Raw genomic sequence first — 57671 nt, 5'->3', positions numbered from 1 at the left:
CTCCGTCGGCGCCAGCTGGTCGACTGCCAACCCCAACCAGAACCTGATCGGCGTCAACAACGGCGGCAAGGGCCTGTCACAGACATCCGACGATGGCCACCTGAACTTCAAGAAGGGCGAAACCTTCTCGAAGATCTTCAAGGGCATCCATGACCTGGAGCTCAAGTACGGTGACACCGGCGTGTTCGTCCGCGGCAAGTACTGGTACGACTTTGAGCTCAAGGATGAAAGCCGCCAGTTCAAGGACATCAGCGACTCCAACCGCAAGGAAGGCGCCAAGTCGTCCGGCGCCGAAATGCTCGACGCCTTTGTCTACCACAACTATGCCATCGGCGATCAGCCTGGCTCGGTACGCCTGGGCAAGCAGGTGGTGAGCTGGGGTGAAAGTACCTTCATTGGTGGCGGCATCAACGCGATCAACCCTATCGACGTGTCGGCATTCCGCCGCCCGGGGGCCGAAATCAAGGAAGGCCTGATTCCGGTCAACATGTTCTACGTTTCGCAGAGCCTGACCGACAACCTGTCGACCGAGGCCTTCTACCAGATCGAATGGGACCAGACGGTTGTTGATAACTGCGGCACCTTCTTCTCCCAGCCGGATGTGATTGCCGATGGCTGCAACAACAACCTGGCCGTGCTGGCTACCCAGAACTCCCTGGCCAGCCGGCTTGGGCCGCTTAATGCCCCTGTCGCGGCTGCGCTGGCGGCGCAAGGTGTGACTCATGGTTCGCCCGACGAGGGGGTGATCGTAAAGCGCGGGCCGGATCGTGATGCACGCGACAGCGGTCAGTTCGGCGTTGCAATGCGCTACATGTTCGAACCGCTGAACACCGAGTTTGGTGGCTATTTCATGAACTACCACAGCCGCGCGCCAATTTTCAGTGGCCGTGGGGCCGATCTTCAGTACTACAGCGCCAGCGGCCTGGCAGGTGCGCTGGTCCGCGCAGGTGTACCCGCGTCGCAGTTGGCCGGCCTGGTGCCAACCCTCTTGCCGTTGCAAGTGGCAGGCAACTCCAGCTATTACGTCGAGTATCCGGAAGACATCCGTCTGTACGGGCTGAGCTTCTCTACGACACTGCCCACAGGCACTGCCTGGAGCGGTGAAATCAGCTACCGTCCGAACGCGCCCGTGCAGTTGAATACCACCGATATTCTCTTTTCCGGCCTGACCCCCCTCAACCCGGATGTATCGGTGTTGCAAGGCCGCCCTGGCACCGACCAGCCAGGTTACCGTCGCAAGGAAATCACCCAGCTGCAGACAACCTTCACTCACTTCTTCGATCAGGTGATGGGTGCCGAGCGGTTGACCATGGTAGGGGAAGTCGGCTGGACTCACGTTGGCGGGCTGGAAAGCACGTCCAAGTTGCGTTACGGGCGTGACCCGGTGTTTGGCCCGGGGCCGTTGCCTAACGGCCAATGCGAAACACTCAACACCGGTACCTTGGGCACCTCCAATGCCAACAACGTATCGCGCTACTGCGAAAATGATGGTTACACCACGTCCGACTCCTGGGGCTACCGCGTCCGTGCGATCTGGGACTACAACAACGTCTTTGCCGGGGTGAACCTGCGCCCGAGCGTGGCTTGGTCGCACGACGTCGATGGTTATTCGCCTGGCCCGGGCGCCAACTTCGAGGAAGGCCGCAAGGCTGTCAGCCTGGGCCTGGACGCCGAGTACCAGCAAACCTACACGGCGAGCCTGTCCTACACCAACTTCTTCGATGGCAAGTACACCACCGTGGATGACCGTGACTTTGTCGCGCTCAGCTTCGGTGTGAACTTCTAAGCATACAGATCCAGGACGACACGACATGAACAAGACCAGAAGTCTGCTGCAAGCCGGTGTGCTGGGCCTGTCCCTGCTGGCGACCAGTGTCATGGCTGCGGTATCCGCTGACCAGGCGGCCAAGTTGGGCAGCACCCTGACCCCGATGGGTGCCGAAAAGGCTGGCAATGCCGATGGCTCGATCGGCCCGTGGGAGCCGCTGTCGAAGACCGCGGGCAGTGTCGACGGCAAGGGCTTCCTGTCCGACCCGTACGGCAGTGACAAGCCGCTGTTCACCATCACCGCGCAAAACGCCGACCAGTACAAGGACAAGCTCTCGCCGGGCCAGCTGGCCATGCTCAAGCGCTACCCGGATACCTTCAGGATCCCGGTGTTCAAGACTCATCGCGGCTCTACGGCCCCCGCCGACGTGTTCGCCGCCATCAAGGAAAACGCCACCAAGGCCACCCTGGTCGAAGGCGGCAACGGCCTGAACAACTTCCGTACGGCGGTACCGTTCCCGATCCCGCAAAGCGGCCTGGAGGTGATCTGGAACCACATCACCCGTTATCGGGGTGGCAGCGTCAGCCGCCTGGTGACCCAGGCCACGCCGCAGCAGAATGGCTCTTTCAACCCCGTGTACTTCTCCGACCAGTTTGTCTTCCGCGACAAGATGAAGGACTACGACCCGAACAACCCGGGCAACATCCTGTTCTACTTCAAGCAGGAAGTGACCGCGCCGGCGCGCCTGGCCGGTACCGTGTTGCTGGTGCACGAGACCCTCGACCAGGTGAAGGAACCGCGCAAGGCCTGGATCTACAACGCCGGCCAACGCCGCGTGCGCCAGGCGCCGCAAGTGTCGTATGACGGCCCGGGCACCGCCGCCGACGGCCTGCGTACCTCGGACAACCTGGACATGTTCAACGGTGCGCCAGACCGCTATGACTGGAAGCTGGAAGGCAAGAAGGAGCTGTACATCGCGTCCAACGCCTTCAAGCTGGACGACCCCAAGCTCAAGTACACCGACATCATCAAGGCCGGGCACATCAACCAGGACCTGGCCCGTTACGAGCTGCGTCGGGTCTGGCACGTGGTCGCGACCCTCAAGCCGGGCCAACGGCACATCTACGCCAAGCGTGACTTCTACATTGACGAAGACACCTGGCAGGCCGCAGTGATCGACCAGTACGACGGCCGTGGCCAGCTGTGGCGTGTTTCCGAGGCCCACGCCCAGCCGTATTACAACGTGGAGGTACCCTGGTACACCCTGGAAACCATCTACGACCTGCAATCGGGCCGCTACCTGGCCTTGGGCATGAAGAACGAAGAAAAGCGTGCCTACGACTTCGGCTTCAGCGCCAGCAAGGCTGACTTCCAGCCTGCGGCATTGCGCCAGTCCGGTATTCGCTAAGTACTGCGTAGCCCCAGAGCGCCCCGGCTTGCCGGGGCGTTTCTATTTACCTGTCCCGGCCTCTTCGCGGGTGAACCCGCTCCCACAGGTCCCGCACAAGCCTCAGGACCTGTGTGGTCCTTGTGGGAGCGGGTTCACCCGCGAAGAGGCCAGAACAGGCAATAAACCCGCTGAATACCCCACCAAACCCCCGCCCCAACGCCTGTCCATCAGCGTTGTTGCTTTTTGTCGTAGTCTTTTACAACCCAATTGTTCCCATCATCTTCAAATGCGCAGCGTTACCCGCTAGTCTCGCAAGCATCCATATCGCCGTAGTCTTCCAACCAGAACGAGCCGGCCATGACAGATCTGTCCCGTACGCATGGATTCGCCAGCCAGGCCCTGGGCCTGCTGGACGGGCGTTTCTTCCGGCCGCCGCTGCCGGACGGCCATGTGCCGCGCCTGCGTTTGTGCCAGCGTCTGCAAGCCGGCCTCGGCGGGCGGCTGCTGCTGGTCAATGCACCGGCCGGTTTCGGCAAAAGCTCCCTGGCCATCGAATTTTGCGAAGCATTGCCCGAGCATTGGCGCAGCCTGTGGCTGGGCCTGAGCCAACGTGATGCCGACCCAGGGCGCTTCCTCGAACGCCTGCTCGAAGGCCTGCAGCAGTACTGCCCGGCACTGGGTGGCCAAGCCATGGGCCTGCTGAAAATGCGCCAGCGCCATCAGCCATTCGCCTTCGAAGAATGGCTCGACGGCCTGCTCGACGAGTTGGCGCTGTACCTGCAAGCCGATACCCCGCTGTTGCTGGTGCTGGACGACTACCACCTGGCCCAGGGGCCGGTGCTCGACCGTTGCCTGCAGTTCTTCCTCAATCACCTCCCCCCCGGCCTGGTTCTACTGGTCACCAGCCGCCAGCGCCCCGACTGGCACCTGGCGCGCCTGCGTCTGTCACGGCAACTGGTCGAACTCAACGAGCAGGAGTTGCGCCTCACCGCCGAAGAGTCGCTGGCCGTTATCGGTCGCCAGCCCACCGGCCTGCGTGGCCAGGCCCTGGACAACCTGATCCTGCGCAGCGATGGCTGGGTGGCCGGGCTGCGCTTCTGGCAACTGGCGGTCAGCGAGTCTGCCGATGAGCATGCCTTGCCCCAGGCGCTGCACGGCGGCGAGGGGCTGATTCGCGACTATCTGCTTGAAGAAGTCATCGACATGCTGCCCGCCGATGTCCAGGCCTTCTTGTACGAAACCGCCTGCCAGGAGCGTTTCTGCGCCCCGCTGTGCGATGCCTTGCGTGGTCGCCACGACAGTGCCGTGATCCTGCGTTTCCTGCAGGCGCACCAAGTGTTCCTGGTGCCGCTGGACGAACATGGCCACTGGTTCCGCTACCACCACCTGTTCTCCGACCTGCTGCGCAGCCGACAGGCCAGCGAACCGCTGGCAGGCCTGCACCTGCGGGCCTGCCGCTGGTTCGAAGCCCAAGGGCTGCTGGACGAAGCGGTGGAGCAGGCGTTGCGTGCCGGCCACCTCGATGTTGCCGCCGACCTGGTGCAAAGCCTGTCCGAAGAGCAATTGCTGGCCGAACAGAACGTCGGCATGTTGCTGCGCTGGAAGATGGACCTGCCCGACAGCTTGCTGATCAGCACGCCGCGCCTGATCGTGCTGTACAGCTGGGCGTTGGGCCTGGCTTGCCAGCTGGACGCGGCCGAAGAGCTGGCGGGTTACCTCAGCCGCTTCCTGCCAGCCCCTTCGGCGACTGCGCAAAATTCCATGCTGGCCCAGTGGCTGGCGCTGAGTGGTGTCATCGCCCGTGGCCGTGGTGACCGCGAGCGCACCCTGGCCTATTGCGGTGAAGCGCTGCAGAGCCTGCCGAGCAAGCGTTATGGCCAACGCCTGGTATGCCTGTCGACGCTGTCCAACCTGGCCATCGCCGATGGCGACTTCTGGCGGGCCCGTGGCTGGAATCGCGAGGCGCTGGAGCTGGCCCAGCGTGTCGGCAACCCGCTGTTCGAGGCCCTGGCCCATTACGACCGGGCGCGGGTACTGCACGCCCGTGGTGAAGTGTTGCGGGCGCTGGACGAAGTGCGTCAGGGCCTGCAGCGCCTGCAAGGGCTTTCGGCGCAGCGCCTGTATGCCGTGCGCGCCCGCCTGACACTTTACGAAGGCTACCTGCTGGTCTCGCGCCTGCAGCCAGCCCAGGGCCGTGCGCGCTTGCGCGCGGGGCTGGGCGAGGCGCGGGCTTGCCGGGATATCAGCGTGCTTATCGGCCACTGCGTGATCGCTACGCTCGATGGCCGGGAAGGGCACTTTGCCGAGGCCTTTGCCGAACTGGCCGAGGCCGAGCGGCTGATGCATATCTGGGACGTGCCGCCGGTCTACTACCTGGCCATGATCACCTTGGTCAAATGCGAGTTGTGGCTGGCCCAGGGGCGCACCGACCTGGCGGAGTCGTGGTTGCTGCGTCTTGGCCAGACCTACGGCGGCGAGCAAGCGGCGGCGGCACCGGAGTTCCACCCGTTGCTGCCCTTGCACATCGAGTTGCAGCAGGCATTGCTTGAACGTATCCAGTCGCGTTGTGACGAAGCAGTACAGCGCTTGTCCAGCCTGACGCAGCGCGGCCAGTCCAGTGGCGGCATGATGCTCACTGTCAGCGCCTTGTGCCAATGGGTCGCCTTGTTGTTGGGTGAAGGCCAGGAGGGGCAGGCGGCGAAGTTGATGCCAAGCTTGCTGGAGGCTGCCCAGGGCGGTGTGTTGCAGCCGTTCCAGCCGTTGCTGGAGCAGCACCCGCAGTGGCTTCACGAGCAGTTACAGGCTGGGGGCGCTTGCCCGGTGCAGGTAGAACTGCTCAAACGCTTGCCACAGATGCCGACAGCCAGCACGGGCAGCGGCGAAGCCTTGAGTGGCCGTGAGCTGGCCGTACTTGAGCTTATTGCCCAAGGCTGCTCCAACCAGCAGATCAGCGAGCGGCTGTTCATTTCGCTGCACACTGTGAAAACCCACGCCAGCCACATCAACAGCAAGCTGGGGGTGGAGCGGCGTACCCAGGCAGTGGCCAAGGCCAAATCCTTGGGCTTGCTAGCGTGATGTTGGCCCTGTGGCTCATCGCCCGCTAAAGTGATGGCCTGTGGCCGCCATTTGTGGCGACCAATGTTCTACCCTCATCTTTCCCGACCAGCTGCCGATACAGCGATCGGTGGCATCGCCTCGCGCGATTTTTCAATCATTCCAAGGCAGGTCGTGTTGATGCTGCAGTACGGGCAAAAGAGCTTTCTGATCGTCGACGACTTTACCGACTTTCGCACGTCGACGCGTTCCATGCTGCGTGAGTTGGGCGTGCGTGACGTGGACACCGCCGACAGCGGCGAGCAGGCGCTGCGCATGTGCGCGCAGAAGCGCTATGACTTCATCCTGCAGGACTTCCACCTGGGCGACGGCAAGAAGAACGGCCAGCAGGTGCTTGAAGACCTGATTATCGACAAGCACATCAGCCATGAATGCGTGTTCATCATGGTCACTGCCGAGAGCAGCCAGGCTATTGTCCTGAGTGCCATCGAGCATGAGCCCGATGCCTACCTGACCAAACCGTTCAACCGGGTTGGCCTGGCCCAGCGCGTCGAGAAACTGTTCCAGCGCAAGACGCTGCTCAAGCCGATCCTGCAGGCACTGGACCGCAGCCGTCCTGCCGAAGTGCTGGCGGCCTGTGCCGAGTTGTGCAAGAAGGACCCACGCCTGGCACCGCTGTGCCTGCGCTATCGGGCCGATGCCTTGCGTAACCTCAACCGCTTCGAGGAACTGGAAAAGTTCCTCAAGGCTATCCTGGCCAGCCGCCCGCAGCCGTGGGTTTACGCGGCGCTGGGTGCACTGATGCACAAGCGCGGCCAGAATGCCCAGGCGCAGGGCGTGTACGAGCAGGCACTCAAGGCGTTCCCGATCATGCCGGGCCTTTACGATGGCATGGCTGAGGTGCTGGTAGCCCAGGGCGAAACCAAGCGCGCGCAGAGCCTGCTTGAAGAAGCCGTGCGTCTGTCACCGTTGTCGGTGCGCCGGCAGTCGACGCTGGGCAAGCTGGCGCTGGAAAACGAAGACTTCGAGAGCGCCTCGAAAGCGTTCCGTCATGCAGTGAACCAGGGGCAGAGCTCGCGCTACAAGGATGCCGAAAACAACCTTGGCCTGGTGCAGGCGCTGATGAGCAAGAACGCAGGCTTTGGCCTGGACGCCCGCACTCGGGTCGAGATCAATACCACACTCAGCGAAGTGGCCAAGGAAAACCCCGAGGACCAAGGCTTGCAGGTGCGTGCGCGGATGATGAAAGCCGCCAGCCTGCAGCAGGCCGGTGACCCGGAAACGGCAGCCAAGCTGACCGAGCAGGCGATCCAGCGCCTGGACAAGATGAACCAGTTCTTCTCGGTCGATTCGGCCCTGACCGTTGCCGCGCAGTTGCAGGCGATGGGGCAGGACGCTGCCGCCATCGGCGTGCTGAAGAGCTGTGTGGAAAGTTATGGCGATGACCCCAAGGTCATGGAGAAAGTGGGCAAGCTGACGGACGACCCCAGCGTGCTCAACGCCATTACCGAAGCGGTCACCCTCAATCGCCAGGGTGTGCGCAGTTACCAGGGAGGGCAACTTGGCGAGGCGTTGCAGCTGTTCCGCAAGGCACTGGGTTTACAGCCGAAGAACATCAGCATCGCCCTCAATACCGCCCAGGCGCTGCTGCGCATCGGCGGTGACAACCCTCAGCCTGCGATCATGCAGGAATGCCGCGACGCCCTGACCAGCGTGGCTGGCATTCCCACTAGCGACAACCGCTACGACCGCTATCGCAAATTGCACATCCGAGTGTTCGGCGCATGAATCAAGACAATCAGGGGCTGGATTTTTCCACGGTGATCGCCTCCACCGTGCACGACCTCAAAAGTTCGTTGGCGGCGCTGATCCAGTCCCACAGCCAGTGGGTGGAGCGCTTGCCCGAGGAGCTGCGCGGCGGTGCCGAGCAAGGCATGATGGAGCACGAGTTTCGCCACCTAAACGGCATGCTGGTGCAGTTGCTGGGGTTGTACAAACTCGGTGTGAACCAGCTGCCGGTGTGCCCGGACTATCACGAACTGGATGACTTCATCGAAGCCCAGCTGGCAGCGCATGAAGAAGTGCTGAAGCACAACGATATCCTCGCCACCTGGCGCATCGACACCGACAACCCGCTGGGCTTCTTCGACCGCGAACTGGTGGCCTCGGTGATCGCCAACGTCATCACCAACGCTACCCGCTTTGCCGGGCACGCCTTGTTGATCAGCATTGAAGAGGCCGACAACCAGCTGGCCATCTGCGTCAACGATGACGGCCCAGGTTATCCACAGCGTATGCTCGAGCGCCAGCAGGAGTACATCCAGGGTATCGACTCGACCAGCGGCAGCACCGGCCTGGGGCTGTATTTTGCGGCGCGGATCGCGGCGCTGCATGAAAGCGGCGGGGTGCGTGGGCGGATTGAAATCTCCAATGGCGGAGCGCTTGGGGGCGGGTTGTTCAGGTTGTTCCTGCCTTGAGAGCTGGCTGAGTCAGCGTTTCGAATTTTTGCAGTTAGGAAGTAGCTTCCCAAGGTGGCGTAGGGCATTTCCTTCATGTGGTTGCAGGGCTTTTGTCCAGGCCGGGCAAATGACAGTGTAGATACGACGTCTCTACATTTCGCTTGCAATCACTTGGAGGGTTTCTACTATGTATCTACCTTGGGGGATACTCATGCAGATCAAAATTCAGCAGTGGGGCAACAGCGCCGCAATCCGCTTGCCGGCTGCAGTGCTCAAACAGATGCGTCTCGGTGTCGGCTCCACATTGAGCCTGGACACAGCGGGTGAGACGATGGTGCTCAAGCCCGTCAGGTCGAAACCCAAATACACCCTTGAAGAATTGATGGCCCAGTGCGACCTGAACGCACCGGAGCCAGAGGACATGGCCGACTGGAACGCGATGCGCCCGATAGGGCGTGAAGTGTGAAGCGGGTGAAATTCGCCAGGGGCGATATCGTTCGCGTCAACCTCGACCCAACAGTCGGGAGGGAACAGCAGGGCGCCGGGCGACCTGCACTGGTGCTCACGCCGGCTGCCTTCAATGCCTCAGGCTTGGCTGTGATAGTCCCGATCACCCAAGGCGGCGATTTTGCAAGGCATGCAGGTTTTGCTGTCACACTCAGCGGCGCAGGTACGCAAACGCAGGGTGTGATGCTCTGCAACCAGGTGCGCACAGTCGACCTTGAAGCCCGCTTCGCCAAGCGCATAGAGTCGGTACCCGAGGCTGTCATCCTCGATGCACTGGCTCGCGTGCAAACCCTCTTCGATTAAACGGTTCCCGTATACACCATGCAGAATCCCACGTCGGCACTCATCCGCGAAACCTTCCCCGTAGGCCCCCTGCAGTGCAATTGCACCCTGATCGGCGACCCGCTGACCAAAAAGGCCATCGTCGTCGACCCTGGCGGTGACCCGGACAAAATCCTTGCCCGCCTGCAAGCCCATGGCCTGACGCTGGTGAGCATCATCCACACCCATGCGCACTTCGACCACTTCCTGGCCTCGGGCAAACTCAAGGAGCTGACCGGCGCCACGCTGCACCTGCACAAGGACGACCAGGCGCTGTGGGACAATCTGGAGATGCAGTGCCAGATGTTCGGTGTGCCCTACACCCCGGTGCCTGCACCAGACCGCTGGTTGGGCGATGACGAAGAGCTGGCCTGCGGTTGCGGCGTGGCCCTGCACACCCCAGGCCACACCCCCGGCTCGATGAGCTTCTGGTTTGCCGATGCCAAGCTGCTGATTGCGGGTGATACCCTGTTCCGCCGTGGCATTGGCCGCACCGATTTGTGGGGTGGCGACCAACGGGCTATCGTGCGCTCCATCAAGGAGCGGCTGTACCGGCTGGACGAAGAAGCCATCGTGGTGACCGGCCACGGGCCCGACACCCGCCTGGGCGACGAGATGCGTGAGAACCCGTTCGTGCGTGCCTGATGGCACATGAAAACAACTTCACGGAATTTTTCGTTGTTCCAGCAATCCAAGGCTGGCATAGATCCCTTTGTGATCTGCCGCATTTATGAATTTCAGTAGGAGCTTGTCCATGTTCACCATGCGTCGTCTGATTATCGTCGCAACCGCCGCTGCCCTGATGACCGGCTGTGCCGGCCAGAACCCTTACGACAACCAGGGTCAGGCACAGGGTTCCACGGGGATGAGCAAGACCGCCAAATACGGCGGCCTGGGTGCGCTGGCTGGTGCTGTCGCCGGTGCCGCCATCGACCACAACAACCGTGGCAAAGGTGCACTGATCGGCGCCGCCGCCGTGGGTGCAGCTGCAGCTGGTTACGGCTACTACGCCGACAAGCAGGAAGCCGCGCTGCGTGCGCAAATGGCCAACACCGGCGTGGAAGTGCAGCGTCAGGGTGACCAGATCAAGCTGATCATGCCAGGCAACATCACCTTCGCCACCGACTCGGCCAACATCGCGCCAAGCTTCTACGCGCCGCTGAACAACCTGGCCGGCTCGTTCAAGCAGTTCAACCAGAACACCATCGAAGTGGTCGGTTACACCGACAGCACCGGCAGCCGCCAGCACAACATGGACCTGTCCCAGCGCCGCGCGCAGGCAGTCAGCAGCTACCTGACTTCGCAGGGTGTGGATGCCTCGCGTGTTTCGGTACGTGGCATGGGCCCGGACCAGCCGATTGCCAGCAACGCCGACGCCAATGGCCGCTCGCAGAACCGCCGTGTGGAAGTGAACCTGAAGCCGATTCCGGGTCAGCAGTATGACCAGGGGCAGGTTCAGCAGTAAGGCTTCAATCCTGGGGCCGCGTTGCGGCCCTATCGCGACATAAGGCCGCTGCTACAGGGACCGAGTGTGTCCGAGACCTGTGGGAGCGGGTTCACCCGCGAAGAAACCAGCGCGGTGCATGGCACCGGCTTCGCCGGTGTTCGCGGCTAAAGCCGCTCCCACAGCGGCTGCAAAGCAGCCCCGGCTTTTAGCGCACCACGCTGGCCTGAATCGCCGTCAGGGCAATGGTATGGACGATATCGTCAACCTGAGCCCCGCGCGGCAAGTCGTTCACCGGCTTGCGCAAGCCTTGCAACATCGGCCCCAGGCTGACCCCGTCGGCGCTACGCTGCACAGCCTTGTGCGTGGTATTGCCGGTATTCAGGTCGGGGAATACGAATACCGTGGCACGCCCGGCCACCGGGCTACCCGGCGCCAGTTCCCGTGCTATGGCCGGGTTGGCCGCCGCGTCATACTGTAGCGGCCCGTCAATCAGCAGCTCCTGCGCCGCGCCCTGCGCCAGGCGAGTCGCTTCGCGTACTTTCTCGACTTCTTCATCGCTGGCCGAATCGCTTGAGTAACTGATCATCGCCACCCGTGGCGCGATACCGAAAGCCTGCGCCGACTCGGCACTCTGCTGGGCAATCTCGGCCAATTCGGCAGCGCTTGGGTGCGGGTTCATTACGCAGTCGCCGTACACCAGCACCTGCTCGGGGAACAGCATGAAGAACACCGACGACACCAGGCTGGAGCCCGGTGCGGTCTTGATCAGCTGCAGGGCAGGGCGGATGGTGTTGGCGGTGGAATGCACCAGGCCCGAGACCAGGCCGTCCACTTCGTCCAGCGCCAGCATCATGGTCCCGATCACCACCGGGTCTTCCAGCTGCTGCTCGGCCATCGGCGCGTTGAGGTTCTTGCTCTTGCGCAGCTCGACCATAGGTTCCACGTAACGCCCGCGAATCAGTTCGGGGTCGAGGATCTCCAGGCCCGGCGGCAAGGTGATGCCCTGGGCACGCGCCACAGCGTCGACATCCTCGGGCTTGGCCAGCAGCACGCAGCGGGCAATGCCGCGGGCCTGGCAGATGGCCGCGGCCTGCACCAGCAGCGGCTCGGCGCCCTCTGGCAGGACAATACGCTTGTTGGCCTGCTGCGCCCGCTGGATCAGCTGGTAGCGGAACACCGCCGGCGACAGGCGCAGCTCACGCGGGGTACCACAACGCTGGTGCAACCAGGCCGCGTCAAGCTGGCTGGCGACGAAGTCGGTAATGAATTCGGCACGCTCGCGGTCATCCACCGGTATTTCGCGGTTCAGCGAGTTGAGCTGGTTGGCGGTGTCATACGAGCCGGTACTGACCGACAGGATCGGCAGGCCGGCCTGCAGGGCACCGCGGCACAGGCCGAGGATGCGTGCGTCGGGCTTGCTGTCGCTGGTCAGCAGCAGGCCAGCCAGCGGCACGCCATTGATCGCCGCCAGGCTGACGGCAAGGATGATGTCGTCGCGGTCGCCCGGGGTCACCACCAAGGTACCCGAGGTCAGCAGCGGTACGGTGTTGGCCACGGTGCGCGCGCAGATGATGATCTTGCTCATGCGCCGCTGCTCGTAATCGCCGGCATTGAGCACCTGGGCACCGAGCAGTTCGGCCACGTCGCGGGTGCGCGGGGCGTTCAGTTCGGGCTGGTAGGGGATGCAGCCGAGCAGGCGGAAGTCGTTGCCGCGCAGCAGCGGCGAGTGCTCGCGCAGGCGAGTGGCAAAGTCCACCATGCTTTCGTCGGTGCGCACCTTGTTGAGGATTACCCCGAGCACTTTCGGGTCACGCGGGCCGCCGAACAGCTGGGCCTGCAGTTCGACCCGGCCCGACAGCTCGCTGAGCACTTCGTTTTCTGGTGCCGACACCAGGATCACCTCGGCATCCAGGCTCTTGGCCAGGTGCAGGTTGACCCGCGCTGCATAGCTGGCGTGGCGTGTAGGCACCATGCCCTCGACCACCACCACGTCATTGCCGACGCAGGCTTGCTGGTAGAGGCGGATGATTTCTTCGAGCAACTCGTCTAGCTGACCGTCGCCGAGCATGCGCTCGACATGGGCCAGGCTCAGCGGCACGGGGGGGCGGATGCCGTGGGTGCGGGCGACCAGTTCGGTGGAGCGCTCGGGGCCGGTGTCTCCGGGGTGTGGCTGGGCGATCGGCTTGAAAAAGCCGACCTTCAGGCCAGCGCGCTCCAGGGTGCGCACCAGGCCCAGGCTGATGGAGGTCAGGCCGACACCAAAGTCGGTCGGCGCAATGAAAAATGTCTGCATGCGTGCTTCTCGAAATAAGCGGTGCAAGAAATTAACGGCCAAGGGTAGCGCTATCGGCCCCTTGTGCGCACCAGCCGCAAGCGAAAGGCTGGCCAATGCGTTGTTCGCGCTGCACCGGGTCGAGCACCCAGGGGCGTGCCTGCCACGGTGGCTGGTGGCGCAGGTGCTGGGTGTGGCCACAGGACAGTTCGGCCACCCAGTGGCCTTCCTGGTCCTGGTGGAAGCCGGTGATCCGACTGATGGGCCGTTGCTCGTCTGCGGTGCGTTCGCAATCGGGCGATGGCTTGGTTACACTTGTACGCTCTACATACTTTTGCAAAAGGTCTTGCCCCATGCTGATCGCCGCCAACAAGGCTGTCTCCATCGACTATACCCTGACCAACGACGCCGGGGAGACCATCGACAGCTCCGCCGGTGGTGCGCCGCTGGTTTACCTGCACGGTGCCGGCAACATCATCCCAGGCCTGGAAAAAGCCCTGGAAGGCAAGCAGGCCGGTGACGAGCTGAATGTTTCCATCGAGCCAGAAGACGCCTACGGCGAATACCTGGCCGAGCTGGTCAGCACCCTGAACCGCAGCCTGTTCGAAGGCGTCGACGAGCTGGAAGTGGGCATGCAGTTCCACGCTTCGGCACCGGACGGCCAGATGCAGATCGTCACCATCCGCGACATCGACGGCGACGACGTCACCGTTGACGGCAACCACCCACTGGCCGGTCAGCGCCTGACCTTCCAGGTCAAGGTTGTCGACGTGCGTGACGCCAGCGACGAAGAAATCGCTCACCGTCACATCCACGGTGAAGGTGGCCATCACCACTGATTTTTCTGCGCTAAGCTCAGAAAGTCGCCAGGCGCTCGGGCAAGCCGATTTGCCTTCCTACGGGAGGTGGACGGTTTGGACGAGCGCCTTTTTAGTGGGCGAAATTCGCCTGCGCGGCAACCGGGAACCTGAGAGGGGATTTCAACATGAGTGCATTTCACGACTTGAAGTTGGACGCGCTGAACGGCGGGGAGCTGCCCCTCGCACCGTTCAAGGGCCAAGTGGTGCTGGTGGTCAACGTGGCCTCCAAATGTGGCCTCACGCCGCAATACAAGGCCCTGGAGAACCTCTACCAGGTATACAAGGGCAAGGGCTTCAACGTGCTTGGCCTGCCGTGCAACCAGTTTGCCGGCCAAGAGCCGGGCAGCGAAAAGGAAATCCGGGACTTCTGCAGCCTCAACTACGGGGTGAGCTTCCCGCTGGGCGGCAAGCTGGAAGTCAACGGGCCGCAGCGCCACTCGCTGTACCGGCTGCTGGCGGGCGAGGGCGCGGAGTTCCCAGGTGACATCAGCTGGAACTTCGAGAAGTTTCTGGTTGGCAAGGACGGGCGAGTACTGGCGCGCTTCTCGCCGCGGACGGCGCCGGATGATCCGGCAGTGGTGCAGGCTATCGAGAAAGCGTTGGCCTGAACAGCCGATTGGTTGCAAGCGTACAGTGCACCCTGTGGGAGCGGGTTTACCCGCGAAGAATCCTCCGCGGTTGATGGCACCGGCTGCGCCGGTGTTCGCGGGTGAACCCGCTCCCACAGGGATCGCGCTGGTTTTTGGATTTTGAGTAAGCCTGTCTATTCCGCTGGGTCTCGATCAGCCTCAAGGTGCTGTTGAACCTGGCTTGATCGCTAATGCGGCGGCTTTTGCTTTTTCAGGTACAGGGCCGATTTGCCGGCAGGCACTGTACAGATACCCCTCAAACTGCTCGACAATCGCCGCCCAGCCCTGACGGCTGGCATGCTGGCGAGCATTCAAGCGCACCCGGCGTAACGTCTCTTCCTCTTCCAGCAACCAGCAGGCAGCATCAATAAACGCCGCCTGATCCCCCGGCATGGCCAACGCGCCGCTATGGCCATGGCGAATATGCTGCGCCGCGGCCGCTTCGTCGTAGGCGACTACCGCCAACCCGGAGGCCATGGCTTCAAGCACCACATTGCCAAAGGTTTCAGTCAGGCTCGGGAACAGGAACAAGTCGCCGCTGGCATAGTGCTCTGCCAGCACCTCGCCCCGCTGGGCGCCGCAGAACACGGCATCCGGCATCTGCTGTTTGAGGGCAGCGCGCTGCGGGCCGTCCCCCACCAGAATCAGGCGCAGGCGTTTCTGTGGGTAATGCTTCTGCAATGCCTCAAGGCTTGGGCGCAGCAAACCAAGGTTCTTTTCCACCGCCAGCCGCCCAACATGCAGCACGGCGATATCGTCCGGGCCCAGCCCCCAGCTTTCACGCAACGCCTGGCTGCGTCGGGCTGGGTTGAACAGGCAGGCATCGACGCCCCGGGCCAGCAGTTCCAGGCGTTCGAAACCACGGCGTTCAAGCTCCAGGCGCTGGCTGAGGCTGGGCACCAGGGTGAAGGCTGTACGCCGATGGAACCAGCGCAAGTAGTGGGTGAGCAGGCGCGCCAGCAGGCCCAGGCCGTACTGGCCGGAATACTGCGGGAAGTTGGTGTGGAAGCCACTGACCACCGCCACCCCCAAGCGCCGGGCAGCGCGCAGCGCGCTGAGCCCCAGCGGCCCTTCGGTGGCGATGTACAGCACATCCGGGCGCTGCCGGCGCCAGCGCCGCAACAGCTTGTGCATCGACACCTCGCCCCACTGTAAGCCAGGGTAACCGGGCAGGGCCCAGCCACGGCACAGCATCAGGTTTGGGTCGTTGTGCGCCGGCCCTTCACCGGCCTGGCGTGGGCGTACCACTTCGACCTCATGGCCGCGTTGGCGCAGCCCTTCGCTGAGGCGGCCAAGGGTGTTGGCCACGCCGTTGATTTCGGGTGGGTAGGTTTCACTGACCAGGGTAATGCGCAGGGCGGGTGTATTCATGACAAAAAGTTTCCGCCTGCCGGGTTGCGCCCATGTGACTGCCATGTGACGTACAGATGACGCCTGACCGCCGTTGATTTCAGCGTTGAGGATATTTCCTGCAACGGCACTCAAGAAGGTGTCACTGGCAGCCGATGAAGATGCATTCGACTACCTGATGCGCTCCGGGAGAGCGGTGATGTTCAACAACAAGCTCAAGCAAGAAATCCGGCAGCTGCGCGAAGACCTGATGTCCATCGAGCAGGTCAAGGTAGCCTCGACAGCGAGATGCTGGTGCTGCAACTCGACCCCCAGGGACGGATCGAGATGGTAAACGGCAACTTCGAGAGCGAAATGCTCTACCGTGCCGACCAATTGCTTGGACGCAACATCGAGGACATCGTCCCCGCCCATGTAAAGTCGCTGGACTTCTACCAGCGCATGAAAAGCGCGATCAGACGTGGTGAACACCTGAACGGCGCATTCCGCCTGTTGCGTGGCAATGGCCAGGAGGCCTGGCTGCGTTCGATCCTGCAGCCGGTGAAGAACAGCGAAGGGCGCATCAAGTACTTCACGCTGCACTCTAGCGACCTCACGCGCACCATCGAGGCCTCCCGTGAGCACGAAAGCCTGATAAAGGCGCTGATGCGCTCTACTGCAGTGATCGAATTCGCCCTCGACGGCACCATCCTCACTGCCAATGAACGCTTCCTGGCCACCGTCGGCTACCGCCTGGAGCAGATTCGCGGCAAGCATCACCGTATGTTCTGCGAGCCGGAGGAGGCCCACTCGGCCGGCTACCAGGCGTTTTGGGACAAGCTGCGCCGTGGCGAATACGTTGCCGATCGCTTCAAGCGCATCGATGCCCATGGCCGGGTAATCTGGCTGGAAGCCTCGTACAACCCGATCTTCGATGCCCACGACGTGCTGTACAAGGTGGTCAAGTTCGCCACCGTGATCACCGACCAGGTCAACCAGGAGCAGGCAGTGGCCGAGGCGGCGGACGTTGCCTACAACACCTCGCTGGGTACCGATGCCAGTGCCCGCAAGGCCACCGATGTGGTTACCCAGACCGTCAGTGTGATGCGCGGCCTGGAGGCCTCGATGCAGGAGGCGGCCGAGGGGATCCAGGCGCTGGACACCCAGTCACGGGTGATCGGTTCGATCATCAAGACCATCAGCGACATTGCCGGGCAAACCAACCTTCTGGCCCTTAACGCAGCTATTGAAGCAGCCCGCGCGGGTGAGCAGGGGCGGGGCTTTGCCGTGGTGGCCGACGAAGTGCGCCAGCTGGCCTCGCGTACCAGCACCGCCACCGAAGAAATCGCCCGGGTGGTGCAGCAGAACGAGCAACTGGCCCAGGCGGCGGTGGCGATCATCGACACCAGCAAGCGCCAGGCTGAACAGGGGCTGGCGCTGGCGGATGAGACCGGCAGTGTGATTGTCGAGATCCAGGACGGGGCGAAGCGGGTGGTGGATGTGGTGGGGCAGTTTTCCAGCCGGTTGGGGCAGTAAAGCGCCGAAGCGACCTGCTGTAGTGACAGGGCCGCAACGCGGCCCCTGTGGGAGCGGGTTTACCCGCGAAGAATGCGACGCGGTGTATGGCACCGGCTTTGCCGGTGTTCGCGGCGGTTCGACGCCTCGATGAACCCGCTCCCACATGGGCTATGTCGCATTCGAAATATCAGTTGCGCTCGCGCACCCAGAACAAGGTAGCCCCCGCCACCGCCGCCGGCATCATCAGCACGTTCACTACCGGAATCATCAACGCCAGGTAGGTAATCCCGCCAAACCCCAGCGACTGCCAGCGTTTCTGCCGCAGCCAGGCCAGCATGTCCTGCCAGCTCATCTTGTTGTTGTCCGCCGGGTAGTCGATGTACTGGATTGCCATCATCCACACCCCGAAAATCAGCCACAGCGGCGCCGCTACCACGTTGACCACCGGGATCAGCGACAGGATGAACAGGCCGATGGCCCGCGGCAGGAAGTAGCCCAGCTTGCGCATTTCGCGGCTGAAGGTGCGCGGTACCATGGCCACCAGCTCCCCCCAGCTGAACGCCGGGAAGTTGTCTTCGCCACGCACCACAACCTCCACCTTCTCGGCCAGGAAACCGTTGAACGGCGCGGCAATGACGTTGGCCACCAGGGTGAAAGTGAAGAACACCATCAGCAGCACCAGGGCGACGAACAGCGGCCAGAGGATGTAGGTGAGGAAGCTCAGCCAGCTCGGCAAGGTCGGCATCAGGGCATCCACCCATAGGCTGAACTGATGGCCGGCAAAATAGATCAGGCCGCCGAACAGCAGCAGGTTGACCGCCAGCGGCAGCAGCACGAACAACCGCAGGTTGGGGCTCAGCACCAGTTTCAGGCCTTCGCGCAGGTACTGGGGGCCAGAGAGGACAGGGGCTTGCATCGAGACACTCCGCAGAGAAGGAAAACGCGCTGACCTTACCGAGTTTGCCGCGCCGACGAAAGGCGGGCAGTCAGCGGGAAACGGCCTGTAACAAAAGCGCCAAGGCTGTGGCTAGCGATGAAATCACTGCATAGAGGATGCCTATGAGGTGGATTGTCGAAGGATATTTCCTTAATCTTTGCGACCTCGCTACAGTGCGCTCAACTTTCCGCTTTCTGGGCCTGCGCGTTGTAGCCTTCCCCAAGTGCTGCGTGGGTCCTTTTTAATTTTCCAGCTGGCGCAGCCGGTACACCGATACCGGCCCGCTCGACAGGAGTTCGACATGTCTGAAGTACGTCATTCGCGCGTCATCATTCTCGGTTCCGGCCCTGCCGGCTATAGCGCCGCAGTGTATGCCGCCCGTGCAAACCTCAAGCCGCTGCTGATCACTGGCATGCAGGCCGGTGGCCAGCTGACCACCACCACCGAAGTCGACAACTGGCCGGGCGACCCCCACGGCCTGACCGGCCCAGCCCTGATGCAGCGCATGCAGGAGCACGCCGAGCGTTTCGAAACCGAAATCGTCTTCGACCACATCAACGCCGTCGACCTGGCCAACAAGCCGTTCACCCTGCAGGGTGACAGTGGCAAGTACACCTGCGATGCGCTGATCATCGCCACCGGCGCCAGCGCCCGCTACCTGGGCCTGCCGTCGGAAGAAACCTTCATGGGCAAGGGTGTGTCGGCCTGCGCCACCTGCGACGGTTTCTTCTACCGCAACAAGCCAGTCGCCGTGGTCGGCGGCGGCAACACTGCCGTGGAAGAGGCGCTGTACCTGGCCAACATCGCCAGCAAGGTGACCCTGGTGCACCGTCGTGAAACCTTCCGTGCCGAGAAGATCCTGGTCGACAAGCTGAACGCCCGTGTGGCCGAAGGCAAGATCGAGCTCAAGCTCAACGCCACCCTGGACGAAGTGCTGGGTGACAACATGGGCGTGACCGGTGCGCGCCTGAAGAACAACGACGGCAGCAGCGACGAAATCAAGGTCGACGGCGTGTTCATCGCCATTGGCCACACCCCGAACACCTCGCTGTTCGAAGGCCAGCTGACCCTGAAGGACGGCTACCTGGTGGTCAACGGCGGCCGTGAAGGCAATGCCACCGCTACCAACGTCGAGGGCGTGTTCGCCGCCGGTGACGTGGCTGACCACGTTTACCGTCAGGCCATTACCTCGGCCGGTGCCGGCTGCATGGCCGCACTGGACGTTGAGCGTTACCTGGACGGGCTGGCCAACGCTTCGTTCTGATCCGAGGTCGTAGGGGGCCGCTTTGCGGCCCTTCGCGGGTGAACCCGCTCCTACAGGAATACGTGAACCATTGTAGGAGCGGGTTCACCCGCGAAGGGGCGCAAAGCGCCCCCAACAAAAAACCGGCTCAATGGCCGGTTTTTTGTTGTCCGCAATCAGCTCACAGGCTCAGCCGCATCGACAGGTCCACCGCCTTCACATCCTTGGTCATCGCACCAATCGAGATGTAATCCACCCCGGTCTCGGCAATCACCCGCAAGGTTGTTTCGTTAACCCCGCCACTGGCTTCCAGCTTGGCCTTGCCGGCAGTAATGCGCACGGCTTCGCGCATTTCATCCAGGTTGAGCTCGTCAAGCATGATGATGTCGGCACCCGCCGCCAGCGCCTGACGCAGTTCGTCCAGGCTTTCTACCTCGATCTCCACCGGTTTGCCCGGTGCAATACGGTGTGCCGCCGCCACCGCCTCGGCCACGCCGCCGCTGGCAGCGATGTGGTTTTCCTTGATCAGGAAAGCGTCGTACAGGCCGATGCGGTGGTTGTCGCAACCGCCACAGGTAACCGCGTACTTCTGCGCCAGGCGCAGGCCCGGCAGGGTTTTGCGGGTGTCCAGCAGGCGCACCTGGGTACCTGCGACCAAATCGGCCAAAAAGCGCGCACGGGTGGCGACACCCGACAGCATCTGCAGGAAGTTCAGCGCACTGCGCTCACCGCTCAACAGCGAACGCGCCGGGCCTTCCAGGTGGAACAGCGGCTGGTTGGCCGTGGCACGTTCACCGTCAGCCACCTGCCAGTGCACCGCCACGCGCGGGTCAAGTTGGCGGAACACGGCATCGACCCAGGCGGTGCCGGCGATCACACAGTCTTCGCGGGTAATGATGGTCGCCTTGGCCAGGCGCTCGGCCGGGATCAACTGCGCGGTGATATCGCCACTGCCGATGTCCTCCAACAGTGCACGGCGCACATTGGCTTCGATTTCAGCGGTCAGATCGGCAAGGCGTAGGTTCGGCATGGTCGGCTCCACAAGCTAGATGCCCGCGATTATAGGGCAGGGGGCCGGCGTGTACAGCCGCCTTGGCGATGACCTTTGGTCGGCCGGGGCGAGCAACTGGAGCGAATGAGTGTCACTAACCAGCCCGTGAAACGGCACTGGCAGCTGTGGGGATTTTTACCGATAATAGCGTCCAGTATTTGGCGTCATAGCTTTGACGATGCTGTGCCCTTCGGGCAAGACACCCTGCAAGGAGTCCAGGATGCAAAATGAAGGCAAGGTGGTGCCCTTGGCGGCAGCCATCGATCTAGGGGCGCGCACGCCTCTGCCTTGCCTTCCGGTGGTGCTCCTGCAAGTGCGCGACAAGGCGGCGCTGCAGTTGCGCCAGGGCCTGCAGGCGCTCTTCGACAACGCCGACGACACCCTGTTCGAAATGGCCGACAAGGCCAATGAGCGCTGCAACCAGAACCTGTACTTCGAGGCCATGCGCGACTTGCGCCTCAAACGCAAAAGCATTGAACGCGGCTTTCTCGACAGCTTTTACAAAACCTTCGCCCGGATTGGCCAAGTCGACCCGCTGGCGTGCCTGGGCGATTCAGGCCTGCGCAACAAAGCGCAACTGGAGCGAGCCGCAGCCATTGAAGGGATGGTTGCACGGGTGCTGTCGCGCAACGGCTTTGCCCTGCAGCAGCTGGGCTTGCGTTTTCAGGCGCTGCTTGACCGCCCCGTGCATGAACAGCACAACCCGCTGGGGCCTGCCGCGTTATCGGGTTACTTCCTCGATGCGGGCCGTAACCTGGGGGTTGGCCTGCGGGTCAAGTTGATCCTGCTCAAACTGTTCGAGCGCTATGTGCTGCGCGATGCTGACGTGATCTATGGCGAAGCCAACCAGCTGTTGGCTGCAGCCGGCGTGCTGCCCGAGCTGCAACCTGCACCGCGCCGGCGCGCCGAAGACCGGCGCATGAGCGTAGGAAGGGGGCCGGCCAGCCTGGGGCAAGCGGTAGGCGCGGACGCGGCAGGGCAGGCCTTGTTTACTTCGTTGCAAGCGCTGCTGGCCCCGGCGCGCGGGCAGTTCGCACCCCGTTTGCAGGCTGCGGCCAGCGCCCAGCCGATCAGTACCGCCGACTTGCTGCGCCTGCTTTCGCATTTGCAGCACTACGTACCCGCTACCCATGAGGCCGATGATTTCGAGCTCGGCCAACAGCTTGAACAACTGCTATTGCGCGTCAGTGTGCGCAGCGGCACACGTCGATGCATTGCCGTGGCCGACGAAGACATGGTCAACCTGGTGGGGCTGCTGTTCGCGTATATCCAGCGCGATGACAACCTGCCGGCCAGCCTGCGCGCGCTGATCGCGCGTTTGCACATACCGCTGCTCAAGGTGGCACTGCTCGACAAGGGGTTGTTCAGCCGAGCCAGCCACCCGGCCCGGCGCTTGCTCAACGAGATCGCCGGCGCGGCCATCGGCTGGGAGTATGGCGGCGAAGGCCTGCGCGACAGCCTGCACCTACGGGTGGAGCGCATCGTCCAGCGCTTGCTCAGCGATTTTGCAGAAGATGCCAGCCTGTTTGCCGAACTGCTTGATGACTTCCTTGCCTTCAACCAGGACGAGCGACGGCGTAACGAGTTGCTGGAGCAACGGACCCGCGATGCCGAAGAAGGCCGAGCGCGGGCCCTGCAGGCCAGGCAGCAGGTGCAACAAGTACTCAACCAGCGTTTGCGCGGTCGGGTGTTGCCGCAGGCGGTGGTACAGATGCTGGTACAGGCCTGGAGCCAGGTGTTGCTGCTGGCCTGGCTCAAGCAGGGCGAGGCGTCCCAGGCTTGGCGGGATGCGTTGGCTACCCTGGACACGCTGCTGGCCAGCATCACCCCGCCGCATGACCCTCAAGCACTGCTGCAGCAGGTACCAGGCCTGCTCAAGTCGCTGCGCGATGGCCTGGCTAGCGTAGCCCTGGACTCGCAGGCGACCCGCGAATTCTTCCAGCAGCTGGAACAGTTGCACCTGCGCGCATGCACAGGCACGGCGTTGCTGCCTGGTGACGATGATCAGTCATTGGCCGAAGTGCTGGTGGCCGAGGATATCGTGCTGGCAATAGCCGAAGAGCCGGCTTGTGCGCCACTGCATCTTGCCGACGGCCAGGCTTCGGCGTTACGGCAGGTGCAGCGCATGCGTATCGGCAGCTGGGTCGAAGTGTTCGACGAAGACGAGCCGCTGCGCTGCAAGCTGGTGGCACGCATCGACGGCAGCGACAGGCTGGTATTCGCCAACCGCAATGGCATGAAAGTACGTGAGTGGAATGGCGCCAGCCTGGCTCAGGCACTGCACCGGGGCGAAGTGCGGGCGCTGGATGACGGGCTGTTGTTCGAGCGGGCGCTGGAGGCGGTGCTTGAGCGCTTGCGCACGTAGCCGCAACTGCCTTGCGCAGAATCTGCAAACTGGCGCGATTCCTGTGGGAGCGGGCTCGACCTGATGCCAGTCAGTTAAGCAGTAAGGGCTGGCAGGTGCTTGCCTTGAGATGTTGGGTGCCTGTGAGATCGAGCGCCGCCCGCGCGGCGCTTCGCGGGGCAAGTCGGATCGCCGCACCGCCGCTCCCACTGTCTGTTTCGGGCCAGTCCATTCTGTTAAGTCACCTCTGTCCGCCTTGTTTGTTCCCTTCGATAATGAAGGGGGCGCCGTTGCTCTTCATCAATCTCCAGCCATGCACCCAGGGTGCGCGCGCCATAGGCACAGGAGTAACTGGCCCGAAACAGATGTAGGAGCGGCCTTGTGCCGCGAAGCGCCGCGCGGGCGGCGCTCGATCTCACAGGCGCTGCTAAAGGTACGGAGAACACCTTGCCTTTTCTTTAGTGACCGGCATTAGGGCAAGCCCGCGAACACCGGCACAGCCGGTGCCATCCACCGCAGCGCCTGTTTCGCGGGCACGCCCGCTCCCACAGTGGTCGCCCGCACTACTATCATTCACATGCAAATGCTGTTGCCCGCAGGGCATACTGTCGCTCTGTTCATGGCGTTTCAGGATCTGCCCCATGCAATTGGACCGTGCCACTGGCTGGTTCTACGGAATCGGAATCACCCACTGCCCCTCGCCGAACTTCAATGCCCGCCCCGAAGGCGAATCAATTTCCCTGCTGGTGATCCATAACATCAGCCTGCCGCCGGCCTGCTTCGGTACCGGCAAAGTGCAGCAGTTCTTCCAGAACCGCCTGGATCCCGACGAACACCCGTACTTTGCCAGCATCAACCACCTGACCGTGTCGGCGCACCTGTTCGTCGAGCGTGATGGCGCGGTGACCCAGTTCGTGTCGTTGCATGACCGCGCCTGGCATGCCGGGGTGTCGAGCTTCGACGGGCGCGAAGGCTGCAACGATTTCTCTGTTGGCATCGAGCTGGAAGGCACCGACGACCTACCCTATACCGATGCCCAGTACGCCGTGCTGGAGCAACTCACCCGGCACATTTGCGGTGCCTGGCCAGCCATCGACCTGGGTCGAATCCAGGGCCACAGTGACATAGCCCCGCAACGCAAGACCGACCCCGGCCCGGCCTTCGACTGGCCGCGCTACCGCCAAGCGTTGCAGCACGACGAGGACAAGGCATGAGTTTTCTGGTGTTGTTGCTGGCGCTGTGGGTCGAGAAGTTCTCGGCCCTGCGCCATCAGGTGCAGCGCGACGGGTTCTTCCTTGGCGAACTGGTGCGCCTTGAGCGCAGCGGCAAGGTGCACCCGTGGTGGACGCTGGCCATCCTGGTGTTGGCACCGGTAGCGCTGCTGGTGCTGCTGTTGCATGTGCTGGACCCTGTGGCTTATGGCCTGCTGGCCTTGCCGGTGCACCTGGTGGTGCTGATCTATAGCTTGGGCCGTGGCGATGCCAAGGCGTCGCTGGGCCCGTTTCGCGATGCCTGGCGGCGGGGCGATGACCAGGCGGCGCTGCATGTGGCCGAGCGTGACCTGGGCCTGGCGGCGGACGATCCGCACAGCCTGCTGGTGCGCGTGCAGGGCAACTTGCTGTGGCAGGTATACCAGGGCTTTTTTGCGGTGATCTTCTGGTACTTCGTGCTGGGCCCAGGGGCGGCGCTGGCCTATCGTCTGCTGGCGTTGTGCGGTGAGCACAGCAAGCAACCGGCGCTGCAGGCACGTGCCGAGCAGCTGCGGCATGTCCTGGACTGGTTGCCGGTGCGTTTGTTGGCCTTGAGCTTTGCGCTGGTAGGCAACTTCCTCGCAGTCACCCGGGTGATGCTGCACGAGGTGCTCAACTGGCACATCAGCGCCGCGCACCTGGTGGCACGGGTAGGGCGGATTGCCGATGACATTCCCGAGGAAGAGGACAGCCAGCGCGGGTTGGGGCGGCTGGACAGCCTGTGGGAGCTGCTGCTGCGTTGTGCTGTGTTGTGGTATGCCGGGTTTGCCTTGTGGACCGTGCTGGTCTGAAGCAGTTCATTGGTTTCTTCGCGGGTAAACCCGCTCCCACAGATACGGCGCAGCCCTCAGAAATGGCGCGGTCCCTGTGGGAGCGGGTTTACCCGCGAAGAGGCCGGCACAGGCGATAAACCCTACCAGCCAAACAACTCACAAGCATTGTGGGTACTGGCCTGCGCCAGTTCGCCAACCTCCACGCCCATCACCTGCGCCAGCGCCCCGGCAATCTCCGGCAGGTGCTCCGGGCTGTTCCTGACCCCCGGGTACATCGCTGGCGCCATGTCTGGCGCATCGGTCTCCAGCACCACACTGTCCAGCGGCAGCCGCGCCAAGGTCTTGCGCAGCCGCAGCGCCTGCGGCCAGGTAGCCGCACCGCCAAGCCCGAGCCTGAAGCCCAGCTTGATGTATTCGCGGGCCTCTTCATAACTGCCGGCAAACGCATGTATCACCCCCGCCCGCGCCGGCTTGTAGCGCTTGAGCGTGGCGATCACCTGGGCATGGCTGCGGCGCACGTGCAGCAGTGCCGGAAGTTCGAAGTCGCATGCCATCTGCAGTTGTGCTTCGAACAGGTCCTGCTGGCGCGCCTTGTCCAGGTCTTCGAGGTAGTAGTCCAGGCCAAACTCACCCACAGCGCACAGCCGCGGGTCGTCGTGCAGGCGCTCCAGCCACTCGCGCAACTGCACCAGGTGTTCCGGGCGATGCTGGTCGAGGTACACCGGGTGCAGGCCAAGCGCGGCGAACAGGCACTGCTCGGCACAGGCCAGGTCCCATACCCGCTGGAAATTGGCCTGGAACACCCCCAGCACCACCATCCGCTCCACCCCGCGGGCCGCCGCGTTGGCCAGCAGGCGCTGGCGGTCGGCGTCGAAGTCGGGGAAGTCCAGGTGGGTGTGGGTGTCGATAAGGCGCATGTTCAGGCCGCTGTGATGCGTTGCTTGAACGTTCGACCGACAGCATGCACGCCAGGTTCGTAGCGTTTTTCTTCGATCGCGGCCAGCGCCAGTTCCAGCGCGGTGGCGGCAATCAGGCCGTGCTGCTGGGCCATGGCGTTGACCGGCAACGGCAGGAAGTCAAGCAACTGGTTGTCGCCGAAGGTGCCCAGTTGCAGCTGGCGTGAGTCGGCAGGGCGCGCCTGCAGGGTGTCGAATACCCCTTGCAGCAGCACATACGAGGTGGTCACCAGGGCATCTGGCAAGCCGCCAAGGTCGTCGATCAGCTGCTGCATCAGGCGCTGGCCGCACTCACGGCTGAACGCTTCGCCCTGGTAGCGGCGAACTTCGCCGGCATAGCCTTGCAGGGCTTCTTCAAAGCCGCCGGCACGCGCCTGGCTGACCGACAGCTCGGGACGCGCGCCGATCAGGGCGATGCTGCGCGGGGCGGCGCTCAACAAGCTGGCGGCCAGTTGGCGGCTGGCGTCGCGGTCGTCGCTGATCACCGAGCAGAAGTGCGCAGGGTCCAGGCGGCGGTCGATGGCGATCACCGGCAGGCCTTTGTCCTGCAGTTCGCGGTAACTGTCATCTTCCGGCGGCAGGCAACTGGCGACGAACAGCGCATCGCAGCGGCGGGCGCGGAACAGTTGCTGCAATTGGCGTTCGCTGTCGGGCTGGTCGTCACTGCTGGCGATCAACAACTGGTAGCCGCGGGCGCGGGCGCCTTGCTCCAGCTGCTTGGCGATGCGGGCGTAGCTGGGGTTCTCCAGATCCGGGAGAATGAAGCCCAGGGTACGGGTGTGCCGGCTGCGCAGGCCAGCGGCCTGCGGGTTGGGTGTGAAGCCATGGGCCTCGACCACCGCGCGCACCCGTTCGACAGTGCTGCTGCTGATGCGCTGCTGTTCAGCCTTGCCATTGATGACGTAGCTGGCAGTGGTCACGGACACACCGGCCAGACGGGCGATATCGCTGAGTTTCACCGAATTTTCCTTGTTATTACCGGGGCTGGCTGTGAAGCCTGACCGGGTAGTTTGACCCGGCGCTGGCGCCACGCGCAGACGACCATTGTCGCAATTGTCCGACAGGATGGGGCTTTTTCATCGGCAGATTATCGAGTAACGTGGCCGTCTGGTCAGATTAAACGTTTCAGCTGCCGAATTTTCTGCCTCGGCGGAATAGCTGCAAGTTGCTAGTTGCAAGCTACAAGAAGAAGCGGCCTGTGTGCGGCCGGCTTTTTTCTTACAGCTTGTAGCTTGTAGCTTGGAACTGGCCCTTCCTGTGAATTTCACAACAATACTCCAGTACCCGACCGGGAACTGCAAAAGGAGAAGGTCATGCTCGAGCTCGCCAAGGAGCAGATAGCCATGGGCCAGAAGGCCGTCGACAAGGCCGAGGCATTGCGCCTGTTGGCCGACCGGCTGGTCGCTGACGGCCTGGTCGCCGACGGTTACCTGCAAGGGCTGCAGGCCCGCGAGGCGCAAGGCTCCACCTTCCTTGGGCAAGGCATCGCCATCCCCCACGGCACGCCGCAGACCCGCGACCTGGTCTACGCCACTGGCGTGCGCCTGCTGCAGTTTCCCAAAGGGGTGGACTGGGGCGACGGGCAAAGGGTCTACCTGGCCATTGGCATTGCCGCCCGCTCCGACGAACATTTGCGCCTGCTGCAACTGCTGACCCGCGCCTTGGGCGAGACTGACCTTGCCGAAGCGCTGCGCCGGGCCAGTTCCGCCGAAGCGCTGCTGAAACTGTTGCAAGGCGCGCCGCAGGCGCTGGCACTGGACGCGCAGCTGGTCGGCCTGAACCTGCCGGCCGAAGACTTCGACGAGCTGGCCTGGCGCGGTGCCCGGCTGTTGCAGCGCGCCGATTGCGTCGACAGCGGGTTTGCCGCCGTGCTGCAGCAGGCCGAGCCGCTGCCGCTGGGCGAAGGCCTGTGGTGGTTGCACAGCGAGCGCCAGGTGCGTCAGCCGGGCCTGGCCTTCATCACCCCGCAGCAGCCGCTGCGCTACCGCGACCAGCCGCTCAACGGCCTGTTCTGCCTGGCCAGCCTCGGTGCCGCTCACCAGGCTTTGCTCGAACGCCTGTGCGAGGTGCTTATCGAAGGCCGTGGGCAAATGCTCTACCAGGCCACCAGCAGCCGTGCGGTGCTGGAAGTGCTGGGCGGCGAGGCGCCAGCGGACTGGCCCAGCGCACGCATCGTGCTGGCCAACCCGCATGGTCTGCATGCCCGCCCGGCCAAGGTGCTGGCGCAGTTGGCCAAAGGTTTTGAAGGGGAAATCCGAGTGCGCCTGGTCGACAGCGCGCAGCCGGCGGTGTCGGTAAAGAGCCTGAGCAAGCTGCTCAGCCTCGGCGCTCGCCGTGGCCAGACATTGGAGTTGGTGGCCGAGCCAGGTATCGCCGCCGATGCCTTGCCGGTGCTGCTGGCGGCCATCGAACAAGGCCTGGGCGAAGACGTGGAGCCGCTGGCGCAGAGCACTGCGCCCATCGCCAGCGAAGCGGCCGAAGTGCTGCAAGCCCCCGCAGCCGGAAGCCGCATTCAAGGTGTCGGGGCCGCCCCTGGCATTGCCAGCGGCCCGGCGCATGTGTGTGTCGAGCGTGAGTTCGACTACCCCCTGCGCGGCGAGTCGTACGCGCAGGAGCGGCAGAAGCTGCGCGAAGCCCTGGCAACCGTGAACGGCGAGTTGCAGGTGTTGGTCCAGCGCAGCGACAAGGCGATTGGCGAAATCTTCGTCACCCACCAGGAAATGCTCGCCGACCCGGCCTTGACCGACGATGTCGAGCAACGCCTGGGCCAAGGCGAAAGTGCTGCGGCCGCGTGGATGGCAGTGATCGAGGCCGCAGCCCGCCAGCAGGAGTCATTGCACGACGCCTTGCTCGCCGAACGCGCCGCCGACCTGCGCGATATTGGCCGCCGCGTGCTGGCGCAGTTGTGCGGTGTGCAGGCCCACGTGGAGCCAGCGCAACCCTACGTACTGGTCATGACCGAAGTCGGCCCGTCCGATGTCGCGCGCCTGGACCCAAACCGGGTCGCCGGTATCATCACCGCCCAGGGCGGCGCCACGGCCCACAGTGCCATCGTCGCCCGTGCCCTGGGCATCCCGGCGGTGGTCGGCGCGGGTGCGTCGATACTGTTGCTGGACAGTGGCACGCCGTTGCTGCTCGATGGCCAGCGCGGAGTGGTCAGCGTGGCGCCGGCAGCGGATGAACTGCAACGTGCCCTGGCCGAACGCGACCTGCGCGAGCAACGTTTGCAGGCCGCCTGGGCCAACCGCTTCGAGCCTGCTATCACCCGCGATGGCCATACCGTCGAGGTGTTCGCCAACATTGGCGAGAGCAGCGGTATCGCCAAGGTGGTGGAGCAGGGCGCCGAAGGCGTGGGCCTGCTGCGCACCGAGCTGATTTTCATGGCCCACCCCCAGGCCCCGGACGTGGCCACCCAGGAAGCCGAGTACCGCCGCGTGCTCGATGGCCTCGACGGGCGCCCGCTGGTGGTCCGCACCCTGGATGTCGGCGGCGACAAGCCGCTGCCGTACTGGCCGATCGCTGCCGAGGAAAACCCCTTCCTTGGCGTGCGCGGCATACGCCTGACCCTGCAGCGCCCGCAGGTGATGGAAGACCAACTACGGGCCTTGCTGCGGGCGGCCGACCAGCGCCCGCTGCGCATCATGTTCCCGATGGTTGGCCAAGTGCACGAATGGCGCGAGGCGCGCGCCATGGTCGAGCGCCTGCGGGCAGAGATCCCGGTAGCCGACCTGCAACTGGGCATCATGGTCGAAGTGCCCTCGGCGGCCCTGCTGGCGGCGCAACTGGCGCGCGAAGTGGACTTTTTCAGCATCGGCACCAACGACCTGACCCAGTACACCCTGGCCATCGACCGTGGCCACCCCAGCCTTTCGGCCCAGGCCGATGGCCTGCACCCCGCGGTGCTCAGCCTGATCGACATGACCGTGCGCGCCGCCCATGCCCATGGCAAATGGGTAGGCGTGTGCGGCGAGTTGGCTGCTGATCCGCAGGCAGTCGCCGTACTGCTCGGGCTGGACGTGGACGAACTCAGTGTCGCCGCGCGCAGCATTGCCGAAGTCAAGGCCCTGGTCCGCCAGGCCGATCACCAGACCGCCCGCGCCCTGGCGCGCGAGGCCCTGCAACAGGACAGCGCCGCGGCGGTTCGCGCGCTGGTGGAGCGTTACTGAATGGCCAAGATCCTCACCCTCACCCTGAACCCGGCGCTGGATATCACCATCGGCCTGGATACCCTGCGCCCGGGGCAGGTCAACCGCAGCCATGCGCAGCACAGCCACGCGGCGGGCAAAGGGCTGAACGTTGCTCAGGTACTGGCCGACCTGGGGCACAGCGTTACCGTGGGCGGTTTTCTTGGGCAGGAAAACCTGCAGCCGTTCGAGGCGCTGATCGCTTGGCGCGGCTTTGCCGATTGCTTTGTCCGTGTGCCGGGCGAAACTCGCAGCAACATCAAGCTGGTCGAGGCCGATGGCCGCGTCACCGACATCAACGGCCAAGGCCCGGAAGTCGACGAGGCGGCACGCAGTGCCTTGCTGCGTAGGTTGCAGCAGGTTGCCCCGGGCCACGATGCGGTGGTGGTGGCTGGCAGCCTGCCGCGCGGGGTCAGTGCCGACTGGTTCCGCCAGTTGCTCGAACAACTGAAGGCCCAAGGCCTCAAGGTGGCCCTGGACAGCAGCGGCGAAGCCCTGCGTGCCGGCCTGCAAAGCGCGCCCTGGCTGGTCAAGCCCAATACCGAAGAGCTGGGGGAGGTGCTCGGCCTGGCTGTGGATAACCCTGCACAACAGCGTGCCGCCGCCGAGCGCCTGTTGGCCTGTGGCGTCGAGCACGTGGTGGTGTCTGCCGGTGAACAGGGCGTTAGCTGGTTCGCCCGCGACCTGGCCGTACACGCCAGCCCGCCCAAGGTGCGGGTTGCCAGCACAGTTGGGGCGGGGGATTCGCTGGTGGCCGGCATGGTTCATGGCCTGCTGCAGGGCGAAGCGCCTGCGCAAACCTTGACCCGCGCCACCGCCATCGCCGCCCAGGCCGTCACCCAGGTTGGCTTTGGCATTCGTGACCGCGAGCAACTGGCGCGCCTGGAAGCCGCCGTGCAACTGACAGAACAACAAGAGGGTTGCCGATGAACATTGCCATTGTCACCGCCTGCCCCAACGGTCAGGTGTCGAGTGTGCTGAGTGCGCGCTTGCTGTCCGCCGCTGCCCAGCGACGGGGTTGGAGTACCAGCGTCGAGGTGCAGGATGCCGCGCACCCCGAGCGACAACTGAGCGCCGCGCAGATCGCCGAGGCCGACTGGGTGCTGGTGGTCAGCACCGGCCCGGTGGACCTGGCCCGTTTCGTCGGCAAGCGCGTGTACCAGAGCACGCCGTCGCAGGCCCTGGCCGATCGCGAGGGTTTTCTGGATGAAGCGGCGGCCAACGCCCAGCTGCTGGCGGATGTGCCGGGCAGCCCGGTGGTTGCCGCCAGCAGCGGCGCACGCATCGTTGCAGTCACTGCCTGCCCGACCGGTGTTGCGCATACCTTCATGGCGGCGGAAGCCTTGCAGCAGGCCGCGCAACAACTGGGTTACCAACTCACCGTCGAGACCCAGGGCTCGGTGGGTGCGCGCAATCCCTTGTCTGCCGACGCCATCGCTGCAGCGGATGTGGTACTGCTGGCCGCTGACATCGAAGTGCCCACAGCGCGATTCGCCGGCAAACGCATCTACCGTTGCGGAACCGGCATCGCCCTCAAGCAGGCCCGCGCCACCCTGGACAAGGCCTTGGCCGAAGCCAAGGTGGAAAGCAGCGGCGATACTGCCGCTGCGGCAACGCCAGCCAAGGGCGAGAAGACCGGGGTGTACAAGCACCTGCTTACCGGCGTGTCGTTCATGCTGCCGATGGTGGTGGCCGGCGGCCTGCTGATTGCCCTGTCGTTCGTGTTCGGTATCGAGGCCTACAAAGAACCGGGCACTTTGCCTGCGGCGCTGATGCAGATTGGTGGCGAGGCTGCATTCAAGCTGATGGTACCGCTGCTGGCGGGCTATATCGCATGGTCCATCGCCGACCGCCCGGGGCTGGCCCCCGGCATGATCGGCGGCCTGCTGGCCAGCACCCTGGGTGCGGGCTTCATCGGTGGCATCGTCGCAGGCTTTCTCGCCGGTTACAGCGCCAAGGCCATTGCCCGTTGGGCGCGCTTGCCCAGCAGCCTGGAGGCGCTCAAGCCGATCCTGATCATTCCGCTGCTGGCCAGCCTGTTCACCGGCCTGGTGATGATCTACGTGGTCGGCCAGCCGGTGGCGGCGATGCTTGAAGGCCTTACCCACTTCCTCGACAGCATGGGCACCACCAATGCCATTCTGCTGGGGCTGTTGCTCGGTGGCATGATGTGCGTCGACCTTGGCGGGCCGATCAACAAGGCTGCCTACGCCTTCTCGGTGGGGTTGCTGGCCTCGTCGAGCTACGCGCCGATGGCGGCGACCATGGCTGCCGGCATGGTGCCGCCGATCGGCCTGGGCATCGCCACTTTCATGGCCCGGCGCAAGTTCGCCCAGAGCGAACGCGAGGCGGGCAAGGCGGCCTTGGCACTGGGTTTGTGCTTCATCTCCGAAGGGGCGATCCCGTTTGCCGCCAAGGACCCGCTGCGGGTGATCCCCGCCAGTGTTGCTGGTGGTGCATTGACCGGTGCGCTGTCGATGTACTTCGGCTGCAAGCTGATGGCGCCGCATGGTGGGTTGTTTGTGCTGCTGATCCCTAATGCGATCAACCACGCGCTGCTGTATTTGCTGGCGATTGTGGCGGGTAGTTTGCTGACGGCGGTGGTGTATGCGGTGATCAAGAAGAGCGAGCGGGTGGAGTTGGCGGTGGCGCCGGTGAAAGGCTAGCGATTTCAGCTGGCTTCACTGGCCTCTTCGCGGCGGTTCGGCGCCCCGATGAACCCGCTCCTACAGGGATCTCTGCAAGCTTGCAGATTGCGCGGTCCCTGTGGGAGCGGGTTCACCCGCGAAGAGGCCGGAACAGGTCAGCACCCATGCTTCTGCCGCAACGGCACCAGCAAGTCACCCAGGCCGTTATGGTCGATCTCATGCATCAACGCCAACAACCCCCCCAGCTCCCCCGCCGGGAAGCCCTTGCGCGCAAACCACGCCAGGTAATCCCCCGGCAGGTCGGCAATGATTCGCCCCTGGTACTTGCCGAACGGCATGCTGCGGGTCACCAGCAGTTCGAGGGTTTCCGGCTTCATCATCGGCGCACCTGGCTGTGTAAATGCGCCGACCATACTGCAATCTGCACGAAGCCCCAAGCGGCAATCATGCAGAACGCCGTTGTCAGGCTTCGCTAACTTATTTTTAACTACATGAATTAAAAGGACTTTATTTAGTTCTAAAGCTTGGCACGAACGCTGCTCCCTTACAGATGACTATCACCTGCCAAGGAGTTCGTACCATGAGCAACCCCAACAAAGACGTGATCGACGTGCTCAACGACCTGATCGAGTACAGCAAGGATGGCGAGAAAGGCTTCAAGGCCTCGGCCGATGATGTGAAGAACCCTGAACTGAAAGCGTTCTTCGTCCAGCGTGCCGGTGAGTGCAGCAACGCTGCCGGTGAGCTGCAAAGCGAAGTGCGCCGCCTGGGTGGCGACCCGGAAACGTCCACCAGCATCAGCGGCGACCTGCACCGCGGTTGGGTCAACCTCAAGTCGATGGTTACCGGCAAAGACGAAGAGGCGGTGCTGAACGAAGTGGAGCGGGGCGAGGACCACGCCCTCAAGGCCTACAAGGAAGCCCGCGAGAAGCTGGTGAAACTGGGCCGCACCGCTAGCGACATGACCTACAGCCTGGTGGAAAAACAGCTGCAAGGCGTGCAGCGCAACCATGACCAGGTCAAGGCCCTGCGCAACGCCGCGCGCGCCCGCAGTTAATCGGCAGGCCCCTCTACCCGGTTGCGGCCTTTGGCCTTGGCCCGGTAGAGCGCTTCGTCCGCAGCACCCAGCACCCTGGCCAGGTCGTGCTGGGTGCCGGACAGGCCGATGCCAATGCTGACTGTTACTGCATGGGCATCATCGGCAAACGGTGCCAGCGCCTCGACGCTGGCCCGGATGCGTTCGGCCAACAACTGTGCGCCGGCCAGGCCGGTTTCCGGCAGCACCACCTGGAATTCCTCGCCACCATAACGCGCCGCCAGGTCCGCTGGGCGGCGGATGCATGACTCGATGGCCTTGGCCACTTCGCGCAGGGCATGGTCACCACCGGCATGGCCATGGCGCTGGTTGAACGCCTTGAAATGGTCCACATCCACCATCAGCACGGCCAGCGGCTTGCGGTTGCGCTGGGCGCGGGCCCATTCCTGACGCAGCACCTGGTCCAGGCGGCGACGGTTGGCCAGGCCGGTCAGGCTGTCGGTGGCGGCGAGGGTCGCCAGGCCTTGTTCGGCCTCCTGACGGCGGCGCAGTTCGCGGCCCAGCAACAGCGTCAGCCAGAGAATGCCCACGCACAGCACCCCGGTGGCAACGCTGACCAGGATCGCGGTACGGCGCCAGGACTGGAACACCTCGTCGGCCGAGTGCACCACCAGCACGATCAGCGGCAGCTGCGCGACGCGGGCAAAGGTGTACATGCGCGGCTTGCCGTCACGGCTGGAGTGGGCGGTAAAGTTGCCGCTCTGTTCACTGAGGATGCGCTTGAAATTGGGCCGTTCGGCGTAATTGCTGCCGATCAGCGGGTCATGCGGGCGGCTGGGCTGGCGGGCGAGCAGCTGCCCGTCGCTGTTGAACAGGTTGATGCTGCTGTCGTCGCCAATGTCCAGGCGCTGGAACAGGTCACTGAAGTAGGACAGGCGCAGTGCACCCGCCGCTATCCCGGCGAACTCGCCATCAGGGCCGGAAATACGCCGGCTGAAACTGATGCACCAGTCGAGCTCGCCGAGCTTGGCCTTGAACGGTGGGCCCACCAGCAAACCGAGGTTGGCATTGTGCTGGTGCGCCTTGAATACGCCGGTGTCGCCAAAGTTGGCCTTGCGCGGCACGCTGCTGGTGGAGTCGCCCACCACATTGCCTTGCTTGTCCAGCCACAGAACGTCACCGCGCTTGCGGTCGACGAAGGCTTCATTGAACAGCAGGCGCTGGCGCATCGGGCCGGGTATATCCGTCAGTTCCTTACGCCCGACTGCCCAGATCAGGCCCTGCAGTGACTGGTCATAGAGCTCGACGTTACGCAGGATGTCGCTTTCGATCAGCTGGACGATGTTGTTGGACGAGCGAATGGCGGACAGCTCGACGCTGTCGCGTTCACGCGCCAGCAGGTAGCTGACGATGGCTACGATAGCGAGCACGGCAAGGCAACTGCCCAGGTTGAGGATCAGTTCGGGGTGCGACCTGTAGAGTGCGAAACGCGGGGATTGGGTGGGCATGCTCGCTACTGAGTGGGCAGGGCCATTCGCGGCGGCGACATTCTAGGGAAGCGGGTATTGTCGGACAAGATTTGTCCGACGGAATTACGGCTATCTCGACTGTACGGCTTTTGTAGGAGCGGCCTTGCGTCGCGATGGGCCGCAAAGCGGCCCCGGCGATACCGGCTGCGAAGCTGAAGATCTGGGGGCGCTTCGCACCCCTTTCGCGACACAAGGCCGCTCCTACAGGGGTTAAGCGTGCTGTCTACAAACGAGGGTCAGAACACGTTCAGTGGGTAATCGACGATCACCCGCACTTCATCGTTGTCGCTGTTGTCGTCGATCGACGCATAACCCTGGCTGCCACGGTGGGTGGCATAGCGCACCAGCACCGACAGGTCCTTCAGGTCACCTTCCTGGAACACGTATTTCACGTCCAGGTCACGCTCCCAGTGCATGGCGTTCTTGCCATCGGCGCGGTAGTAGTCGTAGTGGTCGGTGTTCTGGGTGGCCTTGGTCAGGTCCGCTTCACCGCGCGAGTACGACAGCGAGCTGGTCAGGCCGGGCACGCCGACACCGGCGAAGTCATAGTCGTACTGCAGCTTCCACGAACGCTCGTTGGGCGCATTGAAGTCCGAGTACATGCGCGAGTTGTCCAGGTACACGCTGTCGCCCAGGTTGATGTAGTCGAACGGCGTGTTGCCATTGACCCGCTGGTAGGCGGCAGTGACGCTGTGGTACCCGGCGTTGACGGTGAAGTGCACGCTGTAGGTATTGTTGTCGATCTTGCCCAGCAGGGCCTGGCCGGTGTCCTGGGTGTGGTAGAAGTGCACGCCCGGGTTCAGGCTGACCAGGTCGTTGACCACGTAGGTGTAGTCGAAGTCAGCGTAGTACTGGTTCCAGATGTCCTTCAGCTCGGCGGCGTACAGGTTGGCGGTGATGTTCGGGGTACCGCTCCACGATGCGCCGGCCCAGTTCAGGTGCTTGCTCTTGTCGTGTTCGTCCAGCGAGCCGTAGTAGGTGTCGATACGGCGGTGGCCGCTCTGGTTGTACGGGTGGGTGAAGCTCACCTGGCCGCCTTCGAGCAGCAGGCCGTCGACGCTGGTGTTGGTCAGGCTCACGCCACGGAAGGTCTGCGGCAGCATGCGGGTTTCGCCGCCAGCGATTACCGGGTTGGTGAGGAACAGGTCACCGGCCTTCAGCTCGGTGTCGAAGGCTTTCAGCTTGATCGCAGCCCCGGCAGTGGAGAACGAGTGTGGGGCCGCGCCCAGCTCGCCGTTGTCCTTGATGTGCTCGGGCAGGATGCTGGTACCGGCATGGCCACCACCGCCGTCGAGCTTCAGGCCCAGCATGGCATGGGCGTCCAGGCCAAAGCCGACCACACCTGGGGTGTAGCCCGACTCGAAGCGCGCAACCGCGCCCTGGCCCCACTCGCGGGTGTCGCGCACGCCGGCGTTGTGGTTGTCGCGGTTGAAGTAGGCATTACGCAAATGCAGGTTGAAGGACGAACCTTCGATGAAGCCATCAGCCTTGTCTTCATCTGCCTGGGCGGCGAAAGGGATAGTTGCAGTCAACGCAATGAACAGCGGGGTAAAACGAAACGCGGAAGACACCGGTACAAGCTCCTTTGGTCTGACGGTGGGGCAGTTTTTATTTTTGAATGTGCGTCTTTTTTATACATAGACGTTACAGCGGGGCTGAGAGTTAAGGCACATAAAAAAAGCCGCTGATCGGCAGCGGCTTTAAAAGGCTAACATATCGGCACCGGTGGTGCCCATGGCGTAGCCAAGGGAAATCGGGAGCAGTAACAGCGCTTGATCAGCTGTCGGCATTGGCATCGACAGAGACCTTGGAGGCGCTCTGTTTAGCGTCTTTGGCGGCGTCTACCTTCTGTGCGGCTACGGCTTCGCGGGCATCTTGGTGGACGGCGGCGAATTCAGCATTACGGGTGACGAACGCCTGGGATTCTTCGGCCATGGCCAGGGGCGACAACAACAGGGAAGACAGGACGAAGACGCTGGCAATACCCATACTGTTGGACATTTGAAACTACCTTCTTGCTGTGCAAGTGCTAATGAGGACGGGGGTAAAGTTAGTCCTTTCAATGCACTTGAAACAGAGCGAAGTGCGATAAGCACTGTTGCGCAAAAGGTAACGATCCATGAAAAAGCAATAGTACTTTCGCCGCAAACCCTTGTGCTAGACGCGGTCCCTGTAGGAGCGGCCTTGTGTCGCGATGGGGCGCGAAGCGGCCCTAGGTTCTGTGCTACGGCAACAAATGCTGGGGCTGCTACGCAGCCCGATCGCGACACAAGGCCGCTCCTACAGGGACCGCGTAGCCCTCAGGATCGGCAGCTGGATACCGAAGGTATTGACCCCAGCCCCACTGCGCACAAACACCTCCCCCCCATGCATCAACGCAATCGCCTTGACGATCGCCAACCCCAACCCATGGTTCCCGCCGCTGCTGTTGCTACGCGCCGCATCCACCCGGTAAAAGCGCTCGAACAGCAGCGGTAAATGCTCATCGTCAATCGCCGGCCCCGGGTTGCTCACGGCGATGCTGACCTGCTCGGGCCCGGCATCGATCTGCACCTGGATCACCTGGTGCGGCGCCGTGTGCTGCACGGCGTTGTTCAGCAGGTTGATCAGTGCCCGGCGCAGTTGGGCCTTTTCGATGGGCGCCTGGGCGTCGCCGGTCACGCTTACGCTGACCTGCGCGTCTTCGAGGATGTAGTCCAGGTAGTCGAGGGTGGTTGCCACTTCCTCGGCCAGCGAAGCCTGGGTCAGGGCGGTGGCCTTGCTGCCCTGGTCGGCGCTGGCCAGGAACAGCATGTCGTTGATGATGCTGCGCAGGCGCTCCAGCTCTTCCAGGTTCGATTGCAGCACTTCGAAGTAGTGCTCGGCACTGCGACCACGGGTGAGCGCCACCTGGGTCTGGCCGATCAGGTTGGTCAGTGGCGAGCGCAATTCGTGGGCGACATCGGCGTTGAATGCTTCGAGCCGCGAATAGGCCTGGCTGACCCGGTCGAGCGCGGCGTTGAAGGCACCGGCGAACTGCGCCAACTCTGGGGCCAGGGCCTGGGTCTGCAAACGCCCGTCCAGGCGCGGCGGGGCCAGGGCCTGGGCCTCGTTGGACAACGCCAGCAGTGGGCGCAGGCCGATGCGCGCTACCCAGTAACCCAGCAGCGAAGCCAGCAGTACGCCGAGTACCGCCAGCCCGACAATCGCCACCAGCAGGCTGTGCTGGGCCTGCCAGAAGGTTTCGGTGTCGATGCCGATCAGAAAGCGCAGCGTCGGCCGCTCGCCCAGCGCCGGCAGTTCGCTGACCAGCACCTTGTACGGGTAGGGCCGGTCGGGCAGGCGCAGGTCGCGCATGCCATGTGGGCCTTCGGCGAATGCACGGACCAGTTCGCTGGGGTGGCCATATTCATAGGCCGGGTTACTGCTGACCACCCAGAAGCGGATACGCTTGTCTTCTTCGCTGAGCAGGTTGAGCTTGTTGTTGATCTTGGCCCAGTGCTCGGGCGTGCCGAAGCGGTTGAGGGTGGATTCGAGCACGCTGAAGCGCGCGTCCAGTTCGGCTTGCGGCAGCAGGTCGAGGCTGCGGTCGACCTGGCGGTACAGCGCCGTGCCGATCAGCAGGAACACGACCAGCGCCACCAGGATGAACAGCGCCGACAGGCGCAGCGCGATGGAGTTACCCCGCACGGTTTTCCAGGACATAGCCCATGCCTCGGATGGTGTGCAATAGCTTGTTGTCGAAGGGCCCGTCGAGCTTGGCGCGCAGGCGCTTGATCGCCACCTCGACGACGTTGGCGTCGCTGTCGAAGTTGATATCCCAGACCAGCTCGGCAATCGCTGTCTTCGACAGGATTTCGCCCTGCCGGCGGGCCAGCACGCTGAGCAGCGAGAACTCCTTGGCGGTCAGGTCCAGGCGCTGGCCGGCACGCGTGGCCTTGCGTGCCATCAGGTCGATCCACAGGTCAGCCACCTGCACCTGCAGCGGTTCATGGCTGCTGCTGCGCCGGGTCAGGGCCTGCAGGCGGGCGACCAGCTCAAGGAACGAGAACGGTTTGCCCAGGTAGTCGTCGGCGCCTTCGCGCAGGCCGTGGATACGGTCTTCGACCCGTTCGCGGGCGGTCAGCATGATCACCGGCGTCTGCTTGCGCGCACGCAAGCCGCGCAGCACGCCATAGCCGTCCAGGCCGGGCAGCATCACATCCAGCACGATTACCGCGTAGTCGCCCTCCAGCGCCAGGTGCAGGCCGTCGATGCCGTCGCGCGCCAGGTCGACGGTAAAGCCCTGCTCGGTAAGGCCGCGATGCAGGTAGTCGGCGGTTTTTTCTTCGTCTTCGATGATCAGCACACGCATGGTCTTGTCCTAACTGGCACTGGGCGCTGCCGCACGGGCAGCCTGGCGGCGGTGGAACAGGCGCTCCAGGGCCAAGTATATGACCGGGGTGGTGAACAGCGTCAGCGCCTGGCTTACCAGCAGGCCGCCGACCACGGCGATGCCCAGCGGCTGGCGCAGTTCGGCGCCAGTGCCGAAGCCGAACATCAGCGGCACGGCGCCGAGCAAGGCGGCCAGGGTGGTCATGATGATCGGCCGGAAGCGCGTAAGGCAGGCCTGGTGGATCGCCTGCTCGGGTGTCAGGCCCTGATGGCGCTGGGCGTCCAGCGCGAAGTCGATCAGCAGGATGCCGTTTTTCTTGACGATACCAATCAGCAGCACCACGCCGATCAGCCCCATGATGCTGAAATCCTGGCCCATGGCCCACAGCAATATCAGCGCGCCGAGGCCGGCCGAGGGCAGGGTGGAGATGATCGTCAGCGGGTGCACGAAACTTTCGTACAGCACGCCAAGAATGATGTACACCGCCACCAGCGCCGCCAGGATCAGCCACGGCTGGCTCGACAGCGAGCTCTGGAAGGCCTGCGCCGCGCCCTGGAAGTTGCCGCTGATCGAGTCGGGCATGCCCAGCTCGCGCTGGGTGCGTTCAAGGATGCTCACCGCATCGCCCAAGGCCACGCCGGGGGCCAGGTTGAACGACAGGTTGGCGGCCGGGAACAGGCCATCATGGCTGATCGACAGCGGCCCGGTGCTGGGCGGCGTCACATGGGCCACTGCCGACAGCGGCACCATCTCGTTGCTCAGCGGCGAGCGCAGGTAGAAGTAGTTCAGGCTCTCGGCCTTGCCGCGCTGGCGAGCATCCAGTTCAAGAATCACCTTGTACTGGTTGGTCTCGGTCTGGAACTCGCTGATCTGCCGCTGGCCGAAGGCGTCGTACAGCGCCTGGTCGACGTCGGTGGTGGTCAGGCCGAAACGTGCCGCAGCCTGGCGGTCGATATCGATGCGGGTGACGCTAGCGCCCAGTTGCAGGTCGTTGGACAGGTCGCGGAACGCCGGGTTTTCCCGCAGGCGGTCGGTCAGGCGCTGGGTCCACAGGTTCAGCGCCACGCCGTCGTTGCTCTTGAGCACGTACTGGTACTGTGTGCGCGAAGGCCCGGAGCTGAGGTTGATGTCCTGACCGGCGCGCATGTACAGGACGATCCCTGGCACCTGGGCCAGTTTGGGGCGCAGCCGGTCGATCAGCTCGCTGGCCGACACATCACGCTCGCCGCGCGGTTTGAGGGCGATCCAGAAGCGGCCGTTGGCGATGGTCTGGTTGCTGCCGGTAACGCCCACCGAGTGCGAGAACGCGCGCACGGCCGGGTCGGCGCCGATGATTTTCGCCAGTGCCTGGTGCTTTTCGATCATTGACGGGTACGACACATCTGCTGCGGCTTCGCTGGTGCCGAGGATGAAACCGGTGTCCTGCAGCGGGAAGAAGCCCTTGGGGATGGCCACGTAACCGGCCACCGCCAGCGCCAGGGTCACACCGAACACGCCGAGGGTGAGGCGCTGGTGGGCGAGGGCGTGGTCAAGGCCTTTTTCGTACCACTTGACCAGGCGCTCGCCAAAGCCGCCCTTGTGCTCGCCTGGCGGGCGGCGCATGAACAGCGCGCACAGGGTCGGCGCCAGGGTCAGCGAAACCACCACCGAAATCAGGATGGTGGAAGTGGCGGTGAGGGCGAACTCCTTGAACAGCCGGCCGACCACGCCGCCCATGAACAGCAGCGGGATGAACGCGGCAATCAGCGAGAAGCTGATCGACACCACGGTAAAGCCGATTTCCCCGGCACCCTTGAGCGCCGCCGTGCGGCTGTCGTCGCCGGCCTCCAGGTGGCGGTGGATGTTCTCCACCACCACGATGGCGTCGTCGACCACGAAACCCACGGAAATGACGATGGCCACCAGGGTCAGGTTGTTCAGGCTGAAGCCGAAGATGTACATCAGCGCGCAACTGGCGATCAGCGACACGCCGAGCACGCTGGACACCACCATGGTCGCCGACCACTGGCGCAGGAACAGCGCCATCACCCCGATCACCAAGGCCACGGCGATCATCAGGGTCAGTTCCACTTCGTGCAGCGACGCGCGGATGGTCTGGGTGCGGTCCTGCAACACCGACACTTCGATCGAGGCCGGCAGCATCTCCTGCAGCTTGGGCAGGGCGGCCATTACCCGGTCAACGGTATCGACGATGTTGGCACCGGGCTGGCGGAAGATCACCAGGTTCAGCCCCGGCTGGTCGCCGGACCAGGCTTTGACGTAGGCGTTTTCGGCACCGTTGATCACCTTGGCCACGTCCTTGAGGTGCACCGGCGCACCGTCACGGTACGAGACGATCAGCTGGGCGTAGTCCTGCGGGTGGAACAACTGGTCGTTGGCAGCGATGGTCGACACGCTGTGCTCACCGTACAGCGCGCCCTTGGCCAGGTTCAGGCTGGTCTGCTGGATGGCCTGGCGCAGGTCGGCCAGGGTCAGGCCGATGGCCGCCAGCTTCTCGGGTTGCGCCTGCACGCGGATCGCCGGGCGCAATTGGCCGGTGATGTTGATCAGGCCCACCCCCTCGATCTGGCTAAGCTGGCGGGCCAGCAGGGTTTCGGCATAGTCGCTGAGGTCGTTGCCGGGCATCTGGTTGGAGCTGACCGTCATTACCAGCACCGGGCTGTCGGCCGGGTTGACCTTACGCCAGGTCGGCGGGTTGGGCAGGTCCTGGGGCAGGCGCGCGGTGGCCGTGTTGATCGCCGCCTGCACTTCCTGGGCGGCGGTGTCGATGTTCTTGTCGAGGGTGAACTGCAAGATCAGGGTGGTCGAGCCCAGCGCGCTGCTGCTGGTCATCTGGGTCATGCCGGGGATGGCACTGAACTGCACTTCCAGCGGCGTGGCCACCGACGAGGCCATGGTTTCCGGGCTGGCGCCGGGCAGTTGGGCGGTGACCTGGATGGTCGGGAAGTCCGCTTCCGGTAGCGGCGCCACTGGCAGGCGCGGGAAGGCGATGGCGCCCAGCAGCACCAGGGCGAAGGTCAGCAGCAGGGTGGCAATGGGGTGGTCGATGCACCAGGCCGAAACACCGTTGCGCGTGTTCATGGCTGGCTCCGGCGGTCGGCCATTTCCGACGGTGCGGGGGCGTCGGGGGTTACCTCGACCCGCGAGCCTGGCTTGAGCCGTGACTGGCCGTCGAGCACCAGGCGCTCGCCGGGCTTGACCCCGGCAATGATGTTCAGCCCGCTGTCCTGGTACAGCACCTTGACCGGCACGCTGGTGACCTTGTCGCCGTCCAGGCGGTAGACGAAGTGCCCGTCGACGCCGCGTTGCACCACCGGTGGCGGCACTACCAGGGCGTTTTCCTCCACCCCGGTGCGCAGGCGAATGGTGACCAGCTGGCCCGGCCACAGGCGGCCGTCCTTGTTGTCGAATTCGGCTTTGACCCGCACGGTGCCGGTGGTGGCGGAGATCTGGTTGTCGATCAGCGCCAGGTGGCCTTCGCCCAGCAGGCTGCGTTCACCGTCGGCATCCATGTAGGCCTGCACCAGTGCAGGGGTGGGCGCCTTCAACAGGCTTTGCAGGGTTGGCAGCATCTGCTGCGGCAGGGCGAATTCGACGGCGATCGGGTCGATCTGGGTGACGCTGAACAGGCTGCGGGTGTCGCTGGCGCGTACCAGGTTGCCAGGGTCGACGTTGCGAATGCCCACCCGGCCGGTCACCGGCGAGCGGATTTGCGTATACGACAGCTGCACCTCGGCATTGGCGATGGCCGCCTGGTTGCCCTTGACCGTGGCTTGCAGGCGGTTGACCAGGGCCTGTTGCTGGTCGAGGGTCTGCTTTGACACGCCGTTGTCGGTGCTCAGCAGGCGGTAGCGTTGCAGGTCGACATTGGCTACCTGGATCTGCGCCTGGCTTTGGCCCAGTTCCGCGCGGGCCTGGTCGAGGTTGGCGCGGATGGCGCGGTCGTCGAGGGTGGCCAGCAAGTCGCCTTCCTTCACCCACTGGCCTTCCTTGACCAGTACCTGGGTCAGCACCCCTTCCACTTGCGGGCGCACCTCGACGCTGTGCAGCGACAGCACCGAGCCGATGGCGCTGGTATAGCGCGGCACGTCCTGCTGGGCGACGTTGACCACACGCACCGGGATGGCAGTTTGCGCGCGGGCAGCGGGTGCAGGCTGGCGCTGGGCGAACCAGATACCCGCTACCGCCAGGACGAGAAGCGCCAGGGCGGCGAGGAGGACAGAACGGGACGGACGTCGCATCGGTGCGGGCACCTTGGCCAAAGGGGAGGGAAGGGTGGTCAGTATCCAATCTTATAACCCCCGAACCGGGTCGTCAGCGTGACCGCTGGCTGACAGCCGTGTCAGTTTCGGGTGTATGGCTTGGGTTTTTCAGCGCTTGTGAGATCGAGCGCCGCCCGCGCGGCGCTTCGCGGCTAAAGCCGCTCCTACGTTTGTTTCGGGCCAGTCCCTCCTGTGCCAGGCCCGCGCTACCGCCTTGTTTGTACGACGCGATATCGAGCCATGCGCCAAGGCGTACGCGCGCAAATCCCACAGGAATAATTGGCCCGAAACAAACGTAGGAGCGGCTTTAGCCGCGAAGCGCCGCGCGGGCGGCGCTCGATCTCACAGGCGCCCAACCTCTCAAGGCAAGCCCGTGCTTCACCTAAAACCCGATAAAGGCGTAATACAGCGGGGCCTCGCTGGTCGTGCGCAAACCATACCCCAGCAAGCTCGCCACCAGCGCCTGATCCTCCACATGCAAGGTCCACTGCGCACCGTCATCCCCTGGCACCTGCGCCAGCGCCGCGGCAAACGCATCCATGTTCGGCAGGTAGGCGGTAAACCCGTTGCCCTTGAGGGCACTGGTGGTCATGCCCAGCGCCTGGCACACCGCTACTTTGGCGGCAATGTCATCGCGGTCGGCCTGGCGCGAGGCCTGTACCAGCGCCTCCAGCCCGGCATCGGCCAATTGCGTGCCGTGGATCAGCTCCGGCCCCTGCTGCCAGGCTTCCGGCGGGCAGTCCTTGCCCTCTGGCCGCAGCGGAATATGTGGGTTGATTTCCACCGGGTAGATGCGGCAGACCAACGGTCGCTGGTCATAGATGGTGCACAGGTCGTTGTCGTCGAGGTTGTGGCAACGCCCGGGGTTGAACGCGGCAAAGGTCACCGACACCCGCGCCTCGCCGTCACCGCAAGGCACCGGATGGGAACGGCGCAGCACATGCTCACGTTGCTCCAGCGGCATGCCCGGGCCATCGCTGACAAAGGCCTCGATCAGCACGATCACCTGGCCGGCGTCATCCGCCCAGCGCCGGGCTTCGTTCAGGGTCAAAGGCACGTGGTGCCCGGTGCAGCACTTGCCGCAGCCGGTACAACCGAAACGCAAGCTGTCGGTCACTTGGCCTCCGGGCTCCATTCGCTGACGAAGGCACGCTGATGCTGGCGGTCGTACAGGCACAGCTCGGTGCCGGTGCGCTGCTGCATGTGCTGCTGGGGGTAGACGCCTTCGATCAGCAGGGCGCTCATGCCGACCTGGTCATCGAACTCGGCAGGCTTGCCGCGAGCGTGGGCGTCCTTGAACTGGCTGGCGGCCAGGCAAGCCTTGAGCATTTGCTGGCGCTGCTCGTTCCAGGCCTGGCTGCTGGAGGCCTGGGCGATACCGCTGAAGAGGAAGCAGCTGATCAGGATGGAGCTGAAAAACTTCATACGCAATTCCGGCAAGTTGCTTGCGAGGGGCGCGAATTATGCCCGACTCACTCCCTGCGGCAAGCCAGGGGGTATGTCACCGAATATATCAGCGCTCGGCGAACACCACGGCACGCGCCGCCACCACCAGACAATCGGTCAGTTCCGGCGAAGAAAACTTGGTAAGGATGGCATTGGCCCCGGCCTGGGTCGCTTTCTCGCTGCTCATGGCGCTGTCCAGCGAGGTGTGCAGCAGCACGTACAGGTGCTGGAAATCGGGCGTTTCGCGCAGGGTGCGGGTGAAGGCGTAGCCGTCCATCTCACTCATTTCGATGTCGGAGACGATCACGTTGATCTCCTGCTCGGTGCCTTGCAGCTCCAGCAACACGTTGATCGCGTCCTTGGCGCTGCGCGCGGTGTGGCATTCGATGCCGAGGTTGCGCAGGGTGTGCACTGACTGCTGCAGGGCCACGTTGCTGTCGTCCACCACCAGGATGTTGCTGGCGGCCAGCAGGCTGGCGTCTTCTTCGCTCAGGCCACTGTGATGGATTTCGGCTGCGGGCGGGGCAATCCCGTGAATGACTTTTTCTATGTCCAGTACCTGCACCAGAGTGTTGTCGACCCGGGTCACGCCGGTGATGAACGAGCGGTTGCCCGAAGCGTAGGGTGGCGGTTTGATGTCGGTGCTCAGGCAATGCACGATGCGGCTCACCGCCTGTACATGCAGGCCCTGGCGCGAGCGGCTGATCTCGGTGACGATCAGGCAGCCGCCGTTCGGGTCTTCCAGCGGCCGCTCGCCGATGGCACGGGACAGGTCGATGACCGACAGCGAATGGCCACGCAAGGTGGCCACGCCTTTCACGTGGGGGTGTGATTCGGGCAGCTTGGTCAGCGGCGGGCAGGGGATGATCTCGCTGACCTTGAGCAGGTTGATTGCCATCAGCTTGCCGCTGCGCAGGGTGAACAGCAGCAGCGACAGCGAGTCCGCGCGAGCATTTTGCGTGGCCATGGTGACCTTCGATGGGGAACAGGGGATAACCGGTTATCGGCCTGTTCGGGCTGGGCTTTAGGGTGGCGTGGTAGTGGTTGGGTTTGACTTGAGTCTTATGCTGGTTTTGAGATCGAGCGCCGCCCGCGCGGCGCTTCGCGGGGCAAGCCCGCTCCCACTGTCTGTTTCGGGCCAGTCACTTCTGTGAGGTCACCTCTGTCCGCCTTGTTGGTTCCATTCGATATTGAAAGTGTCGCTGCTGTTTATCGATTTCCAGTCATACACCCAGGGTGCGCGCGCCTCTGCAACAGGAGTAACTGGCCCGAAACAGATGTAGGAGCGGGCTTGTCCCGCGAAGCGCCGCGCGGGCGGCGCTCGATCTCGCAGGCGCTGCAAAATCCTAGGCATGCACTTTCCCGCCTTCACACAATCAAGGGCCAAACCTGCCTCAACGCGCCATACCTAACTCGGCCTCAGAGGGGGAAGATCGGGAACTGTCTTTTTCATATCAATCACTCGTATGGTTACTGATTGACCGCCTCTCCGATTCCACACGAAGGGTGGCAGTTGTACGCGGTGTGGAATCCAGGCTACGAGTAAACCCGGTAGGCTTTGGGCCTTCCGCGCACAACTGCCATGACGACAGCTACTCAGTAATTGATCGGGATTCCACCCCCGGCCGCTGGATATCAGCGACCAGCAAAGGCTAGAGGGTCAGAATTCCAGTAACAATCAGACGCGAGTCGACAGGCGTTGTAGGGTATTTCCTCGGGTTAGGTATCGCTAGATCTGAGTTGTAGGGGATGTCTGAAATGTGCGTCAGGGTGTTGGGCTGTAGTGATGGTTGGGGCTGCCAGGTGCCTGTCTATAGTTCGCATTGGGTGTGAGAGGTGCCCGGCACTACACATTTGGCGCCTGTAAGATCGAGCGCCGCCCGCGCGGCGCTTCGCGGGGCAAGTCGGATCGCCGCACCGCCGCTCCCACTGTCTGTTTCGGGCCAGTCACTTCTGTGAGGTCACCGCTGTCCGCCTTGTTTGTTCCCCTCGATATCGGCTGCGCCGCTGCTGTTTCTCAATCTCCAGCCATGCACCCAGGGTGCGCGCGCCTCTGGCACAGGAATAACTGGCCCGAAACAGATGTGGGAGCGGCCTTGCGCCGCGAAGCGCCGCCCGCGCGGCGCTCGATCTCACAGGCGCAGCAAATCTCCAGCCATACATTACCGTTCCCGCAGCGCCTCCTTGGCCCGGTTCAGCGGTTTTATCAGGTAATCGAGGATGGTCTTCTCTCCAGTACGGATATCCACCGTGGCAATCATCCCCGGCACGATCGCGAAATGCTTGCCGGCCTTGTTCTGCAAGCTGTCCTGCTCGGTACGGATGAACACCCGGTAGTAATAGATCTCCGGCTTCACCTCATCCTGCAGGGTATCCGGCGAAATCCCCACCACCTTGCCATCCAGCCCGCCATACACCGAGTAGTCATAGGCACTGATCTTGACCTTGGCCGCCTGGTCCGGGTGGATGAAGGCAATGTCACGCGGGGCGATGCGGGTTTCGATCAGCAGGCGTTCGTCCATCGGCACGATCTTCATCACCTGGCCACCGGGCTGCACCACGCCACCCAGGGTGTTGACCTCGATGTCCTTTACGATACCGCGTACCGGCGAGCGCAGGGTCAGGCGGGTGAGCGAGTCGCTGCGCCCGCGGATCACTTCCGACAGGCTGTCGGCTTCGGCGCTGGCCTTGGCCAGTTCTTCGCGGGCCCGTACCAGGTAGTCGGAGCGGGCTTCGTTGGCTTTCAGTTCCAGCTCCGAGCGCTGGCGGTTCAGGCGGATCACCTCGACCCGGCTGGAGGCGCCCATCTTTGCCAGGTTTTCGGTGATCTTCAGTTCGCTGCGTACCAGTTGCAGCGAGTCCTCGATGCCGGCCAGGGTCTGCTCCAGGCCGCGGCGGCGGGTCTGGTACAGGGCGGTTTCGGCGTCGATAAGTTCGGGCGAGTCACGCAGGCTTTCGGGGAACGTCAGCGGCTTGCCTGTCACCTCCGCTTGCAGGCGCGCCTGGCTGGCCTTGGCGGCGCGATACTTGGCCTCGCTTTCGCCAACGCTGGAGGCGGTCTTGGTCGGATCGAGCTGGGCCAGGATCTGACCGCGGTCAACAAGGTCGCCTTCGGCCACGCTCATCTGCGCGACGATGCCGCCTTCGAACGACTGGATCACCTGCTCCCGCGAGCTGGGGATCACCTTGCCGGTGCCGGTGGACACCTCGGTCACTTCGAACCAGGCCGCCCAGGCCAGGAACGCCGCCAGCATCAGCGCGCAGATGGTGATGATGCGGCCGGCGCGGAATACCGCCTGGTCGTCTTGCCCATCCAGGTAAGAGACCGGGAGTTCGTGGTTGCTCATGCCTGCGCTCCTTGCAGTTTGGCCAGCGCGGCATCGCGGCTGTCGTCGATGACAATGCGCCCGCCATCCAGCACTAGGATGCGGTCGACCCGTTGCAGCACGCTCAGGCGGTGGGTGGCGATCACCAGGGTGCGGCCCTGACAGAAGCGTTCCAGGTTATCCAGCAGCTTGCGCTCGGTCATGTCGTCCAGCGACGCGGTCGGCTCGTCCAGCAGCAGCACCTGCGGCTGGCGCACCAGCAGGCGCGACAGCACCAGGGCCTGGCGCTGGCCGCCCGACAGGCCCAGGCCACCTTCGAGGATCAAGTGGTCCATGCCCTTGGGCAGGCGGCGGACAAAATCCAGCGCGCCGGTGGCGGCCAGCGCGGCCACCAGCTCCTGGTCGCTGGCCTGGCCGGCGCCGAGGGTGAGGTTTTCCCGCAGGGTGCCGTGGAACAGCCGCGCGTACTGCGGTAACAAGCCCACATCGCGGCGCAGGTCGGCGGGGTCGAGGTGGGCCATGGCGATGCCGTCCAGGCTGACCTCGCCTTGCACCAGGTCCATGGCCCCGCCCAAGGCTTGCAGCAGGGTTGATTTGCCGGCGCCGTTGCGCCCGAGCACGGCAATGCGCTCGCCCGGCTGGATATCCAGCTGGCCAATGTTCAGCACTGGCGGCGACTCTTCGCTGTAGCGGAAGTTGGCCTGGCGCAGGCGGTACTCGCCGCGAATGGCCGGCAGGTGCACGCGGGCTTCGCCTTCGGGGTGGTCGACCGGCGACTGCATCAGCTTGTCCAGCCCTTGCAGAGCTACCTTGGCCTGCTGCCAGCGGGTCAGTACATGGGTCAGCTGGGCCAGCGGCGCCATCATCCGCGACGACAGCATCGACGCCGCCACCAGGCTACCGGTGGTGAGGTCGCCGGCGATCACCATGGGCGCGCCGATCACGATCACCACGGCAAACACTGCGCCCTGCACGTTCTGCGTCCAGGTCACCAGGCCATTGGTGAGGGTGCGCAAACGCAGGTTGGTGTGCGCGCAGGCCGCGTTGTACTGGTTCCACTGCCGTTCGAAGCGGGCTTCGGCCTGCAGAGCCTTGATCTCGTCCAGGCCCTGGATGCTTTCCACCAGCATGGCGTTGCGCAGTGCCGATTCGCGCATCGAGGCATTGGCCAGCCGCGCCAGGCGCCGTTGCGCGAGCAAACCGGGCAACACCATGGCCAGCAGCGCAACCAGCGGGATGAACACCAGTACGCCGCCGATCAGCCAGAACACCAACAGGAACAGCAAGAAGAACGGCAGGTCGGCCAGTGCCGTGGCGGTGCTGGAGGTAATCAGGTCGCGGATCGACTCCAGCTCGCGCAGTTGCGAGATGAACGAACCGGTAGATTTCGGCCGCACCGAGTTGCGCAGGCGCAGGGCATGCCCGTAGACCAGGTCGCTCACCCGCAGGTCGGCGCGCTTGCCGAGCAGGTCGGTCACCTTCAGCCGCAGCAGGCGCATGCTGAAGTCGAACACCAGCGCCAGCACCACACCACCAAACAGCACGTACAAGGTTGGCAGTGATTCGGCCGGGATCACCCGGTCGTACACCTGCATCGAGAACAGCACCCCGGCCAGCGCCAGCACGTTGGCCACCAGTGAGGCGACCATCACCTGCCCGTATGGGCGCAGGTCGCGCAGCACGATGCGGGCGAACCAGTGGCGGTCGTAGGGCGCGGTGTAGTCGTCGGTGCGCACGTCACGCAGTGGCCGCGCCGGGCGCAGCAGGGCGACGCGGTTGATGCGGCCCTTGAGGGTGTCGCGGGGCAGGCGTGAGGTCAGCCCCTGGTCGCCGGCAAACACCACGGCCAGGTCGTCCTCTTCGGTCACCGACTCGACTACCGCCAGCTGGCCATCGTCCAGCTCCAGTACCAGCGGCGTGCGCCACTGCCGCAGGCCCTTGGCATCGAAGCGCACGAAGCGCAGGGCCAGGCCGGCCTGGCGCGCCATGTGGCGGAGGATTTCGTCCAGCGGGCGGGCGTCCTCGACGGCGGCCAGGCGAATGCGCTGGGGCGATACGTCCAGGCGGTAGTGGTGCGCCACCTGCAGCATCACTTCCAGCCATGGCCCAAGATCGGGCCGGTGGACCTCTTCGGGGGCTGCAGCGGGGGGCTGGTTGGGCAGGGTCACATTGATGGAATCGCTCATGGCTGGATCTCCACACCTTGCAGGTTGCGCCCCTCAAGGCCAAAGGCCGTACGCAGGGCACCGGTGTTGTACAGGCAGTCGACATCCAGACGCAGCAGATCGGAGCGGGTGCCGGCAAGTTCGAAGCGTGACTGGTAGATCTCCTGCTCGGCGTTGAGCAGGTCGAGCAGCGGCCGGGTGCCCAGGTCCAGGTATTGGCGGCCGTAGAGCATGCGGGCCTCCTGGATGCTGACCTGGCGCGCTTCCAGCGAGCTCAGCCGGCGGCCCAGGCCGGAGGTTTGCGCCATGGCCTCGGCCAGGCCGCGACGAGCCTGGAGGCGCGCCGCGTCCTCGGCGGAGTCGGCGGCGGTCAGTGCATGGTTGGCCGCGCGCGAGCGGGCGCTGATGGCGCCGCCCTGATAGATGGGCACCTCGACGTTCAGGTAGATGCCCGCCTGTGTGCGGTCCATGCGTGAGTTGTCACGGTTGTAGTCGTTGTCCAGGTAGTGGTTGACCTGCGGTTGCAACGACACGGTCGGGTAGGCCTCGGCCTTGGCCTGGGCCAGCTCGGCCTGGCCTTGGGCGCGCTGGGCCAGGGCCATCAGCACGGCGGGCAGGCGGTCATCGCCTTGCGAGGGCCGCTTGCACGCCTGGTTCAACGCAGGGGGTGAGTCTTCGGCCAGCGCCGGCGGGGTCACGCGCCCCATCAGCGCCGCCAGGGTCGAGCGCCAGCGTTCGTACTGCGACTGGTATTCCTCCAGCGTGGCGCGAGCGCTTTCCACGCGGGACTCGGCCTGCACCACGTCGGAGCGTGTGCTGGCGCCCATGTCGCTGCGCTGGCGGGCCATGCCGGCAATGTCGCCGACCCCGCGAATCTGGTCACGGGCAATGGTCATCAGTTGCTCGTAGCGGCGGGTTTCGATCCAGGCATAGGCGGTGTCACGGGCCAGGTCATCCACTACCAGCAGGATATTGGCTTGGGCGCGGGCGGCGGCGGCCTGGGCTGCGCTGACGGCGCTGTCGACCTTGCCGAAGTCGTAGAGCATCTGTTTCAGCGACAGGTTAAGCGCCTGGCTGTTGCGGTCGCCGCCGTAGCCGGTGTCGTAACCGGTGCGGATACCGCCGGAAATCTGCGGGTAGTACCCCGCGCGGGCGACGTTGATGCCTTCGCCCTGCTTGTACAGGTTGCCGATGGCTTCGGCGATGCTGGGGTGCCATTGCGCGGCCTGCAGCACCGCTTCGGTCAGCCCCAGGCGTTCGCCACTGGCGACCGGGGCCATGCCAATGGCAGGGCGGGCGGCCACCGCGTCGGGCGCATCCCGTAGCAGGGATGGCCCGATGTGGCGCAGTTGGGGGTCTATATCATCGGCTGCGTGGGCAACCGGGTGGAAGTTGAGGGCCAGGAGCCCGAAGGCTCCCAGCAACAGCGGTGACAGCGGACTGCTTCGCTTCACATAGTTCCCTTACTGCTGGTCGTCCATGCCGCCGGGCGGGGTGCCCGGCGGGATTGCAGCGGCCTCAGACCACATGGATACCGTTCTGTACCCACAGCTGGTGGCTCGGGTCCTCCTGGGCCGTGTATTGGTTATAGTCCGTGCCGTCGACGCTCTGGTTCCCCACCAGGGTCCAGTTATCTGTCATGTGAACCGAGTCGCTGTCGTCCCCCTTGATGATCAGTGTGTCAGTGCCGGTTTCGGTGATCGCCACCACGTCGGCCAGGTTCAGGGTCAGCGCCACCGAACTGGTGTCGTTGAGGTCGATGACTTCGATATCGTGCACCCGCCCGACCAGGTTGCCCAGGTCGATGCTGGCATCGCCGCCACCCCATTGCAGGGTGTCGGTGCCGGTGCCGCCGTCGACGCTGGCGAAGTTCTGGTCGACGATCACCAGGGTATCGTCACCCGCGCCACCTTCCAGGGTGATGTGCCCGCCCTGGCTGCCCACCAGATGGTCGTTGCCGTCGGCGCCGGCGAGCACGTCGGTGGCGGCGGCCAGGCTGGCCAGCGCTACTGCCTCGTCACCGCTGTCGGCCTGCAGCGAAGTGAAGGTGGTGAGGCCGGCAGCGTTGTCCAGGTTGATGGTCAGCGTGGCGGTGTCGGTGGTGCCGTTGGGGTGGGTCAGCTCGTAGGTGAAGGTATCGTGCTGACCGACCGCTGCCGAGGAGAGCCCCGAGTTGAGGGTGTAGGTGTAGCTGCCGTCCGCGTGCACCAGCAAGGTGCCGTAGGTACCGGCCACGCTCACCCCGTTGTAGCCCGGGATGGTGTAGGTGTTGACCGCCGTCAGCACGCTCAGCACGGTGAGTGCGGACCCTACATTGTCGCCGCTCAGCAGGTTGCCGGTAGCCTGGCTGGCGCTGCCCACCACGAATTGATCCAGGTGCGTGGCAGTGGCATTGATCGTAGTGGTGATCGAGCTGAGCAGCCCGATACCGCCTGCCGTTACCTTCACGTGGTAGGTGCCTGGCCCCTGGTCCTGGAAGGTATAGGCGGCACCTCCGCCCAGCAAGCTGACCAGTGAGCCGCCGTTCACGACCTGCACCGACACGTACAGGCCAGTCGCCGGGTTGAGTTTGAGCAGCTCGATGGTGGTGCCATTGAGCAAGCTCAGGAGGTTGGTGGAATTCACAACCACCTGCAGGTCGGTCACGGTATTGGCAGCGACCGTGGTGGTGTAGGTGGCCGAGCGCGAACCGACTAGCGGCAGGCTGAGCGGTGTGAATGTGGTGGGCGTGGTGGTTTCCGGATTGACCAGGGTGATGTGGCTGCTGCCCACGTCGTTGACCGCATCCACCACTGTGGCCGGTGCAGCATAGTTGCTGTTGCTCCAGATCTCCGTGGCCTGCGGGCTGTCGATGCGCACGTACAGGTTGGCGGTGTCGGACGCGCCGTTCGGGTGCACCAGCTGGTAGCTGAACACATCGACCTTGCCGACACTGCTTGGGCTGCCGTTCGGCGTGTAGGTGTAGCTGCCGTCGCTGTGGATCACCAGCGTGCCATACAGGCCCTGCACCGTGGTGGCGCTGCCCGCGGCAACGTAGCTGCCGTTTTTCAGCACTTGCAGCACGGCGCCGCTGTCCGGGCCACGTGCGTCCACTGCGCCATCGGTGCCGACGTCGGTGATGACGTTGCCCGAAGTGGCGGTGCCGCTGCCGGTGAACTGGGTCAGGCTGGTGGAGGTGATGTCCAGCGTGGTGGTCACGTTGGTGACCAGGCCAATGCCACCGCTGCCCACGGTCAGGCGGTAGTCACCGGCTTGCAGCACGCCGATGTCCACTTGCAGGCCGATTGGCAGCACGATCAGGTCAAGCAGCCCCTGAGTGTTGCCGTTGGCGATGGTCACCCAGGCACCGCTGGCGTCTTTCACTTGCAGGACAAAGCTGGTGTTGTTGAGCAGGGCCAGCACGCTGTTGGTGGTCAGTGTCAGGGTCGGGTCTGCAGTGGTACCTGCCGCTACCGTCCAGGTGTAGGTTTTGGTGAAGCCCGACAACAGCGTGGTGAAACTGTCGGAGTAGGTCTTGCTGGCGCTGACCGGTACCAGGTTGACCGTGGCTGTGGCCAGGTTGTCGCTGGCAATGACCGGCGCGTTGGCATCCACATCCGGCGCGGTGACGTTGACGTTGCCCGACACGTTGCCGCGTGGGTCGGCGAGGGTTACCGAGAGGATCTGACCGTTGTCCTGAGGCGGGCTCAGGGTCACGGTGAAGGTGCCGTTCGGCTGCACCGTTGCGGTTTGCAGCACGGTACCGCTGGCGCTGCGTACCGTCACGGTGGCACCCGCTTCGCCAGTACCGGTGAGGGTACCGCCGTCGGCACTGAACGCCAGGTTGCCGGCAGCCGTAGGCGGGGTCAGGTCCGGTGCGGTCAGCGCGATACCGGTGGAGACGTTGCCGGCGCCGTCGGTGAGGGTGACGCTGAGCGCCTGGTTGTCGATTTGCGCGGCGGTCAGGCTGACCACGAACAGTCCGTTGCTGCCCACCGTCGCAGTGCCCAGCACGGTACCGGCGCTGTTGCGCACGGTGACCGTACTGCCGACCTGGCCAGAACCACTGACCGCGGTGCCGTTGGTGTTGATGGTGGCCAGCGGCGCGGCCGGCGGGGTGGTGTCCGGTGCGGTCAGGCTGGCGCTGCCAGACAGGTTGCCGGCAGCATCGGACTGGCGTACCACCAGCAGTTGGCCGTCGTTCTGCGCTGCGGTCAGGGTGATGCTGAAGGTGCCGTTGGCCTGCACCACGCCTGTGCCAACCTGTCCGTTCGGGCCTTGTACGGTGACCGTGGCGCCCGCTTCACCGTTACCGGTGAGCACCGTGCCTGTGTCGTTGATGGTGACGTTGGTCGGTGCAGCAGGCGGCTGCAGGTCGGCGGCGGTGTAGCTGGTACTGCCAGAGATATTGCCTCCGGCATCGGCCTGGCTCACGGCCAGGACCTGGCCGTTGAGCTGTGCGGCGTTGAGGTTGACGGTGTACACGCCACCGGCGTTCACCTGGCCGCTGCCAAGCACATTGCCGCTGGCGTCACGCACGGTCACCGTGGCACCAGCCTCGCCGGTACCGCTCAGCACCAGGCCGTTGGTAGACAGGCTGGTGACCAACGGGTTGGCGGGAGGCGTGCTGTCGCCTGCCTGTACGAAGGCCGGCTGCGATTCGCCGCCAAGCAGCGACACCGCCGTCACCGTGAGGTGCTGGCCGTTGAGCTGTTCAGTGCCCAGTGTCAGGGAGAACGTACCGTTCAGCGTGGCGCCACCTGTGCCAATCAGGTTGCCAGCGGCATCGTACACACGAATGCCGACGCCGCTGGGGGCATTACCCGACAAGGTAACGCCGTCACCTGCCAGCACCACGTTGGTCGGCGGTACGGGCGGTGCAATCAGCGGTGTGACGTAGGTCTGCACCGCTGAAGTGTTAAGGCCGTCGGACTGCGTGACTGCCAGGGTTGCGAGCGAGCCCGCAGCTGGCACCAGGGTAATCTGGAAGTTGCCAGCGGCATCGACCACGCCGGTGCCGATGATAGTGCCGCCGAGGCTGACGGTGACCGAGGCATTGGCCTCACCTTTGCCGGTCAGCACGTTGAAGGTGTTGTTGATCGCCAGGTTGGTGACCAGGTCGGGTGGCGAGGTGTCGTTGGTCTGGTATGGCGCAGGCACCGAGGCGTTGCCGGCATCGTCGGTAGACACCACGCTAAGCAGTTGGCCGTTGTTCTGTGCCGGGCTGATCGGCACGGTGAACTGGCCGTTCGCACCCACTTCCACCGTGCCCACCACGGTGTTGTCAGGGCCACGTACGGTGATGGTGCTGCCGGCCTCGGCAGTACCGGTCATCGACGTGCCGGCCGGATTGAGCAGCAGGTTGCCTGGCTGCACAGGCGCGGTGAGGTCTGGCGCGGTCACTTCCAGTGGCGCCGACGGGTTGCCGGTGGCGTCCTGGGCAATGATGGTCAGCGTTTCGCCGTTGATTTGCGGGCGGGTCAGGCCGAGCACGAAGGTGCCGTCCGGGTCGACCGTGACCTGGCCCAGCAGGTCGCCGTTGTTGTTGACCACGGTGACGCGGGTGCCGGCTTCGGCATTGCCGATTACCTGGGTGCCGCTGTCGTTGATGCTGGCGACCACGGTAGCCGGTGGCGTGGTGTCCACCGCCGTGACCGAGCTGATCGGCGAGATGTTGCCGGCGGCATCGGTCAAGGTCACCTGTACCACTTGGCCATTGAGTTGCGCGGCATCCAGCTCGACCACGAAGGTGCCATTGGCAGCGACTACCGCAGTGCCGATCTGCGTGGTACCGACGTAGACGCGTACCGTGGCGCCCGCTTCGCCCAGGCCGCCCAGCTCGTCACCTGCTGCATTGAGGCGCAGCTCGGTTGCCGCAGCCGGTGGCGTGTGGTCTGGCGCCAGCACGCTGACCGGCAGGCTGACGTTGCCGGGTGGGTCGGCCTGCAACACCGACAGCAGCTGGTTGTTGATTTGCGCTGGGGTAAGTTCGACGCGGAAACTGCCGTCGGCGAGCACCGAGCCAGTCCCCAGCACGGTGCCGGCGGCGTTACTCACGATGACTGTCGCGCCGGCTTCACCCAGGCCGCTGACCACGCTGCCGTCGGCGTTGATCACCACTTCGGTGAGCGGGGCTGGCGGAGTGAAGTCCGGGGTCAGCAAGGTGGCCACTGCCGACACGTTGCCGGCGGCATCGGCCTGGGTGAAGCTGAGCAGCTCGGCGTTGCCCAGCGCCGGGTTCAGGGTGATGGTGAAGTGGCCGCTGGCATCGACGGTGGCACTGCCGAGTTGCGCGCCGCTTGGGTCGGTCACGGTCACCCGTGCGCCAACTTCGCCGCGCCCGGTAATGGTGACGCCATCGCTGGACACGGCGAGCTCGCTCGGTGCTGTTGGCGGCGTGGTATCCGGCGCGGTGATGGCGCTGGCGGTGGACTGGTTGCCAGCCGCATCGGTCAGCACCACATGCACCTGCTGGCCGTTGGCCTGCGGCGAGTTGAGGTTGACCTGGAAGGTGCCGTCGGCACGTACCACAGCGGTACCGAGCACGCTGCCATCGTCGGCCAGCACCCGTACGCCGGCACCGGCTTCGCCGCTACCGTTGAGCAGGCTGCCCCCCCCGGCGAAGGCCAGGTTG

42 protein-coding genes and 1 pseudogene (2 of these 43 running past the window's edge) are annotated in these 57671 nt (G+C 64.2%); 21 read left to right on the top strand and 22 right to left on the bottom strand.

The annotated features are described in order from the left end of the window. The 9 genes from ACIP1G_RS06055 to ACIP1G_RS06015 all read left to right on the top strand — a co-directional run. Window positions 1-1786, top strand: the 3' portion of a protein-coding gene (locus ACIP1G_RS06055) for a DUF1302 domain-containing protein (RefSeq protein ID WP_400734695.1). Its footprint begins 134 nt before the window's first position; the window shows 1786 of its 1920 coding nt (coding positions 135-1920); the start codon falls outside the window, past its left edge; the stop codon is at window positions 1784-1786. 25 nt (window positions 1787-1811) lie between these two features. Beyond that, window positions 1812-3176 carry a DUF1329 domain-containing protein gene (locus ACIP1G_RS06050; protein WP_400734693.1) on the top strand — a complete coding sequence of 455 codons (1365 nt, stop codon included), beginning with the start codon at window positions 1812-1814 and terminating at the stop codon, window positions 3174-3176. 339 nt (window positions 3177-3515) lie between these two features. Next, window positions 3516-6233, top strand: a complete 2718-nt coding sequence (locus ACIP1G_RS06045; RefSeq protein WP_400734691.1) for a LuxR C-terminal-related transcriptional regulator — start codon at window positions 3516-3518, stop codon at window positions 6231-6233. A gap of 159 nt (window positions 6234-6392) precedes the next feature. Next, the gene (locus ACIP1G_RS06040) at window positions 6393-8000 is read left to right on the top strand and encodes a response regulator (RefSeq protein ID WP_400734689.1); all 1608 of its coding nucleotides are present in this window, start codon (window positions 6393-6395) and stop codon (window positions 7998-8000) included. Then, window positions 7997-8689: a sensor histidine kinase KdpD gene (locus ACIP1G_RS06035; protein WP_201198485.1), complete on the top strand. Its 693-nt coding sequence runs from the start codon at window positions 7997-7999 to the stop codon at window positions 8687-8689. The genes ACIP1G_RS06040 and ACIP1G_RS06035 overlap by 4 nt, the downstream gene beginning before the upstream one ends. 169 nt (window positions 8690-8858) lie before the next feature. Further along, window positions 8859-9137: an AbrB/MazE/SpoVT family DNA-binding domain-containing protein gene (locus ACIP1G_RS06030; RefSeq protein ID WP_400734687.1), complete on the top strand. Its 279-nt coding sequence runs from the start codon at window positions 8859-8861 to the stop codon at window positions 9135-9137. Then, window positions 9134-9481 (top strand): type II toxin-antitoxin system ChpB family toxin, encoded by a 348-nt coding sequence (locus ACIP1G_RS06025; protein ID WP_400734686.1) that lies wholly within the window; start codon window positions 9134-9136, stop codon window positions 9479-9481. Before ACIP1G_RS06030 ends, ACIP1G_RS06025 begins: the two co-directional genes overlap by 4 nt. Window positions 9482-9499: 18 nt before the next feature. Next, window positions 9500-10144, top strand: a complete 645-nt coding sequence (locus ACIP1G_RS06020; RefSeq protein WP_400734684.1) for an MBL fold metallo-hydrolase — start codon at window positions 9500-9502, stop codon at window positions 10142-10144. A 109-nt stretch (window positions 10145-10253) separates the two neighbouring features. Next, window positions 10254-10964: an OmpA family protein gene (locus ACIP1G_RS06015; RefSeq protein ID WP_400734682.1), complete on the top strand. Its 711-nt coding sequence runs from the start codon at window positions 10254-10256 to the stop codon at window positions 10962-10964. Window positions 10965-11151: 187 nt separating this feature from the next. On the opposite strand, the gene pta is transcribed toward ACIP1G_RS06015, so the two are convergent. Beyond that, window positions 11152-13239, bottom strand: a complete 2088-nt coding sequence (gene pta, locus ACIP1G_RS06010; protein ID WP_400734680.1) for a phosphate acetyltransferase — start codon at window positions 13237-13239, stop codon at window positions 11152-11154. A 31-nt stretch (window positions 13240-13270) separates the two neighbouring features. Next, complete coding sequence (locus tag ACIP1G_RS06005; protein ID WP_400734678.1) at window positions 13271-13573, bottom strand: DUF3565 domain-containing protein; 303 nt, start codon at window positions 13571-13573, stop codon at window positions 13271-13273. Between ACIP1G_RS06005 and ACIP1G_RS06000 the strand changes: the two genes are divergently transcribed. Both ACIP1G_RS06000 and ACIP1G_RS05995 read left to right on the top strand, forming a co-directional pair. Beyond that, the gene (locus tag ACIP1G_RS06000) at window positions 13572-14057 is read left to right on the top strand and encodes a peptidylprolyl isomerase (RefSeq protein ID WP_400734677.1); all 486 of its coding nucleotides are present in this window, start codon (window positions 13572-13574) and stop codon (window positions 14055-14057) included. The genes ACIP1G_RS06005 and ACIP1G_RS06000 overlap by 2 nt on opposite strands. Before the next feature lie 146 nt (window positions 14058-14203). Next, window positions 14204-14686 carry a glutathione peroxidase gene (locus tag ACIP1G_RS05995; RefSeq protein ID WP_400734675.1) on the top strand — a complete coding sequence of 161 codons (483 nt, stop codon included), beginning with the start codon at window positions 14204-14206 and terminating at the stop codon, window positions 14684-14686. A gap of 180 nt (window positions 14687-14866) precedes the next feature. Here ACIP1G_RS05995 and ACIP1G_RS05990 read toward each other — a convergent pair whose 3' ends face one another. Next, complete coding sequence (locus tag ACIP1G_RS05990) at window positions 14867-16078, bottom strand: glycosyltransferase family 4 protein (RefSeq protein WP_400734673.1); 1212 nt, start codon at window positions 16076-16078, stop codon at window positions 14867-14869. A 267-nt stretch (window positions 16079-16345) separates the two neighbouring features. Between ACIP1G_RS05990 and ACIP1G_RS05985 the strand changes: the two are divergent. Together ACIP1G_RS05985 and ACIP1G_RS05980 are read left to right on the top strand one after the other, a co-directional pair. After that, a pseudogene (locus ACIP1G_RS05985) lies at window positions 16346-16984 on the top strand (PAS domain-containing protein); the annotation flags it as partial. A gap of 156 nt (window positions 16985-17140) precedes the next feature. Further along, a complete protein-coding gene (locus tag ACIP1G_RS05980) occupies window positions 17141-17572 on the top strand; it encodes a methyl-accepting chemotaxis protein (protein WP_371262304.1) in 432 nt (143 codons plus the stop codon). Window positions 17573-17741: 169 nt separating this feature from the next. Here the strand turns inward: ACIP1G_RS05980 and cysZ are convergent, their stop codons facing one another. Beyond that, the gene (cysZ, locus tag ACIP1G_RS05975; RefSeq protein ID WP_400734671.1) at window positions 17742-18470 is read right to left on the bottom strand and encodes a sulfate transporter CysZ; all 729 of its coding nucleotides are present in this window, start codon (window positions 18468-18470) and stop codon (window positions 17742-17744) included. 322 nt (window positions 18471-18792) lie between these two features. Here cysZ and trxB point away from each other — a divergent pair, with 322 nt between their 5' ends. Continuing rightward, window positions 18793-19755: a thioredoxin-disulfide reductase gene (gene trxB, locus ACIP1G_RS05970; RefSeq protein WP_003247318.1), complete on the top strand. Its 963-nt coding sequence runs from the start codon at window positions 18793-18795 to the stop codon at window positions 19753-19755. Window positions 19756-19915: 160 nt separating this feature from the next. On the opposite strand, the gene nadC is transcribed toward trxB, so the two are convergent. Further along, window positions 19916-20764 (bottom strand): carboxylating nicotinate-nucleotide diphosphorylase, encoded by an 849-nt coding sequence (gene nadC / locus ACIP1G_RS05965; protein ID WP_400734669.1) that lies wholly within the window; start codon window positions 20762-20764, stop codon window positions 19916-19918. A 241-nt stretch (window positions 20765-21005) separates the two neighbouring features. Between nadC and ACIP1G_RS05960 the strand changes: the two genes are divergently transcribed. From ACIP1G_RS05960 to ampE, 3 genes are all read left to right on the top strand, one after another. After that, window positions 21006-23150: a DUF1631 domain-containing protein gene (locus ACIP1G_RS05960; RefSeq protein WP_400734668.1), complete on the top strand. Its 2145-nt coding sequence runs from the start codon at window positions 21006-21008 to the stop codon at window positions 23148-23150. Between the two features lie 620 nt (window positions 23151-23770). Continuing rightward, window positions 23771-24343 carry a 1,6-anhydro-N-acetylmuramyl-L-alanine amidase AmpD gene (ampD, locus tag ACIP1G_RS05955; RefSeq protein WP_400734666.1) on the top strand — a complete coding sequence of 191 codons (573 nt, stop codon included), beginning with the start codon at window positions 23771-23773 and terminating at the stop codon, window positions 24341-24343. Beyond that, window positions 24340-25170, top strand: coding sequence for a regulatory signaling modulator protein AmpE (gene ampE / locus ACIP1G_RS05950; protein ID WP_400734665.1), 831 nt, complete (start codon window positions 24340-24342; stop codon window positions 25168-25170). Before ampD ends, ampE begins: the two co-directional genes overlap by 4 nt. A gap of 122 nt (window positions 25171-25292) precedes the next feature. Here ampE and ACIP1G_RS05945 read toward each other — a convergent pair whose 3' ends face one another. Together ACIP1G_RS05945 and cra are read right to left on the bottom strand one after the other, a co-directional pair. Then, on the bottom strand, window positions 25293-26069 hold the full coding sequence (locus ACIP1G_RS05945) for a TatD family hydrolase (protein WP_400734663.1): 777 nt from the start codon (window positions 26067-26069) through the stop codon (window positions 25293-25295). A 2-nt stretch (window positions 26070-26071) separates the two neighbouring features. Then, a complete protein-coding gene (cra, locus tag ACIP1G_RS05940) occupies window positions 26072-27067 on the bottom strand; it encodes a catabolite repressor/activator (RefSeq protein ID WP_400734662.1) in 996 nt (331 codons plus the stop codon). 354 nt (window positions 27068-27421) lie between these two features. On the opposite strand from cra, the gene ptsP reads away from it, so the two are divergent. From ptsP to ACIP1G_RS05925, 3 genes are read left to right on the top strand one after another with little or no spacing between them, the layout of a single operon-like run. Next, window positions 27422-30274, top strand: coding sequence for a phosphoenolpyruvate--protein phosphotransferase (ptsP, locus tag ACIP1G_RS05935; RefSeq protein WP_400734661.1), 2853 nt, complete (start codon window positions 27422-27424; stop codon window positions 30272-30274). Continuing rightward, on the top strand, window positions 30275-31222 hold the full coding sequence (gene pfkB / locus ACIP1G_RS05930) for a 1-phosphofructokinase (RefSeq protein WP_400734659.1): 948 nt from the start codon (window positions 30275-30277) through the stop codon (window positions 31220-31222). Next, window positions 31219-32958 (top strand): PTS fructose-like transporter subunit IIB, encoded by a 1740-nt coding sequence (locus ACIP1G_RS05925; RefSeq protein WP_400734657.1) that lies wholly within the window; start codon window positions 31219-31221, stop codon window positions 32956-32958. The genes pfkB and ACIP1G_RS05925 overlap by 4 nt, the downstream gene beginning before the upstream one ends. Window positions 32959-33095: 137 nt before the next feature. On the opposite strand, the gene ACIP1G_RS05920 is transcribed toward ACIP1G_RS05925, so the two are convergent. Next, a complete protein-coding gene (locus ACIP1G_RS05920; RefSeq protein WP_400734655.1) occupies window positions 33096-33317 on the bottom strand; it encodes a DUF3820 family protein in 222 nt (73 codons plus the stop codon). A 203-nt stretch (window positions 33318-33520) separates the two neighbouring features. On the opposite strand from ACIP1G_RS05920, the gene ACIP1G_RS05915 reads away from it, so the two are divergent. Beyond that, window positions 33521-33997, top strand: coding sequence for a PA2169 family four-helix-bundle protein (locus tag ACIP1G_RS05915; protein ID WP_400734653.1), 477 nt, complete (start codon window positions 33521-33523; stop codon window positions 33995-33997). Here the strand turns inward: ACIP1G_RS05915 and ACIP1G_RS05910 are convergent. The 14 genes from ACIP1G_RS05910 to ACIP1G_RS05845 all read right to left on the bottom strand — a co-directional run. Then, complete coding sequence (locus ACIP1G_RS05910) at window positions 33994-35484, bottom strand: diguanylate cyclase domain-containing protein (RefSeq protein WP_400734652.1); 1491 nt, start codon at window positions 35482-35484, stop codon at window positions 33994-33996. The genes ACIP1G_RS05915 and ACIP1G_RS05910 overlap by 4 nt on opposite strands. Window positions 35485-35741: 257 nt before the next feature. After that, on the bottom strand, window positions 35742-37076 hold the full coding sequence (locus ACIP1G_RS05905; RefSeq protein ID WP_400734651.1) for an OprD family porin: 1335 nt from the start codon (window positions 37074-37076) through the stop codon (window positions 35742-35744). A gap of 205 nt (window positions 37077-37281) precedes the next feature. After that, entirely contained in the window at window positions 37282-37506 is a 225-nt protein-coding gene (locus ACIP1G_RS05900) for a hypothetical protein (protein WP_400734650.1), read from the bottom strand. Window positions 37507-37785: 279 nt separating this feature from the next. Next, a complete protein-coding gene (locus ACIP1G_RS05895; RefSeq protein ID WP_400734649.1) occupies window positions 37786-39189 on the bottom strand; it encodes a heavy metal sensor histidine kinase in 1404 nt (467 codons plus the stop codon). Further along, window positions 39164-39838 (bottom strand): heavy metal response regulator transcription factor, encoded by a 675-nt coding sequence (locus tag ACIP1G_RS05890; protein WP_400734648.1) that lies wholly within the window; start codon window positions 39836-39838, stop codon window positions 39164-39166. Before ACIP1G_RS05890 ends, ACIP1G_RS05895 begins: the two co-directional genes overlap by 26 nt. 9 nt (window positions 39839-39847) lie before the next feature. Further along, on the bottom strand, window positions 39848-42940 hold the full coding sequence (locus ACIP1G_RS05885) for a multidrug efflux RND transporter permease subunit (protein ID WP_400734647.1): 3093 nt from the start codon (window positions 42938-42940) through the stop codon (window positions 39848-39850). Then, entirely contained in the window at window positions 42937-44100 is a 1164-nt protein-coding gene (locus ACIP1G_RS05880) for an efflux RND transporter periplasmic adaptor subunit (RefSeq protein ID WP_400734646.1), read from the bottom strand. Before ACIP1G_RS05880 ends, ACIP1G_RS05885 begins: the two co-directional genes overlap by 4 nt. 403 nt (window positions 44101-44503) lie before the next feature. Next, window positions 44504-45238 (bottom strand): YkgJ family cysteine cluster protein, encoded by a 735-nt coding sequence (locus tag ACIP1G_RS05875; protein WP_400734645.1) that lies wholly within the window; start codon window positions 45236-45238, stop codon window positions 44504-44506. Next, complete coding sequence (locus tag ACIP1G_RS05870) at window positions 45235-45546, bottom strand: hypothetical protein (protein WP_400734644.1); 312 nt, start codon at window positions 45544-45546, stop codon at window positions 45235-45237. Before ACIP1G_RS05870 ends, ACIP1G_RS05875 begins: the two co-directional genes overlap by 4 nt. Window positions 45547-45634: 88 nt before the next feature. Next, window positions 45635-46534 carry a chemotaxis protein gene (locus ACIP1G_RS05865; RefSeq protein ID WP_400734643.1) on the bottom strand — a complete coding sequence of 300 codons (900 nt, stop codon included), beginning with the start codon at window positions 46532-46534 and terminating at the stop codon, window positions 45635-45637. A 1195-nt stretch (window positions 46535-47729) separates the two neighbouring features. Continuing rightward, the gene (locus ACIP1G_RS05860; RefSeq protein ID WP_400734642.1) at window positions 47730-48914 is read right to left on the bottom strand and encodes an HlyD family type I secretion periplasmic adaptor subunit; all 1185 of its coding nucleotides are present in this window, start codon (window positions 48912-48914) and stop codon (window positions 47730-47732) included. Next, window positions 48911-51079, bottom strand: coding sequence for a type I secretion system permease/ATPase (locus tag ACIP1G_RS05855; RefSeq protein WP_400734641.1), 2169 nt, complete (start codon window positions 51077-51079; stop codon window positions 48911-48913). The genes ACIP1G_RS05860 and ACIP1G_RS05855 overlap by 4 nt, the downstream gene beginning before the upstream one ends. Then, entirely contained in the window at window positions 51076-52512 is a 1437-nt protein-coding gene (locus ACIP1G_RS05850; RefSeq protein WP_400734640.1) for a TolC family outer membrane protein, read from the bottom strand. Before ACIP1G_RS05850 ends, ACIP1G_RS05855 begins: the two co-directional genes overlap by 4 nt. 64 nt (window positions 52513-52576) lie before the next feature. Next, window positions 52577-57671, bottom strand: the end of a protein-coding gene (locus ACIP1G_RS05845) for a BapA/Bap/LapF family large adhesin (protein WP_400734639.1). It continues 22583 nt past the right edge of the window; 5095 of the gene's 27678 nt are visible here — the last part of the coding sequence; its start codon lies beyond the right edge, outside the window — the gene reads right to left on this strand; the stop codon is at window positions 52577-52579.

The sequence above is a fragment of the Pseudomonas sp. NPDC089392 genome (genome assembly GCF_044749595.1).
Taxonomy (GTDB): domain Bacteria; phylum Pseudomonadota; class Gammaproteobacteria; order Pseudomonadales; family Pseudomonadaceae; genus Aquipseudomonas.
Note: the sequence above shows the minus strand (reverse complement) of the source record. Positions and strands in the feature narration are given on the sequence as shown.

Coding starts and splice junctions, on each gene's coding strand:
- ACIP1G_RS06050 (WP_400734693.1), top strand. CDS start 1,812: ATGAACAAGACCAGAAGTCTGCTGCAAGCCGGTGTGCTGGGCCTGTCC.
- ACIP1G_RS06045 (WP_400734691.1), top strand. CDS start 3,516: ATGACAGATCTGTCCCGTACGCATGGATTCGCCAGCCAGGCCCTGGGC.
- ACIP1G_RS06040 (WP_400734689.1), top strand. CDS start 6,393: ATGCTGCAGTACGGGCAAAAGAGCTTTCTGATCGTCGACGACTTTACC.
- ACIP1G_RS06035 (WP_201198485.1), top strand. CDS start 7,997: ATGAATCAAGACAATCAGGGGCTGGATTTTTCCACGGTGATCGCCTCC.
- ACIP1G_RS06030 (WP_400734687.1), top strand. CDS start 8,859: ATGTATCTACCTTGGGGGATACTCATGCAGATCAAAATTCAGCAGTGG.
- ACIP1G_RS06020 (WP_400734684.1), top strand. CDS start 9,500: ATGCAGAATCCCACGTCGGCACTCATCCGCGAAACCTTCCCCGTAGGC.
- ACIP1G_RS06015 (WP_400734682.1), top strand. CDS start 10,254: ATGTTCACCATGCGTCGTCTGATTATCGTCGCAACCGCCGCTGCCCTG.
- pta (WP_400734680.1), bottom strand. CDS start 13,239: ATGCAGACATTTTTCATTGCGCCGACCGACTTTGGTGTCGGCCTGACC.
- ACIP1G_RS06000 (WP_400734677.1), top strand. CDS start 13,572: ATGCTGATCGCCGCCAACAAGGCTGTCTCCATCGACTATACCCTGACC.
- ACIP1G_RS06005 (WP_400734678.1), bottom strand. CDS start 13,573: ATGGGGCAAGACCTTTTGCAAAAGTATGTAGAGCGTACAAGTGTAACC.
- ACIP1G_RS05995 (WP_400734675.1), top strand. CDS start 14,204: ATGAGTGCATTTCACGACTTGAAGTTGGACGCGCTGAACGGCGGGGAG.
- ACIP1G_RS05990 (WP_400734673.1), bottom strand. CDS start 16,078: ATGAATACACCCGCCCTGCGCATTACCCTGGTCAGTGAAACCTACCCA.
- ACIP1G_RS05980 (WP_371262304.1), top strand. CDS start 17,141: ATGCGCGGCCTGGAGGCCTCGATGCAGGAGGCGGCCGAGGGGATCCAG.
- cysZ (WP_400734671.1), bottom strand. CDS start 18,470: ATGCAAGCCCCTGTCCTCTCTGGCCCCCAGTACCTGCGCGAAGGCCTG.
- trxB (WP_003247318.1), top strand. CDS start 18,793: ATGTCTGAAGTACGTCATTCGCGCGTCATCATTCTCGGTTCCGGCCCT.
- nadC (WP_400734669.1), bottom strand. CDS start 20,764: ATGCCGAACCTACGCCTTGCCGATCTGACCGCTGAAATCGAAGCCAAT.
- ACIP1G_RS05960 (WP_400734668.1), top strand. CDS start 21,006: ATGCAAAATGAAGGCAAGGTGGTGCCCTTGGCGGCAGCCATCGATCTA.
- ampD (WP_400734666.1), top strand. CDS start 23,771: ATGCAATTGGACCGTGCCACTGGCTGGTTCTACGGAATCGGAATCACC.
- ampE (WP_400734665.1), top strand. CDS start 24,340: ATGAGTTTTCTGGTGTTGTTGCTGGCGCTGTGGGTCGAGAAGTTCTCG.
- ACIP1G_RS05945 (WP_400734663.1), bottom strand. CDS start 26,069: ATGCGCCTTATCGACACCCACACCCACCTGGACTTCCCCGACTTCGAC.
- ptsP (WP_400734661.1), top strand. CDS start 27,422: ATGCTCGAGCTCGCCAAGGAGCAGATAGCCATGGGCCAGAAGGCCGTC.
- pfkB (WP_400734659.1), top strand. CDS start 30,275: ATGGCCAAGATCCTCACCCTCACCCTGAACCCGGCGCTGGATATCACC.
- ACIP1G_RS05925 (WP_400734657.1), top strand. CDS start 31,219: ATGAACATTGCCATTGTCACCGCCTGCCCCAACGGTCAGGTGTCGAGT.
- ACIP1G_RS05920 (WP_400734655.1), bottom strand. CDS start 33,317: ATGAAGCCGGAAACCCTCGAACTGCTGGTGACCCGCAGCATGCCGTTC.
- ACIP1G_RS05915 (WP_400734653.1), top strand. CDS start 33,521: ATGAGCAACCCCAACAAAGACGTGATCGACGTGCTCAACGACCTGATC.
- ACIP1G_RS05910 (WP_400734652.1), bottom strand. CDS start 35,484: ATGCCCACCCAATCCCCGCGTTTCGCACTCTACAGGTCGCACCCCGAA.
- ACIP1G_RS05900 (WP_400734650.1), bottom strand. CDS start 37,506: ATGTCCAACAGTATGGGTATTGCCAGCGTCTTCGTCCTGTCTTCCCTG.
- ACIP1G_RS05895 (WP_400734649.1), bottom strand. CDS start 39,189: ATGTCCTGGAAAACCGTGCGGGGTAACTCCATCGCGCTGCGCCTGTCG.
- ACIP1G_RS05890 (WP_400734648.1), bottom strand. CDS start 39,838: ATGCGTGTGCTGATCATCGAAGACGAAGAAAAAACCGCCGACTACCTG.
- ACIP1G_RS05885 (WP_400734647.1), bottom strand. CDS start 42,940: ATGAACACGCGCAACGGTGTTTCGGCCTGGTGCATCGACCACCCCATT.
- ACIP1G_RS05880 (WP_400734646.1), bottom strand. CDS start 44,100: ATGCGACGTCCGTCCCGTTCTGTCCTCCTCGCCGCCCTGGCGCTTCTC.
- ACIP1G_RS05870 (WP_400734644.1), bottom strand. CDS start 45,546: ATGAAGTTTTTCAGCTCCATCCTGATCAGCTGCTTCCTCTTCAGCGGT.
- ACIP1G_RS05865 (WP_400734643.1), bottom strand. CDS start 46,534: ATGGCCACGCAAAATGCTCGCGCGGACTCGCTGTCGCTGCTGCTGTTC.
- ACIP1G_RS05860 (WP_400734642.1), bottom strand. CDS start 48,914: ATGAGCAACCACGAACTCCCGGTCTCTTACCTGGATGGGCAAGACGAC.
- ACIP1G_RS05855 (WP_400734641.1), bottom strand. CDS start 51,079: ATGAGCGATTCCATCAATGTGACCCTGCCCAACCAGCCCCCCGCTGCA.